The sequence below is a fragment of the Streptomyces daghestanicus genome (genome assembly GCF_020521275.1).
Classification (GTDB): Bacteria; Actinomycetota; Actinomycetes; order Streptomycetales; family Streptomycetaceae; genus Streptomyces; species Streptomyces griseoviridis.
Map to the genome: position 1 here is coordinate 1,031,797 of NZ_BNDX01000016.1, position 57,101 is coordinate 1,088,897.

Here is a 57,101-nt window from a genome sequence, read left to right on the forward strand (position 1 = left end):
CCGCCGGTCGGCGACGGCCCTGCTCGCGCTGGTGCTGCCGGTCACCGTCTGGTCCGGCCTCTTCGGCGGCCTGCTCACCACCAAGTCGGGCGGCGGCGGCGACCTCACGGTGGCCACCCACAACGTCAACGCCGACAACGCCGACCCGGCCGGCACCGCCCGTGCCGTCGCCGCGTCCGGCGCGGACGTGGTGGCGCTGGAGGAGCTGAAGGCGTCGGCCGTCCCGACCTACGAGAAGGCGCTGGACCGGGTGTACGGGCACCACGCGGTGGTCGGCACCGTCGGGCTGTGGAGCAGGTACCCGATGAGCGACGTGCGGGCCGTCGACATCCGGCTGGGCTGGAAGCGGGCGATGCGCGCCACCGTCGCCACCCCGGAAGGGCGGGTCGCGTTCTACGTCGCCCACCTGCCCTCGGTCCGGGTGAAGCTGGAGGCCGGGTTCACCGCGCGCCAGCGCGACCGCAGCGCCGACGCGCTGGGAGAGGCCATAAAGGGGGAGGCGCTCGACCGGGTCGTCCTGCTCGGCGACCTGAACGGCACGCTGAACGACCGCGCGCTCAACGCGGTCAGCTCGCAGCTGCGCTCCACGCAGGGCGCGGCCGGCGACGGGTTCGGGTTCAGCTGGCCGGCGTCGTTCCCGATGGCGCGGATCGACCAGATCCTGGTGCGGGGCGTCGAGCCGGAGGGCAGCTGGACCCTTCCGGCGACGGGCAGCGACCACCTGCCGGTGGCGGCGCGTGTGAAGGTCGACACATCGGCGTCCTGAAGGTCCAGCTCATCCCCTTGCGGACCATCCGCCGCAACCCGCGCGTCACCTCGCGGAATACTCGCCCTGAGAGACTTTGTTCCGTACGGGAACATACAACGTCCCCCTCCCGTACGTGATCCGCTCCCGAAAGGCGAAGACCTTCATGCCCCTGGCCCTGCTCGCCCTCGCCGTGGGCGCCTTCGGCATCGGCACGACCGAATTCGTGATGATGGGCCTGCTGCCCGACGTCGCGGACGACCTGGGCATCAGCATCCCCGCCGCCGGTCACCTGGTCTCGGCCTACGCCCTCGGCGTCGTCGTCGGCGCCCCGCTGCTCGCCGCGCTGACCGCCCGGATGTCCCGCCGTACCGTCCTGGTCGGTCTGATGGCCCTGTTCGTCGTCGGCAACGCCCTGTCGGCCGTCGCCCCCGGCGAGACGTCCCTGCTCGCCGCCCGCTTCCTCAGCGGCCTGCCGCACGGCGCCTTCTTCGGCGTCGGCGCGGTGGTCGCCACCGGCCTGGTCGCGCCGGAACGCAAGGCCCGCTCCGTCTCCCTGATGTTCCTCGGCCTGACCGTCGCCAACATCGTCGGCGTCCCCGCCGCCACCGCCATGGGCCAGCACCTGGGCTGGCGGGCGACCTTCCTCGGCGTCAGCGCGATCGGCGTGGCGGCGATGGCGGCGCTGCTGCTGCTCATCCCGCGCGAGAGCGCCGCCGCCCCGTCCGCGGGCGGCCTGCGCGGCGAACTGCGCGCCCTGCGCTCCGTCCCCGTCTGGCTGGCCCTCGGCACGACGGTCGCCGGGTTCGGCGCGCTGTTCTCCGCCTACAGCTACATCACGCCGATGCTCACCGACGCCGCCGGGTACGCCGACACCAGCGTCACGCTGCTGCTGGCGCTGTTCGGCGTCGGCGCGACCGCCGGCAACCTGCTGGGCGGACGCCTCGCCGACCACTCCCTGCGCGGCACCCTCTTCGGCGGCCTGGTCTCCCTCGTCGTCATCCTGGCCCTGTTCCCGCTGCTGCTGACCACCCAGGTCACGGCAGCGCTGGCGGTGATCCTGCTCGGCGCGGCGGCCTTCGTCACCGGCTCCCCGCTCCAGCTGATGGTCATGGAGAAGGCGTCGGCGGCCCCGTCCCTGGCCTCCTCCGCCAACCAGGCCGCCTTCAACCTCGCCAACGCCGGCGGCGCCTGGATCGGCGGCCTCGCCCTGGCGGCGGGCCTGGGCGTCACCTCCCCGGCCCTGGCCGGCGCCGCGCTGGCCGTCCTCGGCCTGCTGGTCGCCGCGGCGGCCTGGGCGGTGGACCGCAGGACGGTCACCCCGGGCCGGGTGGTCGCGGGGCACCTGCCGGAGCGGGCGGAGGCGGTACGCCACTGAGGGCTCCCGCCGGTCACGGGGCCGGTCATGCCGCCGGGCGCGGCGCCGGGTCACGTCGCCGGTCCTGCCGCCCGGCCGGCCTCCCGCTGGGCGAGGGCCTCGTCCAGGTGAGGGTCCCCGCCGGTCACGGCGCCCAGCCGGTCTCCTGCCCGGCGAGGAGTTCCTCCAGGAACCGGAACAGCGCCTCGACGGCACGGGCGTCGTCCTCGGGCGGCAGCCGGTGGATGTCCTTCCGCCCGTGCGGGAGGGCGGGGTGCGGCGCGACGCGGCAGTCCGGTGGCGTCCGCGACGTTGGGACCGGACGGCGCGTCCGCTCAGCATCCTGGGGAACGGGAGCCCGACCGCCGTCACATGTCCACGTACCCGTACACCCGCTCGAAGCGTCCCGCCGTCAGGTCCGTGCGGCGGATCAGCCAGGTGACGACCCCGCCGTCCAGGGACTCGGCCTCCTGGGGGCAGCGCCAGGTGGCCAGCACCACCCAGTCCCCGGCGTGCTCCGGATCGTCGTCCCGCGCGACGAGGAGCGGGTCGTCGTGGAGGACGACCGGGTGGCCGCCGAGGGCGAAGCTCCAGACGGGCCAGGAGCCGCCGGCCTCCGTCCAGGCGCTCTCCAGTTCCTCGGCCAGTTCGTACCGCTCGTCGTCGGGGTCCTCCCACCGCGCCTCCGCCCAGGTCTCCGCGTCGGGGCCGGCGAGGTGGTGCCACATCCGGCGCAACTCCCGCGCCGCGAACGGGCCGTGCGCCGTCTCCACGCGCCGCTCGGCGACCGGCGTGCCGGCGGGGACGTGGCGCACCGCGCCGCCGAGCCGTCCCCGGAAGCCCAGGTCCGGGTCGGCGAAGAACAGCAGTCGGCCGTCGCGGGGGAGGGGGAACCCGGCGCCGCCCGGCGGGAGGAGCCCGCAGTCGACGGAGGCGACCAGCGGGTGCTCCGGGTCGGGCGCGTCCTCGGGCAGCGCGGGGTGGCCGCCCGTCGTCACCACCGGGGGCCCGTCACCGCCGTCGGTGAAGTAGACACCGGGCACCGTGGCCCGTATCCACGCCTCCACCTCCGCTGCCGGCAGCCCCCGGGCCGCCGCCCCGGCGCGGAAGCGGCCGACGCGGTCCGCGTTCTGGTCATCCAGGTCATCGGTCATGGCGACACCCTAGGGGCGCCGGCTGACGGGGTCTCAGCCCCGGTCCCCGGGAAGGGGCAGCAGGAAGCGGAAGGCCGGGACGGCGACCGCCGCGACGACCAGGTGCATGAGCATCAGGGCGATGACGGCGCCCCAGCTGGTGCCGGGGTTGTCGGAGAGGCCGAGCAGGATGTCCGGGACGAAGGTGACGAGGAGGATCACCGGTATCCACGTCCGCAGCACCCGGGCCGGGCGCGCGGCACGGGCCCGGACCAGCGCCCAGCCGCCGGCGCCGGCCAGCACGCCGACGACGGTCAGGAGCGCGTAGTCGGCGAAGTGGAGCTGCTCGAAGTCGTCGGAGGCGCCGGCGGCGTGGGCGATTGCGGCGACCGCGGCGTTGAGGGCGACGGCGACGACGGCGGTGGCCACCAGGCCCCCGGCCACGACCGCCCCGCCGGGCCGGGCGGGACCGGCGGAGCGGGCGGTGGACTGCTCGTTCACGGTGTACTCCTCGTCTCGGTGGAGCCGGGTGGGGACCGGCGCGGGACGGCCCGGCGGGCCGGTGCGCCCGCACCGCCGCGGGGCCGCCCGTCCCGGCGGCGCACCGAACGTAACGACTGGTCGCGCTGCGTCGAACCGATCGCCGTGAACCCATCCCGTAGGCACCCCGCGCCCGTCCCGAACGGGCCACCGGCCCCTCGCCGCCGCCCCCGCCCGCACCGGCCCTGCGTCACGCCCCCACGTACGCCGCCAGGTGCTCGCCCGTCAGCGTGGACCGGGCGGCGATCAGCTCGGCCGGCGTTCCCTCGAAGACGATCCGGCCGCCGTCGTGACCGGCGCCGGGGCCGAGGTCGATGATCCAGTCGGCGTGCGCCATGACCGCCTGGTGGTGCTCCACGACCACGACCGACCTGCCGGAGTCCACCAGCCGGTCGAGGAGGGCGAGGAGCTGGGCGACATCGGCGAGGTGGAGGCCGGTCGTCGGCTCGTCGAGAAGATAGACACCGCCCTTCTCCGCCATGTGCACCGCCAGCTTCAGCCGCTGCCGCTCGCCGCCGGAGAGGGTGGTGAGCGGCTGGCCCAGGGTGAGGTAGCCGAGGCCCACCTCGGAGAGCCGGGTCAGGATCCGGTGCGCGGCCGGCGTACGGGCCTCGCCCGCGCCGAAGAACTCCAGCGCCTCCGCGACCGGCATCGCCAGCACCTCCGCGATGTCCCGGCCGCCCAGCCGGTGGACGAGGACGGACGCGTCGTAGCGGCGGCCCTCGCACTCCTCGCAGGTGGTGGAGACGCCGGCCATCATCCCGAGGTCGGTGTACACGACCCCGGCGCCGTTGCAGTTCGGGCAGGCGCCCTCGGAGTTGGCGCTGAACAGCGCCGGCTTGACCCCGTTGGCCTTGGCGAACGCCTTGCGGATCGGGTCGAGCAGACCGGTGTACGTCGCCGGGTTGCTGCGCCGCGAGCCGCGGATCGGGCTCTGGTCGACGCGGACCACGCCCTCGTCCGAGCGGATCGAGCCGTGCACCAGGGAACTCTTGCCGGAGCCCGCCACGCCCGTGACCACGCACAGCACCCCGAGCGGGATGTCGACGTCGACGTCCTTGAGGTTGTGGGTGGCGGCACCGCGGATCCGCAGCGCGCCGGTGGGCTCGCGCACCGACTCCTTCACGGCCGCCCGGTCGTCCAGGTGCCGGCCGGTCAGCGTGCCGCTCGCCCGCAGCCCCTCGACGGTCCCCTCGAAGCAGACCGTGCCGCCGCCGGTGCCCGCGCCCGGCCCGAGGTCCACCACGTGGTCGGCGATGGCGATGGTCTCCGGCTTGTGCTCGACCACCAGCACCGTGTTGCCCTTGTCGCGCAGCCGCAGCAGCAGGTCGTTCATCCGCCGGATGTCGTGCGGGTGCAGGCCGACGGTCGGTTCGTCGAAGACGTACGTCACATCCGTCAGCGACGACCCGAGGTGGCGGATCATCTTCACGCGCTGCGCCTCACCCCCGGACAGCGTGCCCGAGGGGCGGTCCAGGGAGAGGTAGCCGAGGCCGATCTCCGTGAAGGAGTCCAGGGAGTGCTGGAGCGCGGTGAGCAGCGGCGCCACCGACGGTTCGGCCAGCGCCCGCACCCACTCGGCGAGGTCCCGGATCTCCATGGCGCAGGCGTCCGCGATGCTGACGCCCTCGATCTTCGACGCCCGCACGGCCGGGCTGAGCCGGGTGCCGTCGCAGTCGGGGCAGGTCCCGGTGGTCGTCGCCCGCAGCACGAAGGCACGGATGTGCGGCTGGAGCGAGTCGACATCCTTGGCCAGCATCGACTTGGAGATCTTCGGGATCAGGCCCTCGTAGGTGAGGTTGATGCCCTCCACCTTGATCTTCGTGGGCTCCTGGTACAGGAGGGCGTGCAGTTCCTTCTTGGTGAAGTCGCGGATCGGCTTGTCCGGGGAGAAGAAACCGCAGCCCCGGTAGATACGGCCGTACCAGCCGTCCATCGTGTAGCCGGGGATCGTCAGCGCGCCCTCGTTCAGCGACTTGGCGTCGTCGTAGAGCTGGGTGAGGTCGATGTCGGAGACCGTGCCGCGGCCCTCGCAGCGCACGCACATGCCGCCGGTGCGGCTGAAGGTCACCTTCTCGGTCCTGGTCCGCTCCGTGCCGCGGTCGACGGTGAGGCCGCCGCTCGCCGACACCGACGCCACGTTGAAGGAGTACGCGCCGGGCGGGCCGACGTGCGGTGCGGCGAGCCGGCTGAAGAGGATGCGCAGCATCGCGTTGGCGTCGGTGACGGTGCCGACGGTGGACCGGGGGTCGGCGCCCAGCCGCGACTGGTCGACGATGATCGCCGTCGTCAGCCCGTCCAGCACATCCACCTCCGGCCGGGCCAGCGTCGGCATGAACCCCTGCACGAACGCGCTGTACGTCTCGTTGATCAGCCGCTGCGACTCGGCGGCGACCGTGTCGAACACCAGCGAGCTCTTGCCCGACCCGGAGACCCCGGTGAACACCGTCAGCCGGCGCTTCGGGATCTCGATGCTGACGTCCTTGAGGTTGTTCTCACGGGCCCCGTGCACCCGGATCAGATCATGGCTGTCGGCGGCGTGCGTGTGCATGTACGTCGTCTCCCCGTGTGCTGCGTTCGAGTCGTGCGAGCCGGGAGACCCTAACGCGGCAGGGCCTCCCGGTCAGGTCCTTTTCCGCGGCGGACCGCCGTGGCCGGGCTATGCCTTGCGCGGCTGGTTGAACCGGAGCATGTTGCCCGCCGGGTCGCGGAAGGCGCAGTCGCGGACGCCGTACGGCTGGTCGATCGGCTCCTGGAGCACCTCGCCGCCGGCCGCCCGAATGCGTTCGAACGTCGCGTCCACGTCGTCGGTGGCGAAGATGACGCCCCGCAGCATGCCCTTGGCGAGCAGCTCCGCCATCGCCCTGCGGTCGGCCTCGGGGGCCATGGGGTCGGCGAGCGGCGGCTCCAGCACGATCTCGACGTCGGGCTGGCCGGGCGGGGCGACGGTCACCCAGCGCATCCCCTCGAAGGCGACGTCGTTGCGGACCTGGAAGCCGAGGACGTCCCGGTAGAAGGCGAGCGCCTTGTCGTGGTCGTCGACGGCGATGAAGCACTGAGCGAGTCTGATGTCCATGCCCACGACGCTACGAGCCGGCGGCGCCGGGCGCTTCTCCGTTCCTGACCGGTCTCGTCCGCACCTTCGCCACGCACGCCGGGATCGGCGCCCCGGCCCCGTGGTCGCGGGACCGGTAGGCGCTCGGCGGCTCCCCGACCAGCTCGGTGAAGCGGCTGCTGAACGACCCCAGCGACGTACAGCCCACCGCGAAGCAGACCTCTGTCACGCTCAGGTCCCCCCGCCGCAGCAGCGCCTTCGCCCGCTCCACGCGCCGGGTCATCAGATAGCTGTACGGCGTCTCCCCGTACGCCGCCCGGAAACCGCGCGAGAAGTGCCCCGGCGACATCAGCGCCACCCGCGCCAGCGCCGGGACGTCCAGCGGCTCCGCGTAGTCACGGTCCATGACGTCCCGGGCCCGGCGCAGGCGTCTGAGGTCCTCCAGATCCATGGGTCAAGGATGACCTACGCGGTGGCCGGGTACGGGCCGTCACCCGGCCACCGCGGCCGGTCCGCCGCTACAGCACCGGCAGGTTCTTCCGCAGCTCGAACGCGGTCACCTCGGACCGGTACTCCTCCCACTCCTGGCGCTTGTTGCGCAGGAAGAAGTCGAAGACGTGCTCGCCGAGGGTCTCGGCGACCAGGTCGCTGCGTTCCATCAGGGTGAGGGCTTCGCCGAGGTTCTGCGGGAGGGGCTCGATGCCCAGGGCGCGGCGCTCGGCGTCGGAGAGGGCCCAGACGTCGTCCTCGGCGCCCGGGGGCAGCTCGTAGCCCTCCTCGATGCCCTTCAGGCCGGCGGCGAGCAGGACGGCGTAGGTCAGGTACGGGTTGGCGCCGGAGTCGATGGAGCGGACCTCGACGCGGGCCGAGCCGGTCTTGCCGGGCTTGTACATGGGCACGCGGACCAGCGCCGAGCGGTTGTTGTGGCCCCAGCAGATGTAGGACGGGGCCTCGCCGCCGGCGCCCGCGGTGCGCTCGGTGCCGCCCCAGATGCGCTTGTAGGAGTTGACCCACTGGTTGGTGACCGCCGAGATCTCCGCCGCGTGCCGCAGCAGGCCCGCGATGAAGGAGCGGCCGACCTTGGAGAGCTGGTACTCGGCGCCCGACTCGTAGAAGGCGTTGCGGTCGCCCTCGAAGAGCGACAGGTGGGTGTGCATGCCGCTGCCCGGGTGCTCCGAGAACGGCTTCGGCATGAACGTCGCCTGGACGCCCTGCTCCAGCGCCACCTGCTTCATGACCAGGCGGAACGTCATCACGTTGTCGGCCGTGGAGAGCGCGTCGGCGTACCGGAGGTCGATCTCCTGCTGGCCGGGGGCGCCCTCGTGGTGGGAGAACTCCACCGAGATGCCCATCGACTCCAGCATGGTGATCGCCTGCCGGCGGAAGTCCATGCCGATGTTCTGCGGGGTGTGGTCGAAGTACCCGGAGTTGTCCGCCGGGGTCGGCACCGAGCCGTCGACCGGCTTGTTCTTCAGCAGGAAGAACTCGATCTCCGGGTGGGTGTAGAAGGTGAAGCCGGAGTCGGAGGCCCGGTTCAGGGCGCGCTTGAGGACGTAGCGCGGGTCCGCGAAGGACGGGGAGCCGTCCGGCATCAGGATGTCGCAGAACATCCGCGCCGTGCCGGGGGCCTCCGCGCGCCACGGCAGCACCTGGAAGGTCGACGGGTCCGGCTTGGCGATCATGTCGGACTCGTAGACGCGGGCGAAGCCCTCGATGGCGGAGCCGTCGAAGCCGATGCCCTCGTCGAACGCCTGCTCAAGCTCGGCGGGGGCCACGGCGACGGACTTCAGGAAGCCCAGCACGTCCGTGAACCACAGGCGCACGAACCGGATGTCGCGCTCCTCGAGCGTCCGGATCACGAACTCCTGCTGCTTGTCCATCTTCCGCTTCCCCATCCTTGCTGGTCAGGCCGCCTGCCGTCGGCACCGGGCGACCGGTGTCGGCTGTCCGGTGCCGCTGGAGGCGGTCGGGCACCTGAGCATCCCACCACAGTGCCGTTTCGCGCGCGTTGCCGGCCTTGACCGGGCGGGCGGCCCGGGTCTGAACACCGCGCCTACGGGTGCTGCGTCGTTCCGGTGGTTCCCATGCTCTCCCCGCAGCGTAGAGGCCAGGTGTTCGATCGGGCCATTCCTGGGCCCGCCGGACGCCCGGGACCGCGACGGCACCGGAGATCACACCCCCATTGTGTCTTTCTGACGATTACACTGTCCGGGTGCCTCAACTACGACTCGCCCTCAACCAGATCGACTCCACCGTCGGCGACCTCGCGGCGAACGCCGAGTCGGTCCTGCGCTGGACCCGGCACTCCGCCGAGCGGGGCGCCCACCTCGTGGCGTTCCCCGAGATGGTGCTGACCGGCTACCCCGTCGAGGACCTCGCCCTGCGGTCGTCCTTCGTCGAGGCGTCCCGCGCGGCCCTGCGCGCGCTGGCGGCACGGCTCGCGGCGGAGGGCCTCGGCGAGCTGCCGGTGATCGTCGGCTACCTAGACCGCTGCGCCACCGACCGGCCGAAGTACGGCCAGCCCGCCGGCGCCCCGCAGAACGCGGGCGCGGTCCTGCACCGCGGCGAGGTGGTGCTGACGTACGCCAAGCACCACCTGCCGAACTACGGCGTCTTCGACGAGTTCCGCTACTTCGTCCCCGGCGACACCCTGCCGGTGCTGCGGGTCGGCGGCGTCGACGTCGCCCTGGCCATCTGCGAGGACCTGTGGCAGGACGGCGGCCGGGTGCCCGCCGCCCGCTCCGCCGGGGCCGGGCTGCTGCTCTCCGTCAACGCCTCGCCCTACGAGCGGGACAAGGACGACACCCGTCTGGAACTGGTCCGCCGCCGCGCCCTGGAGGCCGGCTGCACCACCGCCTACCTGGCGATGACGGGCGGCCAGGACGAGCTGGTCTTCGACGGCGACTCCATCGTGGTCGGCGCCGACGGCGAGGTCGTCGCCCGCGCCCCGCAGTTCACCGAGTGCTGTGTCGTCGTCGACCTCGACCTGCCGGCCGCCGCGCCCCTGGCCGACGCCCCGGACGGGGTCGTGGACGACGGGCTGCGCGTCGAGCGGGTCGTGCTGGGCGAGGAGCCGGTCGCCCCGTACGAGGCCGCGCCGCCGGCGGCCGGCGGGTGCGCGGAGCCGCTGGACGACACGGAGGAGGTCTACTCGGCACTGGTGGCGGGCCTGCGGGCGTACGTCGTGAAGAACGGCTTCCGCTCCGTCCTGATCGGCCTCTCCGGCGGCATCGACTCCGCGCTCGTCGCCGCGATCGCCTGCGACGCGGTCGGCGCGGAGCAGGTGTACGGCGTCTCCATGCCGTCGAAGTACTCCTCCCGGCACTCCCGGGACGACGCGGCGGAACTGGCCCGGCGCACCGGCCTGCACTACCGGACCGTGCCGATCGAGCCGATGTTCGACGCGTACATGGGGGCGGTGAAGCTGACCGGGCTCGCGGAGGAGAACCTGCAGTCCCGGCTGCGCGGCACGCTGCTGATGGCGATCTCCAACCAGGAGGGCCACCTCGTGCTGGCCCCCGGCAACAAGTCCGAGCTGGCGGTCGGCTACTCCACGCTCTACGGCGACTCGGTCGGCGCGTACGGGCCGATCAAGGACGTCTACAAGACGTGGGTGTTCCGCCTCGCCGAGTGGCGCAACCGGGCGGCGCGGGAGCGCGGGCAGACCCCGCCGATCCCGGAGAACTCGATCACCAAGCCGCCCAGCGCCGAGCTGCGGCCGGGACAGGTCGACACGGACTCCCTGCCGGACTATCCCGTCCTGGACGCCATCCTGGAGCTGTACGTCGACCGGGACCGGGGCGCGGACGAGATCGTCGCCGCCGGGTACGACCGGGAGCTGGTGACGAGGACGCTGCGCATGGTCGACACCGCCGAGTACAAGCGCCGCCAGTACCCGCCGGGCACGAAGATCTCCCCCAAGGGCTTCGGCAAGGACCGCCGGCTGCCGATCACCAACGGCTGGCGGGAGACGGCCTGACGGCCGGGCGCTGGGTGCGGCCGTCGTCCCCGAGGGGCGCGCCCGGCGCAGCCGCTCAGCCGGCCCTGCGGGCCCTGACCAGCCCGTAGGCGCCGAGGCCGACCACGGCGACGGACAGCGCCAGCGCCACGACCGGCAGGATCGCCACACCGTCGCGGAGCGTGGAGGCCGAGACGGTGAGGCCCACCACGCCGAGCAGCAGCACGACCAGGGCGTGCGAGCGGGTGGGGGGCACGATGCCGGTCCGGGTCGGGGTGCTCATGGCGGCGGCCTCCTCAGGTCGAGGGAGTGTCAGTGGCATGTCACGCGATCCCGGTGACGGGACCTCGTGACGAGAACCCGGTGGCGGGAGCCCGGTGACGAGGTCCCGGTGCCCTCGACCCCGGCGAAGATGCCACCGGCGCACGGCGATTTCCGGACAGTCGCCCCCCGGCCGTCGCGCCGTCGGCGCCACGCCCCGCACCGAGCCGTGTCCGCACCGGGGGTTCCCGGCGGATGCCACCGCCGGGCGCCGCCCCGCCGCCGTACCGTCCGGTTAGGCTCGGGCCGGGACGACCTTGATCGCCACCTTGATCACGACCTTGATCCACCTCGATCGACAGGAGGGCCGGGGATGACGGCGCCGGGACGCAGGAGCAGTACCTTCACGCGGCTGCTGCGGCACGGCTTCACGGACGCCTCGGCCGCCGAGCGGCTGCTGGACGGCGTGGAGCTGGCGCCGGTCCGCAGCGACCCCGTGCTGCTGGACGCCCTCGGCGCCACCGCCGACCCCGACCTCGCGCTGCGCAGCCTGGTCCGGCTGCTGGAGGCGCAGCCCGAGCCCGCCGCCCGCCGCGAGCTGCTCGACACGCTGACCGCGTCCAAGCCGCTGCGCGACCGGCTCCTCGGGGTCCTCGGCGCCTCCGAGGCGCTGGGCGACCACCTCGCCCGGCACACCGGCGACTGGCGGGCGCTCGTCACGTACGAGCCCCGCGACCTGCATCCCGGGGTGGAGGAGTTCGAGGAGTGCCTGGGCGGCGCCGGCGACCCGGTCGCCCTGCGCGTCGCCTACCGGCGCTGCCTGCTGTCGCTGGCCGCCCGGGACGTGTGCGGCACGATCGACGTCGCGGAGACCGCCGCCGAGCTGGCCGACCTCGCCACCGCCACCCTGCGGGCCGCCCTGCGCATCGCCGCCGGGGCCGCCCCGGAGGACGCCGCGCGGTGCCGGCTGGCGGTGATCGCCATGGGCAAGTGCGGCGGCCACGAGCTGAACTACGTCTCGGACGTCGACGTCATCTTCGTCGGCGAGCCGGTGGAGGGCGCCGACGAGACGGAGGCGGTGCGCGCCGCGACCCGGCTCGCCTCGCACCTGATGCGGATCTGCTCGGAGACCACGGTCGAGGGCTCGATCTGGCCCGTCGACGCCAACCTGCGCCCCGAGGGCCGCAACGGACCGCTGGTGCGCACGCTGAGCAGCCATCTCGCCTACTACCAGCGCTGGGCCAAGACCTGGGAGTTCCAGGCGCTGCTCAAGGCCCGGCCGGTCGCCGGCGACCTCGCGCTGGGGGAGGAGTACGTGGCCGCGCTCCAGCCGCTGGTGTGGCAGGCCGCCGAGCGCGAGAACTTCGTCGCCGACGTGCAGCAGATGCGGCGCCGGGTGGTGGAGAACATCCCGGTCGCCGAGGTCGACCGGCAGCTCAAACTGGGACCGGGCGGGCTGCGGGACGTCGAGTTCGCCGTGCAGCTCCTGCAACTCGTGCACGGCCGGGCCGACGCGTCGCTGCGCAGCGGTACGACGCTGGACGCGCTGCGGGCGCTGGCGGCCGGCGGGTACGTCGGACGGGTGGACGCGGCGCAGCTCGACGAGGCGTACCGGTTCCTGCGCTCCATGGAGCACCGCATCCAGCTGCACCGGCTGCGGCGCACCCACCTCGTGCCCGAGGACGAGGCGGACCTGCGGCGCATCGGGCGGTCGCTGGGGCTGCGCAACGACCCGGTCCCGTCGCTGCTGCGGGAGTGGCGGCGGCACGCGGCGGTGGTGCGCCGGCTGCACGAGAAGCTGTTCTACCGGCCGCTCCTCGACGCGGTTGCCGCGCTGGCCCCGGGGGAGGCGCGGCTGAGCGCGGAGGCGGCGCGGGAGCGGCTGGTCGCCCTCGGCTACGCCGACCCGGCGGCCGCGCTGCGGCACCTGGAGGCGCTGGCGTCCGGGGTGACCCGCAAGGCGGCGATCCAGCGGACCCTGCTGCCGGTGCTGCTGGGCTGGTTCGCGGACTCGGCCGACCCGGACACCGGGCTGCTGAACTTCCGGAAGGTGTCGGACGCGCTGGGCAACACGCCCTGGTACCTGCGGCTGCTGCGGGACGAGGGCGCCGCGGCGGAGAACCTCGCGCGGGTGCTGTCGGCGGGCCGGCTCGCCCCCGACCTGCTGATGCGGGCACCGGAGGCGGTGGCCCTGCTCGGGGAGGGCGACGGCCGGGGGCTGGCGCCGCGCGGGCGGGAGCAGCTGGAGGCGGAGATCCTCGCGGCGGTCGGGCGCGCGGAGGGCGCCGTGCAGGGGGTGACGGCGGCGCGCGGCGTACGGCGCCGGGAGCTGTTCCGTACGGCGGCGGCGGACATCGTCGCCTCCTACGGCACCGAGACGCAGCCCGTCGTGGCCGATCCCGGGGCGCTGGTCGACCAGGTGGGCGCGGCGGTGTCGGACCTGACGGCGGCGACGCTGGCGGGGACGTTGCGGGCGGTCGTACGGGAGGGGTGGGGCGACGAACTGCCGACCCGGTTCGCGGTCATCGGGATGGGCCGGTTCGGCGGTCACGAGCTGGGCTACGGCTCGGACGCGGACGTCCTCTTCGTGCACGAGCCCCGGGACGGCGTCGCGGAGCGGGAGGCCGGGGAGGCCGCGAACCGGGTCGTCGCGGAGCTGCGGCGGCTGCTCCAGGTGCCGAGCGCGGACCCGCCGCTGATCGTCGACGCGGACCTGCGGCCCGAGGGCAAGTCGGGGCCGCTGGTGCGGACCCTGAAGTCGTACGAGGCGTACTACCGGCGCTGGTCGCTGACCTGGGAGTCGCACGCGCTGCTGCGGGCGGAGCCGGTGGCGGGGGACCCGGAGCTGGGGCGGCGGTTCGTGGAACTGGTCGATCCGCTGCGGTACCCGGAGCGGGGGCTGGGCGAGGACGCGGCGCGGGAGATCAGGCGGCTGAAGGCCCGTATGGAGACGGAGCGGATGCCGCGCGGCGCGGACCCGAAGCTGCACGTCAAGCTGGGGCCGGGCGGGCTGTCGGACGTCGAGTGGACCGTGCAGCTCACGCAGTTGCGGCACGCGCACGAGGTGCCGGGGCTGCGGACGACCCGGACCCGGGCGGCGCTGGTCGCGGCGCGCGAGGCGGGGCTGGTCGGGGCGGAGGAGGCCGGCATCCTGGACGAGGCGTGGGTCCTCGCGACCCGGGTGCGCAACGCGGTGATGCTGGTCCGGGGCCGGGCCGCGGACACGTTCCCGACGGAGAGCCGCGAGCTGGCGGCGGTGGGCCGGTACCTGGGCTACGGCGACGGTCACGTGGGCGACATGCTGGACGCGTACCGGCGCACGGCCCGGCGGGCGCGGGGGGTCGTCGAGGAGCTGTTCTACGGCGGCTGACGCGCGCGGCGCCGGCCGGCGGCTCTCTCAGCGCCGGGCCGCGCGCCCCGCCCGCCGCCGGCCGGACCCGGCCTCGTCCCCCCGGGGCTCCGGCAGCCGCGGCAGCGCGTACGGCACCCTCCCGTACCAGGCGGAGGCCACCACGTACCCGAAGCACAGGCAGAGCACGCCGCCCACCGCGTCCAGCCAGAAGTGGTTGGCCGTCGCGACGATCACGACCAGCGTCAGGGTCGGGTAGAGCAGCCCCAGCACCCGCGCCCACGGCACGGAGGCCAGCGCGAAGATCGTCAGACCGCACCACAGCGACCAGCCGATGTGCATCGACGGCATCGCCGCGTACTGGTTGGACATGTTCTTCAGGTCGCCGGAGGCCATCGAGCCCCAGGTCTCGTGGACCATGACGGTGTCTATGAAGCCGCCGCCGTTCATCAACCGGGGCGGGGCGAGCGGATACAGGTAGTAACCGAGCAGGGCCACCCCGGTCGTGGCGAACAGGACCAGCCGGGTCGCCGCGTAGCGGCCGGGATGGCTACGGAAAAGCCACACCAGGACACCCAGGGTCACCACGAAGTGCAGCGTCGCGTAGTAGTAGTTCATGCCGACGATGAGCCAAGTCACCGAGTTCACGGCGTGGTTGACCGACTGCTCGACGGCGATGCCGAGTTGGTGCTCCAGCCGCCAGAGCCAGTCCGCGTTGCGCAGGGCCTGGCCGCGCTGCTCGGGCACCGCGTTGCGGATCAGCGAGTACGTCCAGTAACTCACCGCGATCAGCAGGATCTCGAACCACAGCCGGGGGCGGCGCGGCGTGCGCAGACGCTGCCGGAGGCCAGGTCGCGCCGGGGCCGTGACAGCCCGGGGAACGGCCTCTTCGCGGCCTTCCGTCGTCGTCACGGTCGTGTCACCCATAGGCACAGAGTCTGCCAGAAAAGCCCTTCCCGACCGATCATCCCCCTGTCGGGTTCTGGACGCATGTTCTACACCGGGCGGAGGGTGTCCGCTCCCCCCTGGGGAGGAGTCAGTCGCGGCGCCGGCCCTGCGGGGCCGAGGCGGTCGAGCCGCGCACCACCAGTTCCGGCATGAACACGAACTCGCTGTGCGGGGCCGGGGTTCCGCCGATCTCCTCCAGCAGCGTGCGCACCGCCGCCTGTCCCATCGCCGGGACCGGTTTGCGGACGGTGGTCAGGGGCGGGTCGGTGAAGGCGATCAGCGGGGAGTCGTCGAAGCCGACGACCGAGACGTCCTTCGGGACCTCCAGGCCGCGCTGGCGGGCCGCCCGTATCGCGCCCAGCGCCATCATGTCGCTGGCGCAGACCACGGCGGTGCAGTCCCGTTCGATCAGGGCGAGGGCGGCGGCCTGGCCGCCCTCCAGGGTGTACAGGGAGTGCTGGACCAGCTCCGACTCCACGGTGGCCGCGGGCAGCCCCAGCAGGTCCTGGACGGCCCGTACGAAACCCTCGATCTTCCGCTGCACCGGGACGAACCGCTTCGGTCCCAGCGCCAGGCCGATGCGGGTGTGGCCGAGGGAGACCAGGTGCGTGACGGCCAGGTTCATCGCGGCGCGGTCGTCGGGGGAGATGAACGGCGCCTGCACCTTGGGGGAGAAGCCGTCCACCAGGACGAAGGGCACGCCCTGCGCGCGCAGCCGCTCGTAGCGCTGCATGTCCGCGTTGGTGTCGGCGTGCAGCCCGGAGACGTAGATGATGCCGGCGACGCCCCGGTCGACCAGCATCTCCGTCAGCTCGTCCTCGGTGGAGCCGCCCGGGGTCTGGGTGGCGAGGACCGGGGTGTAGCCCTGCCGCGTCAGGGCCTGGCCGATGACCTGGGCCAGCGCCGGGAAGATCGGGTTCTCCAGCTCCGGGGTGATCAGGCCCACCAGGCCCTCGCTGCGCTGGCGCAGCCGTACCGGGCGCTCGTAGCCCAGGACGTCCAGGGCGGCCAGGACGGACTGGCGGGTGGTGGCGGCGACGCCCGGCTTGCCGTTGAGGACGCGGCTGACGGTCGCTTCGCTCACTCCCGCCTGGGCGGCGATGTCGGCAAGCCGTGTGGTCACAGGGGTGGACTGTACCGGCCGGGTCGCCGCTTGCCCACCGACCGGCCGTCGTGGGCGACTTGTCGGACGACCCGCCGCGGGCTGCTGCGTCATCGCGCTTCCTCAAGAAGTTGACGGCAAGAACTTGCAGAGTCTTGCACAACCGGCCGTCGGGCGGTCGGGCCTTGTAAACAACCGTCTCATGGCGGTCGCCGACAGGTCACACCCGGATAACGTCGGGGACCCCTTGCACTTTTTTTCTGCAAGGTCTTTCGAAACGCTTTCATCGCTGTTACGTTCACGTCGCCCGGCGGCGGCAGCAACGACGCAGTCGGCAAGTCGACAGGAGCGGCGGACGGGACCCCTCCTGCACTCACGGGCTTTCACCCTCAAGGAGAACTCATGCGGCGTGGCATAGCGGCCACCGCGCTGGTGGCGTCCCTCGCCCTCGCGGCGACGGCCTGCGGCGGGAGCGACAGCGGCGACTCGGCCGACGGACCGGTGACCATCACCTACTGGGACACCTCCAACGCGACCAACGAGGCGCCGACGTACAAGGCCCTGGTCGAGGAGTTCGAGGCCGCCCACAAGGACATCAAGGTCGACTTCGTCAACGTGCCGTTCGACCAGGCGCAGAACAAGTTCGACACCGCCGCCGGCAGCAAGGGCGCGCCCGACGTGCTGCGCTCCGAGGTCGGCTGGACCCCCGCCTTCGCGAAGAAGGGCTTCTTCCTGCCGCTGGACGGCACCGAGGCCCTCGCCGACCAGGACAAGTTCCAGAGCAGCCTGATCGAGCAGGCCACCTACGAGGGCAAGGTGTACGGCGTCCCGCTGGTCACCGACACGCTGGCGCTGGTCTACAACAAGGCGCTGTTCGAGAAGGCCGGCGTCGACGTGCCGAAGACGTGGGACGACCTGAAGAAGGCCGCCGCCACCATCAAGGAGAAGACCGGCGTCGACGGCTACCAGGGCTCCACGGCCGGCTACTACGGCCAGCCGTTCCTGTACGGCGAGGGCACCGACACCGTCGACGCCGAGGGCAAGAAGATCACCGTCGCCTCCGCCGAGGCGAAGAAGGCGTACCGGACCTGGCTGGGCCTGTTCGACGGCGAGGGCCTGGGCAAGGCCGACACCACCGCCGACGCCTACGCGCACAAGCAGGACGCGTTCGTCAACGGCAAGGTCGCCTCGATCATCGAGGGCCCCTGGGAGATCACGAACTTCTACAAGGGGTCCGCCTTCAAGGACAAGGACAACCTGGGGATCGCCACCGTCCCGGCCGGCTCGACCGGCAAGGCGGGCGCCCCGACCGGCGGCCACAACCTGTCCGTGTACGCCGGGTCGGACGAGGCGCACCAGAAGGCCGCGCTGAAGCTGGTCAACTTCATGACCTCGGCGAAGTCCCAGGAGACCGTCGCGCTGAAGAACTCCACGCTGCCCACCCGCGACGACGCCTACACGGACAAGGTGAAGGCCGACCCGGGCATCGCCGGCTACCAGGGCGTCCTGGCCGCCGCCCGGCCGCGTCCGGCGCTGCCCGAGTACAGCTCGCTGTGGACGCCGCTCGACGACGAGCTGCCCCTGATCGCCAGTGGCAAGAAGTCCCTGGACGAGGGGCTGGACGACGCCGAGACCGCGTTCACCAAGCTGGTGCCCGACTTCGCCGGGTGAGCCGCGCGGCCGCCGGTCCCGCCCCGGGGGGAGCGGGACCGGCGGCCCTCCGGCCCGCGGGCCGTGCCCCTTGATCCACAGGATTTTCGAGAAGGTCGTCGAACCATGACAGTCGCCATCGACCGCGCCACCGGCAGGCGCCGCGGTGACCGGACGCCGAGGCCCGGACTGGGCACGCGTCTGAAGCACGGATACCAGAAGCACTGGTACGCCTACGCCATGATCGCCCCGGTCGTGATCGTCCTCGGCGTCCTGGTGCTCTACCCGCTGGCCTACGGCTTCTACCTCACCCTCACCGACGCCGACAGCCTCAACTCCGCCCGCACCATCGGCGTCAACGAGATCGAGGCCACCTACCAGTTCGTCGGGTTCGACAACTACGCCGACATCCTCTGGGGCGACACGGCCTACGACCGCTTCTGGTCGCACTTCATCTGGACGGTCGTCTGGACGGCCGCCTGCGTCACCCTGCACTACTGCATCGGCCTTGGCCTGGCCCTGCTGCTCAACCAGAAGAACCTGCGCGGGCGCACCTTCTACCGGCTGATCCTGGTCCTGCCGTGGGCCGTGCCGACCTTCGTGACCGTCTTCGGCTGGCGGTTCATGCTCGCCGACGCCGGGATCATCAACAGCGCGCTGGAGACGCTGCACCTGCCGACGCCGCTGTGGCTGGAGGACACCTTCTGGCAGCGGTTCGCCGCGATCATGGTCAACACCTGGTGCGGTGTGCCGTTCATGATGGTCTCGCTGCTCGGCGGGCTCCAGTCGATCGACTCCTCGCTGTACGAGGCCGCCGAGATGGACGGGGCCAACGCCTGGCAGCGCTTCCGGCACGTCACCCTGCCGGGACTGCGGTCGGTCAGCTCCACCGTCGTCCTGCTCGGCGTCATCTGGACCTTCAACCAGTTCGCCATCATCTTCCTGCTGTTCGGCAACACCGCGCCGGACGCGCAGATCCTGGTCACCTGGGCCTACCAGCTCGGCTTCGGGCAGCAGCCGCGCGAGTTCGCGCAGTCCGCCGCCTACGGCATCCTGCTGCTGGCCGTCCTGATCGTCTTCACCTCCTTCTACCGCCGTTGGCTGAACCGCGATGAGCAGCAGCTCGCGATCTGAGGCATCCATGACCACCACCACCGTCACCCCGGCGACCGGTCCGGCGGAGCAGGCCGAGGCGCCCCGCACCCCGGCGCGGCGCGGCCGGCGCCGCGCGGGCAACGCCCTCGCCTCGCACGTCGTCCTCACCGCCGCGAGCCTGGTCGCCCTGTTCCCCATCGCCTGGCTGGTCTTCCTCTCCCTCGGCCCGGACAAGGACGACTACCTGCACCCCGGCGAGATCTGGGGGAAGATGACGTTCGACAACTACTCCTTCGTCCTCCAGAACACCAACTTCTGGGAGTGGCTGAAGAGTTCGCTGATCGTCTCGCTCGGCACCACGGTCATCGGCGTCATGGCCGCCGCGACCACCGGGTACGCCGTCTCCCGGATGCGGTTCCCCGGGTACCGGAGGCTGATGTGGGTGCTGCTGCTGACGCAGATGTTCCCCATCGCCGTGCTCATCGTGCCGATGTACCAGATCCTGTCCGACCTCCAGCTCATCGACAGCTACCTCGGACTCGTCCTCGTCTACTGCTCGACGGCGGTGCCGTACTGCGCGTGGCTGCTGAAGGGCTACTTCGACACCATCCCGTTCGAGATCGACGAGGCCGGGCGCGTCGACGGGCTGTCCCCGTTCGGCACGTTCTTCCGGCTGATCCTGCCGCTGGCCCGGCCGGGCCTCGCGGTGGCCGGCTTCTACAGCTTCATCACGGCGTTCGGCGAGGTCGCCTTCGCCTCCACGTTCATGCTGTCCGACACCAAGTACACCTTCGCCGTCGGCCTGCAGAGCTTCGTCAGCGAGCACGACGCCCAGCGCAATCTGATGGCCGCCACCGCCGTGCTGATCGCGATACCGGTGTCCGCGTTCTTCTACCTCGTGCAGAAGAACCTGGTCACCGGCCTCACGGCGGGCGGCACCAAGGGCTGAGCCCCCCTCCCGGGGCTCCATCCACGGGTGGCGGCCCCCTTCGGGCTCCACCCACGGGTGGCGGTCGCGGTGCCCGTCCGACCCCGCAGCCCCGCGACCGCCTCCTTCCGTTCCCCCTCACGCTTCCCTGTTTCCGTCACGCAGCAAGGACGACATGAGCCAGCAGCACTCCGCAGCCCAGGCCCCCACCCCCCGGACCGCATCGGCCGTCGCCACCGTCGGCCGGCGTCGCGACTGGTGGCGGGACGCGGTGATCTACCAGGTGTACCCGCGCAGCTTCGCCGACAGCAACGGCGACGGCATGGGGGACCTGGAAGGCGTCCGCACCCGTCTGCCGTACCTCCGCGACCTCGGTGTGGACGCGGTGTGGCTCAGCCCCTTCTACGCCTCGCCGCAGGCCGACGCCGGCTACGACGTCGCCGACTACCGGGCCGTCGACCCCATGTTCGGCACCCTCCTCGACGCCGACGCGCTGATCCGCGACGCCCACGCGCTGGGGCTGCGCATCATCGTCGACCTGGTGCCGAACCACTCCTCCGACCAGCACGAGTGGTTCAAGCGCGCCCTCGCCGAGGGCCCCGGCTCTCCGTCGCGGGACCGCTACCACTTCCGCCCCGGCAAGGGCGAGAACGGCGAACTCCCGCCCAACGACTGGGAGTCCGTCTTCGGCGGCCCGGCCTGGACCCGGGTCGCGGACGGCGAGTGGTACCTGCACCTCTTCGCACCCGAGCAGCCCGACTTCAACTGGGAGCACCCGGCGGTCGGCGACGAGTTCCGCTCGATCCTCCGCTTCTGGCTGGACATGGGCGTCGACGGCTTCCGCATCGACGTCGCGCACGGCCTGGTCAAGGCCGAGGGCCTGCCGGACCTGGGCGGCCACGACCAGCTGAAGCTGCTGGGCAACGATGTCATGCCGTTCTTCGACCAGGACGGCGTCCACGAGATCTACCGCCAGTGGCGGCACATCCTGGACGAGTACAGCGGCGAGCGGATCTTCGTCGCTGAGGCGTGGACCCCGACCGTCGAGCGCACCGCGCACTACGTCCGCCCCGACGAGCTGCACCAGGCGTTCAACTTCCAGTACCTGAGCACCCACTGGGACGCCGGGGAACTGCGCGGTGTCATCGACCGCACTCTGGAGGCGATGCGTCCGGTCGGCGCCCCGTCCACCTGGGTCCTCTCCAACCACGACGTCACCCGCCACACCACCCGCTTCGCCAACCCGCCCGGCCTCGGCACCCAGATCCGGCTGCCCGGCGACCGCGCCCTGGGCCTGCGCCGCGCCCGCGCCGCGTCCCTGCTGATGCTCGCCCTGCCCGGCTCGGCCTACGTCTACCAGGGCGAGGAGCTCGGCCTCCCGGACGTCACCGACCTCCCCGACGAGGTCCGCCAGGACCCCGCCTACTTCCGGGGCGCCGGCCAGGACGGCTTCCGCGACGGCTGCCGGGTGCCGATCCCGTGGACCCGCACCGGCTCCTCGTACGGCTTCGGCGACGGCGGCAGCTGGCTCCCGCAGCCCGAGGGCTGGGGCGAGCTGAGCGTCGAGGCGCAGACCGGCGTCCCCGGCTCCACCCTGGAGCTGTACCGCGCGGCCCTGGCCGTCCGCCGCGACCAGCCCGACCTGGGCGCCGGCGACGCGGTGGAGTGGCTGCGGGCGCCGGAGGGCGTCCTCGCCTTCCGGCGCGGCGACTTCGTGTGCGTCGCCAACACCACGGGCGAGTCGGTGACGGTCCCGGTCCACGGCCGCGTCCTGCTCGCCAGCGGCGAGGTGACCGAGGCGGACGGCGAGGCCAAGGTCCCGGCGGACACGACGGTGTGGTGGACCCGCGCCTGACGGACCGCCCGGCCGGCGGCGGACGACGCCGCCCCCCCGAGAGGCGTGCGCACCGGTGCGACCGGTGCGCACGCCTCCCGCATGTCCGTGACGGATGAGGTTTTCTCTGTGCGACCTCTGTGAAAGCCGTGAAGTGTCGACGAAGATCGTCCACGCGCCGCCTCCCCCTGCCGGGAGGCCGGCCGCCGCCTCACCGATCACCGCCTCCCACGGCGGACCGAGAGAAACGAGCATCGTCGACATGCCCGCACATCGATCACGCGCCGCGCTGACCGCCGGCCTGCTGGCCGGTGTGGTGACCGCCGGTTGCCTCACCACCACGGCCTCGGCCGCCACCGGCGGGGCCGTCGCCGACACCGCGTACGCCTTCACCGCGCGCCTGGACATCGGCGACGGCACGCGCGCCTGCTCCGCCGCGCTGGTCGCGCCCGCGTGGCTGGCCACCTCCGCCGCGTGCTTCACCGAGGGACCCGGCGCCCCCGAGGTCACCCCGGGCGCGCCCGCCCGGAAGACCACGGCCACCATCGGCCGTACCGATCTGACCACCACCGCCGGCCAGGTGCGCGAGGTCGTCGAACTCGTGCCGCGCGCGGACCGCGACCTGGTGCTGGCCCGCCTCGCCTCGCCCACCACCGGCATCGCACCCGTACGGTTCGCCGCCTCCGCGCCCGTCCCGGGCGAGGAACTGACGCTGGCCGGCTTCGGCCGCACCCGCGACGAGTGGGCGCCCACCCGCCTGCACACCGCGACCCTGGTCGTCGGGTCCGTCAGCGACACCACGGTCGCCCTCGACGGCAGGACCGACACCGACGCGGTCTGCGCCGGGGACGCCGGCGGCCCCCTCGTCCGCCGGACGGACACGGGGTTCGAACTGGTCGCGCTCGGCAGCCGGTCCTGGCAGGGCGGCTGCTGGGGGACCGACCCGGCCGAGACCCGCAACGAGGCCGTCTCGCCCCGCACCGACGACATCGCCGGCGGCTCCACCCTCGCGGCCGGGTCCGTCCTCACCGCCGGGGACACGCTGACGGCGAACGCCACCCGCCTGACCCTGCGGGCCGACGGCGACCTGGCCGTCGTCTCCCGCACCGGCAGGACCCTGTGGTCCACCGGCACCGCGGGCCACCCGGGCGCCACCGCCCGCTTCACCGGCGGCGGCAACCTGACCGTGGTCGACGCCGACGGCACCACGGTGCTGTGGGAGTCGGGGACCACCGCTCCCGGCGGCACCGCCGTGCTCCAGGACCGCGGCGACTTCGTCATCCGCGACGCCGACGGCGTCTCCCGGTGGTCCGCCGGCACCGTCGTCCGCCACGACTACGACGGGGACGGCCGCAGCGACCTGGCCGCCTGGTACGACCACGGCGACGGCCACGACTCCCTGCAGACCCTCCTCGCCGGGGCCGACGGCACGCTGGGGCAGCCCTTCCCGTCGTACTCCTCGGCGGTCGGCAGCTGGAACGCGGCGAACATGCGGTTCACGACCGGCGACTACGACGGGGACGGGCGGGGCGACATGGCCGCCCTGTACGGCTACAGCGACGGCTCCGTGCGGCTGTTCACCGCGCTGGGCAAGGCCGACGGCGGATTCGCGGCACCCGTCCCCTCCTGGGAGGCCCGGCCCGGCGGCTGGACCGCGGGCAACATGACGCTGCACAGCGGCGACTTCGACGGCGACGGCCGGGACGACATCGCCGCCTGGTACGACTACGACAACGGCGACGACCGGCTGTTCACCTTCGCCGCGAACGCCACCGGCGGCTTCGCCGCCCCGGTCCCGTCGTGGAGCAACACCGCGAACGACTGGAACCGCGACAACCTGAAGTTCGTCGTCGGTGACTTCGACGGCGACGGCCGCGACGACCTCGGCGGGCTCTACCGCCACGCCGACGGCAGCATGCGGACGTACAGCTTCCTGACCGACGCCACCGGAGGCTTCCGGCCCGCCCTCGGCTCCTGGGGCAGCGCCACCTTCGGCGACTGGAACCGGACCCACGTGTACGCCGGCGACTTCGACGGCGACGGCCGCGACGACATCGCCGCCTGGTACGACTACGCCGACGGGCACGACGCCGTCCACGTCCTGCGGAGCAGCACCACGAAGGCCGGCGTCTTCGAGACGCCCTACCAGGCGTACACGACCGCCGCCGGCAACTTCACCCACGCCGACATGCGTGTCGTCCCCGGCGACTACGACGGCGACGGCCGGGACGACCTCGCCGCCCTGTACGGCTACAGCGACGGCAGGGTCAGGGCGTTCACCTGGACCTCCCGCGCCGACGGCGGCCTGAACGGGGCCGCCCCCGGCTGGGCCAGCGCCACCACCACCGGCTGGGACATCGGCCGGAGCACCTTCCTGCGCAGCGCCAACTGACCCGCCGGGCGGCAGCCCGCGCACCGCGGCCCCCGGGAGGACCCTCCTCCCGGGGGCAACTTCGTTCCGGGTACTGCCTTTTCGCCGTCGCGCCCTTTAACATCTGCGTCACCGCAAGGTTTCCGCAATCTTGCAGCAAGAGCCTTCAACGAAGAAGGGCCCCCACATGGCACGCAGATCCCTCCTCCTCGGCGCAGCCGCCCTCACCGGCGCCGCACTTGTCATGACCCCGACCATCCCGGCGCAGGCGTCCCCGCCCGGCGCCAAGGACGTCACCGCCGTCCTCTTCGAGTGGGACTTCGCCTCGGTGGCGCGCGAGTGCACGAACACCCTCGGTCCCGCCGGCTACGGCTATGTGCAGGTCTCCCCGCCCGCCGAGCACATACAGGGGTCCCAGTGGTGGACCTCGTACCAGCCCGTCAGCTACAAGATCGCCGGCCGGCTCGGTGACCGGGCCGCCTTCCAGAACATGGTGAACACCTGCCACGCGGCCGGCGTGAAGGTCGTCGCCGACGCCGTCGTCAACCACATGTCCGCGGGCAGCGGCACCGGCACCGGCGGCTCGTCGTACACGAAGTACGCCTACCCCGGCCTGTACTCGTCCTACGACTTCGACGACTGCACCGCCCCGATCGACAACTACGCCGACCGCGCCAACGTCCAGAACTGCGAACTCGTGGGCCTGGCCGACCTCGACACCGGCGAGAGCCATGTGCGCGGCGCGGTCGCCGGATACCTCGACGACCTGCTCTCCCTCGGCGTCGACGGCTTCCGGATCGACGCCGCCAAGCACATCCCCGCCGCCGACCTGGCCGGCATCAAGTCCCGCCTGAGCAAACCGTCCGTCTACTGGAAGCAGGAGGTCATCCACGGCGCGGGCGAGGCCGTCCAGCCCACCGAGTACACCGGCAACGGCGACGTGCAGGAGTTCCGGTACGCCTACGACCTCAAGCGGGTCTTCACCAACGAGAACCTCGCCTACCTGAAGAACTACGGCGAGGGCTGGGGGTACATGAGCAGCGGCGTCTCCGGTGTCTTCGTCGACAACCACGACACCGAGCGCAACGGGTCCACCCTCAGTTACAAGGACAACGCCACCTACACCCTCGCCAACGTCTTCATGCTGGCCTGGCCCTACGGCGCCCCGGACGTCAACTCCGGCTACGAGTGGTCGAGCACGGACGCCGGGCCGCCCAACGGCGGCCGGGTGAACGCCTGCTGGCAGGACGGCTGGAAGTGCCAGCACGCCTGGCCGGAGATCAAGTCGATGGTCGCCTTCCGCAACGCCGTCCGCGGCGAGTCCGTCACCCACTGGTGGGACAACGGCGGCGACGCCATCGCCTTCGGCCGGGGCGCCAAGGGCTTCGTCGCCCTCAACCACGAGAGCGGCTCCCTGTCCCGGACCTACCAGACGTCCCTGCCCGCCGGGACCTACTGCGACGTCCAGGGCAACCGGACGGTCACCGTGAACGGATCGGGCCAGTTCACCGCCACCCTCGGCGCCCACACCGCGCTCGCGCTGTACGTCGGCAGGCCGAGCTGCTGAACCTCCGCCGCGGACAGGGGTCGTGGAATGTCTTTCCGTTACTTTCACGACCCTTGCTGCAAGCTTTGCGGCGAGGTTACCGTCTCGCCGGGGTCGGACCCGTGAACCAACCGCCGTCAGCAAGGAGTTCCCCCGGTGACACCGAGACGCCCGGCGCCAGGCAGGCGCCGCACCACCCAGGCCCGGCGGGCCGCGACGGTGGCCGCCGCCGCCCTCGCGGCGACGCTGGTCCAGCCCCTGGCCGCGACCGCCGCGAGCCCGCCGGCGCCCCCGTCGGACGCACGGCTCGCGAAGTCGGCGGCCCGCCACGACCTCACCCGTGAGCAGTTCTACTTCGTCCTGCCGGACCGTTTCGCCAACGGCGACACCGGCAACGACAAGGGGGGCCTGACCGGCTCCCGCCTCGCCACCGGCTACGACCCCACCGACAAGGGCTTCTACCAGGGCGGCGACCTCAAGGGCCTGACCGAGAAGCTCGACTACATCAAGGACCTGGGCACCACCGCCCTCTGGATGGCCCCGATCTTCAAGAACCGCCCCGTGCAGGGCACCGGTGCCGACGCCTCCGCCGGCTACCACGGCTACTGGATCACCGACTTCACCCAGGTCGACCCGCACTTCGGCACCAACCAGGACCTCGAAACCCTCATCTCCAAGGCGCACGCCAGGGGCATGAAGGTCTTCTTCGACGTCATCACCAACCACACCGCCGACGTGGTCGACTACGACGAGAAGTCCTCCGGCTACCTCTCCAAGGGCGCCTTCCCGTACCTGACGAAGGACGGCGAACCCTTCGACGACGCCGACCACGCGGACGGCTCGGGGGAGTTCCCGGTGACCGACGCCGACTCCTTCCCGTACACCCCGAAGGCCACGAGCGGCACCGCCAAGGTCCCCTCCTGGCTCAACGACCCCGCGATGTACCACAACCGCGGCGACTCCACCTGGGCCGGCGAGTCCGCCACCTACGGCGACTTCGACGGCCTGGACGACCTGTGGACCGAGCGCCCCGAGGTCGTCAGCGGAATGGAGAAGATCTACCGGCGCTGGGTGCGGGACTTCGACATCGACGGCTTCCGGATCGACACCGTGAAGCACGTGAACATGGAGTTCTGGACCCAGTGGGCCACCGCGCTCGACGCGTACGCCGCGAAGCAGGGCCGGGACGACTTCTTCATGTTCGGCGAGGTCTACTCCGCCGACACCGACGTCACCGCCCCGTACGTCACCCAGGGCCGCCTGGACTCCACCCTCGACTTCCCCTTCCAGGACGCCGCCCGCGCCTACGTCTCGCAGAGCGGCAGCGCCCGGAGGCTCGCGGCCGTCTTCGGCGACGACTGGAAGTACACGACCGACAAGGCCAACGCCTACGAACAGGTCACCTTCCTCGGCAACCACGACATGGGCCGCATCGGCTCCTTCCTGAAGCAGGACGCCCCGGACGCCACCGACGCCGCCCTGCTGAAGAAGGCGAAGCTCGCCAACGAGCTGATGTTCCTCAGCCGCGGCAACCCCGTCGTCTACTACGGCGACGAACAGGGCTTCACCGGCGCCGGCGGCGACAAGGACGCCCGCCAGCCCCTGTTCGCCTCGAAGACCGCCGACTACCTCGACGACGACCAGCTCGGCACCGACCGCACCCACGCCGAGGACGCCTACGAGGAGAGCGCGCCGCTGTACCGGCAGATCCGCGCCCTCGCCCAGCTCCGCAAGGCCGACCCGGCCCTCACCGACGGCGTCCAGACCGAGCGCTACGCCGCCGACGGCCCCGGCGTCTACGCCTTCTCCCGCACCGGCACCACCACCGGCACCGAGTACGTCGTCGCCTTCAACAACGCGGACGAGAAGCGGACCGCCACCTTCACCACCGGCTCGGCGCACCTGTCCTTCCGGGGCATCCACGGCACCCGCGCCACCGTCCGCACGGACGCCGCCAAGAAGATCACCGTCACCGTCCCGGCCGGCTCGGCGATCGTCCTCAAGGCCACCGGCAAGCCCGCCGCCCCCGCGACGAAGCCCACGGTCACCCTCACCGCCCCCGCCCCCGGCGCCACCGGCACCGTGGAGCTGACGGCGGACGTCGGCGGCGGCGGGCTGAACCGGGTCGTCTTCGCCGCGCAGACCGGCGACGGGAAGTGGCGCACCCTCGGCTCCGCCGACCACGCCCCCTACCGGGTCACCCACACGATCGGCACGGACGTACCCGCCGGGACCGCCCTGCGCTACAAGGCGGTCGTCGTCGACTCCTCCGGCCGCACCGCGAGCGCCACCGCCGCCTCCGCCACCGGCACCCCGCCCGCCGAGGAGCCGCCCACCGCCGCCTCCCGGGACTACGCGATCGTCCACTACCGGCGGGCGGACGGGAACTACGGCGACTGGTCCCTGTACGCCTGGGGCGACCTCGCGGACGGCGAGGCGACCACCTGGCCGGCCGGCCACCCCTTCACCGGACGTGACGCCTACGGCGCCTTCGCCTACGTCAAGCTGAGGCCCGGCGCCTCGGACGTCTCCTTCCTCGTCGTGGACGAGGAAGGGAACAAGGACGTCGCCGCCGACCGCGCCATCGACGTCACGGCCACCGGCGAGGTGTGGATCGAGCAGGGCGAGGAGAAGGTCACCACCGAACGGCCGGAGTACCCGGCCCAGGACACCACCAAGGCCGTCCTGCACTACCACCGCGCCGACGGCGACTACGACGGCTGGGGCCTGCACGTCTGGTCGGGCGCCGCGGCCCCCACCGACTGGTCGAAGCCCCTTCGGCCGGTGAGGACCGACTCCTACGGCGCGGTCTACGAGGTACCGCTCACCGAGGGGGCCACCAGCCTCAGCTACATCCTCCACCAGGGCGACGAGAAGGACCTCCCCACCGACCAGGCCCTCGACCTCACGGCGAACGGCCATGAGGTGTGGCTGGTGAGCGGCGAGGAGAAGTACCTGCTGCCGCAGCCGGCCGGATCGTCCGCCGCCGTCGACCTCACCAGGTCCGAGGCCGTCTGGATCGACCGTGACACCGTCGCCTGGAACGGCTCCGACGCCGCCGCCTCCACCCAGCTCCGCTCCTCCGCCACCGGCTCGATCAAGGCCGAGAACGGCGTCCTGACCAGCACGGACGAGCGGTGGCTCCGCCTGACCAGGACCACCCTCACCGACGCGCAGAAGGCGAAGTACCCGCACCTGGAGAAGTACACCGCCTGGTCCGTCGACCCGCGCGACCGCGACCGGGTCCGCGCGGCGCTGCGCGGCCAGCTCGTCGCCTCACACCTCACGGCGAGCGGCGCCGTCCTCGCGGCGACCGGCGTGCAGACCGCCGGCGCCCTCGACGACCTGTACGCCGGGGCCGCGGACGCGGACCTCGGCCCGGTCTTCGACCGCGCGGGCCGCCCGACCCTCTCCGTCTGGGCGCCGACGGCCCGGCACGTCTCCCTGGAGATCGGCGGCACCACCGCCCGCATGCACCGGGACGACCGCACCGGCGTCTGGTCCGTCACCGGCCCGAAGTCCTGGAAGGACCAGCCCTACCGGTACGCCGTGCGGGTCTGGGCACCCGACGCGGGCGCGGTCGTCACCGACAAGGTCACCGACCCGTACTCCACCGCCCTCACCACCGACTCCGAGCGCAGCCTCGCCGTCGACCTCGCGGACCGGTCCCTCGCCCCCGCCGGCTGGACGACGTACGAGAAACCGGCCGCCGTCCCCCTCCGGGACGCCCAGATCCAGGAACTCCACGTCCGCGACTTCTCCGTCGAGGACGCGACGGCCTCCCACCCGGGCACCTACCTGGCCTTCACCGACCGGGACAGCGACGGCACGAGGCACCTGCGCGAGCTGGCGCGGGCCGGCACCTCGTACGTGCACCTCCTCCCGGTGTTCGACATCGCGACGATCCCGGAACGGAGGTCCGGCCGGGCCACCGTCGACTGCGACCTGGCCGCCCTGCCCGCCGACTCGGCGCGGCAGCAGGAGTGCGTGGCGAAGGCGGCGGCGAAGGACGCCTACAACTGGGGGTACGACCCGTACCACTACACCGTCCCCGAGGGCTCCTACGCCACCGACCCGGACGGCACCGCCCGTACCGTCGAGTTCCGCGAGATGGTCAAGTCGCTCAACGACGACGGGCTGCGCGTCGTCATGGACGTCGTCTACAACCACACGGCCGCGAGCGGCCGGGCCGGGACCAGCGTCCTCGACCGGATCGTCCCCGGCTACTACCAGCGGCTCCTCGCCGACGGCTCGGTGGCGAACAGCACCTGCTGCGCCAACACCGCCACCGAGAACGTCATGATGGGCAAGCTCGTCGTCGACTCCGTCGTCACCTGGGCCAGGCAGTACAAGGTCGACGGCTTCCGCTTCGACCTCATGGGCCACCACCCCAAGGCCAACATCCTGGCCGTCCGCGAGGCCCTCGACGCGCTCACCCCCGCCAGGGACGGCGTCGACGGAAAGAAGATCATCCTGTACGGGGAGGGCTGGAACTTCGGCGAGGTCGCCGACGACGCCCGCTTCGAACAGGCCACCCAGGCGAACATGGCCGGCACCGGCATCGCCACCTTCTCCGACCGCGCCCGCGACGCCGTGCGCGGCGGCGGCCCCTTCGACGAGGACCCCGGCGTCCAGGGCTTCGCCTCCGGCCTCTACACCGACCCCAACGGCTCGGCCGCCAACGGCACCCCCGCCGAGCAGAAGGCCCGCCTCCTGCACTACCAGGACCTCATCAAGGTCGGCCTGACCGGCAACCTCGCCGACTACACCTTCACCGACTCCGCCGGCCACGAGGTCAAGGGCTCCGACGTCGACTACAACGGCGCCCCCGCCGGCTACGCGGCTGCCCCCGGCGACGCCCTCGCCTACGCCGACGCCCACGACAACGAGTCCCTCTTCGACGCGCTCGCCTTCAAACTGCCCGCGGGCACCTCCGCCGGCGACCGGGCCCGCATGCAGGTCCTCGCGATGGCGACCGCCGCGCTCTCCCAGGGCCCGGCGCTCTCCCAGGCCGGCACCGACCTGCTGCGCTCCAAGTCCCTGGACCGCAACTCCTACGACAGCGGCGACTGGTTCAATGCCGTCCACTGGGACTGCGCCGCCGGCAACGGCTTCGGCCGGGGCCTGCCGATGGCCGCCGACAACGAGTCCAAGTGGCCGTACGCACGGCCCCTGCTCACCTCGGTGCGGGTCGGCTGCCCGCAGATCCAGGGCGCCTCGGCGGCCTACCGGGACCTGCTGAAGATCCGTACCGGTGAACCGGACTTCTCCCTGGCCACCGCCGGGCAGGTGCAGTCCCGGCTCTCCTTCCCGCTCTCCGGCACCGCCGAGACCCCCGGCGTGATCACCATGCGCCTCGGTGACCTCGTCGTCGTCCTCAACGCCACCCCGGACACCCAGGAGCAGCGGCTCTCCGGCGCGGCCCCCGCCGGCTACCGGCTGCACCCGGTGCAGGCGGCCGGCGCGGACCCGGTGGTGAAGCGGGCGTCGTACGCCGACGGCACGTTCACCGTCCCCGGCCGCACCGTGGCCGTCTTCACCCGGGCCGGCTGACCGGCCCCCCGGTTAGGGTGCTCCTGATCCGGACCCCGTGAACAGGAGCACCCATGCCGCAGATCACCGTCGACCACTCCGAGCAGCTCACGGACGACTTCGACCGGCCCGGGTTCGCCAAGGCCCTGCACGACACCGTCGTGGAGATCGCGGCGGCCCGGCCCCCGGCCTGCAAGACGCAGTTCCGCCGCACCGAGGCCAGCACGGTCGGCCCGGACACCGAGGGCCACGCCGTCGTGCACGTCACCATCGGCCTGCTGCCCGGCCGCACCGAGGAGACCAAGGCCAGGCTCACCGAGGCCGTCCTGGACCTGCTCCGCACCCACATCACGACCTGCCTCGCCCTGCACGCCTCGGCGGAGGTACGCGACCTCGACGCCTCCTACCGGAAGTTCGAGAGCTAGTCCGCGTCCGCGAGGTCCCTCCTGCCCCGCGACGCCCTCCGGGCGGACGGAGGGACATCGCGGACCCGGCCTGGGGCCTGTCGTTCGGATCACGCCGCGGACGCGGGGCCCGGCACGCGCACCTGCCGCGTTGTCGTCACTTGCCGACGCTCCGCGTCGACTCCCTCCTCCGCCTCGCATCCGCACGCACCAGGCCCCGCTCACCGGCGCGAGGAAGGCGCAGCCGATTCCCCGCGACCTGACCCGAACGACAGGCCCTGGGCCCCGAGCCCGATCAGCCGCGTCACGAGGTCGTGGAACGGGCTGTCGGCCGGTTCGTCCGCGAGGACGCGCCGCAGCACGGCGGCCGTCTCCTCGTCGTAGGAGGCGCTGACCGCCAGCAGCGCCGCGAGGTCGTGCACGAGCTGCGCCTGGAGTTCCCCGCGCGGCACCCGCCGCCCGTCCAGCCACAGCAGCGCCGTCGACTCGGCCAGCGAGATCCAGGACCGGACGACGATTTCCAGCCGCGCGGGCGGCTCCGGCACCCGCAGATGCGCCACGATCTGCTCGTACGCGGCCTGCCGTACGGAGTCGATGAGCGCGTTGGTGGTGGAGGAGCCGACCGCCGGGCCGCCGCGCATCAGCGCCGAGAAACCCGGCCCGTGCTCCTCCACGAAGTCGAAGAAGCGGGCCATCACCCGCAGCAGCCGGGCCCCGAGCGGCCCCTCGGCCGACTCCACGAAACGGCCCGCCAGATCGTCGGCGGCCCGCCGCAACGCCGCCTCGTACAGGCTGAGCTTGCCGGGGAAGTAGTGGTACACCAGCGGCCGGGAGATGCCCGCGGCCGACGCTATCTCGTCGATGGAGACCTCGTCGGGCGAGCGGCGGCTGAACAGGTCGAGGGCGACCCCGATCAGCTGCTGCCGCCGCTCCTCGACGCCCATCCTGCGGCGCACCCCGCTAGTCATACGAACACCTTACCGAGCGGATCCGGCCGCCGAACGGGCCGGACCGGGCACGGTGTTCACGGGGCGCGCGGTCACGCGCGACGGCGGGGCCTACCGCAGGCCGCGCACCGTCCGGCCGTCCGCCAGCTCCGCCGTCAGCCCGGCCCGCGCCCCCTGCCCGGCCCTCGCGGCCAGGACCCGGCCGTCGGCGGCGGCGTCGATGCCGCCCGACGCCCGCACCGACGCGGTGCCCTCGCTGCCCGCGGCCAGCAGGTACCAGCCGTGCTTCTTCGACTTCCACAGCACCCCGGCCAGCACCTCGGGCGCCCGCCCGCCGCACGCCGGCACGTCCGTGGCCTTCGCCGCCACCGCCCCGTACCGGCCGCCCGGCGTGTGGAACTGGGCCAGCACCCGCGCCCCGGTGCCGCGCCAGGTCTCCGCCCGCGTGCACACCCACCGCGCCGTGCCCGTCGCGTGCGGCAGCGGCTGCTTCGCGAACTCCCAGGCGTTCACCGACCGCACCCCCTGCCCGCGCACGGCCCCCAGCGAGCAGGCGTACGGCGCCCAGGCGTGCCGCGCCCTGGCGCCGGACACCTCCTTCGCCGCGCCGGGAGGCCCGGCGGTGAGGCGGGCCGGGACCAGCTCGCCCAGGTCGCTCAGCAGGCGGGCGGTGCCGTCGTCGGTCAGCTCCAGCACGGTCCAGGAGGCGCAGTCGCCGGACCGCGGGACCGGGCCGGCCAGCGGCGCGGTCACGCCGTCGGTGAGGGCCAGCCCGGTGGCGTCGGCGTCCGGTTCCGTCAGGTCCCGTCCGGCCGCCTTCGTCACCCACGGCGCGGTCAGATAGCGCACGTTGCCGTCCGTCCGGCCCAGGACCACCGCGGTCGCGTCCGCCCGGCCCGCTCCGTCGGTCCGCGCCAGGTCGAGGGCGGCCCCGGCGGAGGAGTCCTCCGGCTCGGCGTACCGGACGACCCGCAGACCGTCGTACAGCAGGACCACCCGGGCCGCGTCCACCGTGCCCGCGTACAGCAGGTGCGGCGGGCCGGCCGGGCCGCCGGCCGGGGTGCCCGGGGTGGCGGCGACCCGGACGCGCTCGCCGGGGCGGGCCCAGACGGCCAGGGCGCGGCGGAGCAGCTCCCGGTCGCCGACGCGGTCGCCGCGGGCCGGCCACACCGAGAAGTCGGTGCGCGCGGAGGTCAGCCAGGCGGTGGGGGAGACCCGGACGAGCCGCGCGGGGTCCAGCGCGGCCTGCGCGGCGGCGTTGCGCGCGTACGGCGGGGCGGCGGGGCCGTCCCCGTCCCGGTCGCCGCCCGGCGGGCCGAGCAGCATGGCGCCCGCCACCAGCACCGCGCCGCCGGCCAGCGCGGCCCGCAGACGCGTGCGGCGCCGCATCAGATCGGTCGGCCGGACCTGGAGGGAACACGGGTCGAACTCGGCGGCGGCCAGCAGCGCGTACCGGGCCGGCCCGCCGGGGACGGAGCCGGCCTCGGCGAGCGCCCCCGCCGGGTCGGCGGCACCTGCCTCGGTGAGCACCCGCCGTACCGCGTCGTCGGGGAGCCGCTCCAGGCCGCGCAGGGCGTACGCGGCGCGGCCGGGACCGGTGAGCGCGGCCAGCGCCCGGTCCAGGGCGAGTTCGTCGGCGCCGCCGGGGCGCGGGAAGACGCGCAGGCCCCAGACGGCGGGGAGCAGCGGCGGCAGCTGGGACCGCCTGGGCCACGCCGGGCGCCGCAGCGGCAGGCCCGCCTCCAGCGCCGTACGCACCACGCGCAGCCGGACCAGGGCGTACCCGGGGTCGGCGGCCCGGCCGGCGGACTGCGCGGGGATCGCGGGGGCCGGGGTGCGCCGGCCCGGCAGGGCGCGCTGGACGAGGGCGTGGGCGGTCAGGACGCGCCGGGTGCGGCCCATCCCGGGCGGCAGCACCAGATGGGCGAGCCGGACCAGCCGGGGGTAGTGCTCGACGAGCGCGGCCTCGGCCTGGTCGACGCCGACACGCGGGGCGACGGCGGCGGGCGGGTCGTCGGTGCCCGGCGCATCGGCGGACGGAGCGGGGCGCGAGGCTGCATCCTGTGACTGCACGCCCAGCGCAACGAGCCGCCCTGCGGTTGGTCACCGGGTGCCGTCGCCGCTACGGACCGGCGTCGGTGAGCCGGCGGGCGTACGCGGCCATCGACCGCCGGTAGCGCGGCAGATGCGCGGCGAGCGCCTCCAGGACCAGCGACAGGCCCTCCCGGTCGCGGCCGAGGGAGGACAGGCAGAGCGCCAGGGTGGCCCGTACGGCGTCGTCCAACTCGTCGGAGGGCGCGTCCAGTTCCGGCGTCAGCAGGTCGACGCCCTCCTGGGGCCGGCCGAGGTTCCGCAGCGAGCTGGCGAGCTGGATACGGGCCCTGCGGCCCCGGTAGGGGTCCGCCTCGCCGAGCCCGCGGGCCAGCGCCTCCCGGTACAGGGGGACGGCCCGGTCGGGGTGGCCGGTGGAGTCCCAGGCGCAGGCCCGTTCGAACGGGGCGCGCGGGCCGTCCCCGGGCAGTTCGGCGGCGAGCGCGTCGATCACGGCGCGGAACGCGGCCGGGTCCTGCTCCGGGTCGTCGTCGAAACCGGCCCAGGCGGCGGCCGTCCGGTCTTCCCAGTCGTCGGTGGTCATGGCAGCACCCTCGCACGACGGGTTCCGTTCCCGCTGAGCAGCCGGGGCCGTGCGGCCGTACCGATGGCGGGAGCCCCGCGGGCGGGGCCGCGCACGGCAGGGCGGCCGTGCGGGACCAGGGGCCGGGCCGCGCCCGGGCGCCGGCCGGTGGGCGCGCGGTAAGCGGACCCCGCCCCACTCGGCGGCCGGCACCCGCCGCAGGTCCGCGAACCGCCGCGTCCCGGCCAGCACCCACGGGGTGGTGGCCGGTCCGGCGCCCAGCGGCACCAGGGCGATCGGGACGACGGACAGCACCAGGCACAGCACCGCCCCCGGCAGGCTGAGCAGGCTCAGCGCGAGCCCGCGGTACGCCGTCCGCGCCAGGGACCGTGCCGGGGAGGCGCCGGTGGCGGTTGCCGCCGGTGCCGGTGCCGGTGCCGCTCCGGGTGCCGATGTTCATGACGGCAGTCTGGCCCGGCGGCGGGCGCGGGTCACCGGGCCGCCCCCCCCCGGCCGGGGGCGGTGCCGGCTGCACCCCCGGCGCCCTCAGCCGGCGGCCGGCGGCGTGTACTTGTAGCCGACGCGGCGGACGGTCTGGATGGCGCCGCGGTGCTCGACGCCGAGCTTGCGGCGCAGCCGGGCGACATGGACGTCGACGGTACGGCCGTCGCCCACGTGCCCGTACCCCCACACCGTGGTGACGAGCTGGTCGCGGGTGTGCACCCGGTGCGGGTGCGCGACGAGATGGGCGAGCAGCTCGAACTCCAGGTACGTCAGGTCCAGCGGGCGCCCGGCGACGGAGGCGGTGCGGCGCGCGGTGTCGATCCGCACCAGCGCGTCACCGGCGGACGCCCCCGGGGCCGGGGCGGTCTCCGGGGCGCGGAACGGCGGCTGCTCACCGGCCGGCACCAGCACCAGGTAGCCGACCATCGGCGGCCGGCCCGGCAGGGCGGGCAGGGTGTGCGGCGGGGCGGGCAGCCAGGTGGCGCCGGGCGGCAGCAGATCCGCGACGTCGAGGGTCTCGTCCCGGTCGACGGCCCGCAGCCGGTGCCGGGAGTCGCGGGGGGCGGGGGACAGGGAGGGAACGGTGGTCGCCATGGGAGGTCAGCTCTTTCGCGCGGGGTTTCGTCGGAAAGGGCGACGGCGCGAGCTGGTGGCCGCGCGCATCGCGGACGTACGTCATGCGCGGCGGCCGGAGCCGGAGTTACGGCTTCACAGGGCCCGCGCGGTCGTCGCGCGACAACACACCCGGTCGAAGTCGTGGTGCTGACGGGAAGGCCAGAAGGGCTTCAGGTCACGGCGACCCGGCGCGTGCTGCTTCTGGAGGCTGGCCATGACTCCATTGAAGCAGACACCGGGCCGGGACAGCAGGGTGCTCTCACAGCTCGGACACGGCCCGGAGCGGAGGCGGGAGCGGCGCGCGATCCGCGCGGGCCGACGCCGAGGGGCGCCCGCCGTGACGGCGGGCGCCCCTCGGAAGGCTGTGCTGCGGGCGGGGATCAGACCTGCCCGGCCTTCTCCAGCGCCGCGCAGCAGGTGTCGACGAGCAGCCGGGTCACCACGTACGGGTCGACGTTGGCGTTGGGGCGGCGGTCCTCGATGTAGCCCTTGCCGTCCTTCTCGACCTGCCACGGGATGCGGACCGAGGCACCGCGGTTCGAGACGCCGTAGCTGTACTCGTTCCACGGGGCGGTCTCGTGCAGGCCCGTCAGGCGGTCGTCGATGCCGGCGCCGTAGTTCTTCACGTGGTCCAGCGGCTTGGAGCCCTCGCCGAGCGACTCGGCGGCGGTGATGATCGCGTCGTAGCCCTCGCGCATCGCCTTGGTGGAGAAGTTGGTGTGCGCGCCCGCGCCGTTCCAGTCGCCCTTGACCGGCTTGGGGTCGAGGGTCGCTGCGACGTCGAAGTCCTCGGCGGTGCGGTAGAGCAGCCAGCGGGCCACCCACAGCTGGTCGGAGACCTCCAGCGGGGCGAGCGGGCCGACCTGGAACTCCCACTGGCCGGGCATGACCTCGGCGTTGATGCCGGAGATGCCCAGACCGGCTTTGAGGCAGTTGTCCAGGTGCGCCTCGACGACGTCCCGGCCGAAGATCTCGTCGGCGCCGACACCGCAGTAGTAGCCGCCCTGCGGGGCCGGGAATCCGCCCTTGGGGAAGCCGAGCGGGTGGCCGTCCTGGAAGAAGGTGTACTCCTGCTCGATGCCGAAGACCGGCTCCTGCGCGGCGTACCGCTCGGCGACCTCGGCCAGCGCGGCGCGGGTGTTGGACGGGTGCGGGGCCATGTCCGTGTCCAGGACCTCGCACAGGACCAGCACGTCGTCGCCGCCGCGGATCGGGTCCGGGCAGGTGAAGACCGGCTTGAGCACGCAGTCCGAGGAGTGGCCCTCGGCCTGGTTGGTGGAGGAGCCGTCGAAGCCCCAGACCGGCAGCGTGTCGAGACCGCCCGGGGCACCCGTGATGATCTTCGTCTTCGAACGGAGCTTGGCCGTCGGCGCGGTGCCGTCGATCCAGATGTACTCGGCCTTGAAGGTCACGGGGACACATCCTTCGGGGTGGGTCTGGGCGCGCTCGCGGGTGCTGCGACGCTGCTGCGCCGGAGCGCCGCGGGTGATGCCCCGCAGCTTGTCAACGGGCGATTTCCCGGCCATTGCCCGGATGTGAACCCCGTGTTACCCGGAGGTGGCGCCGGCCCTTCCCGCGGCCCCTCCCCGGCGCCCGGCCGCCGGACCGGATCAGCCGCCGGCCGCCGCGTCCCGCACACCGCTCAGGAAGCCCCTGATCGCGGCCAGCTCCCGCTCGTCGCAACCCGCCAGCAGCTCCACCGTCCGCCCGATCAGCGGGCCGAAGTGGGCCCGGCCGAGGGCGACCGCCCGCTCGTCCACCTCGACGGTGACCCGGCGCCGGTCGCCCGCGCCGCGCACCCGGCGCACGTGCCCGGCCCGCTCCAGCCGGTCGACCAGCGCCGTGGTGCCCGCCGAGTTGAGACCGAGCGCGGCGCCGAGCCGCCCGGCGGTGGTCTCCTCGCCCGCGCGGGCCGCGTCCATCAGCACGATCAGCGCGCGCACATCGGTGGGGTGCATGCCGTTGTCCCGGGCGAACCGGGCGCTGTGCGCGCCGAGTTCGACGGCCACCGCGCGCAGCAGATGGACGATCTCCATCCCGGCCGCCTCCCGCTCGGTTCCGGACATGATCCGCTCCTCCCGTATCATCTCACCCGACGAGTATCTCGCTCAACGAGATAATAGGGGGCGCCACCATGAGCACGACCCGTCCGTACGACCCCGACGCCTTCCGCGCCGCGTACGACAAGGTGCTGGCCAAGTGGCCGCCCGGCCACGAGACCCGGACCGTGCCCACGCCCTTCGGGACGACGCATGTGATCGTGTGCGGTCCGGCCGGCGCCCCGGCGCTGTTCCTGCTGCCGGGCGGCGGGGGAGCGACCTCGGCGTCCTGGTACGCGCAGGTCCCCGACCTCGCCCGCGCGCACCGCGTGTACGCCGTCGACCTGATCGGCGCCCCGGGCCGGAGCACCCCCGGCGCCGGCCGTCCGCCGCGCACGGCCGCCGACCTGGCGGCCTGGCTGGACGCGCTCCACGACGGCCTGGGCGTCCCGGCGGCCGACCTGTGCGGGCACTCCTACGGCGCCTGGATCGCGCTGCACCACGCCCTGCGCGCCGCTCCCGGCCGGGTGCGCCGCCTGGTCCTGCTCGACCCCACCCAGTGCTTCGCCGGGCTCCGGGCGTCCTACCTGCTGCACGCGCTGCCGATGCTGCTGCGGCCCACGCCGCGCCGGGTGCGGGCCTTCCTGGAGTGGGAGACCGGGGGCGCCCCGCTCGACGCGGACTGGCTCGCCCTCCAGGAGGCCGGCGCGGGCTTCCCCGCCGGCCGGCCGGTGACCGGCCCGCGCCCGGCTCCCGAGGCGCTGCGCGGTCTGGACGTGCCGGTCCTGCTGCTGACGGCGGCCGGGAGCCGGACCCATGACCCGGCCGCGGTGGCGGCCCGGGCCGGCGCGCTGCTGCCGCGCGTCACGACGGCCGTCCTCCCGGACGTCTCCCACCACGCGCTGCCCCAGGGGGCACCGCCCGGACTGGCCCGCACCGTCGCGGAGTTCCTGGCCTGAAGGGGGCGCGGGGTCCCGCTGCCGGCCTGCGGGTCCCGCTACCGGGAGAGCGCGTCCCGGACGGCCTCGTCGGTGCGGGCCACGACGGCCGTCCCGTCGTCCGCCGTGATGATCGGCCGCTGGATCAGCTTCGGGTGCTCGGCGAGCGCCGTGATCCAGCGCTCGCGGGCCCCGGCGTTCCGGGGCCAGTCCTTCAGGCCGAGTTCCTTCGCGGCGGGCTCCTGGGTGCGGGTGATGTCCCACGGTTCGAGTCCGAGGCGGCCGAGGACGGCACGGATCTCGTCCGGGGCCGGCACGTCCTCCAGGTAGCGGCGGACGGTGTACTCGGCCCCCTCGGCGTCGAGCAGGCTGATCGCGCTGCGGCACTTCGAGCAGGCGGGATTGATCCAGATCTCCATGCCGACACGGTAGCCCGGGGACCCCGGGAACCCGTTCTCCCCACCTGCCCCTGAGCCCCCGAAAGCCCTGCTGGCCAGGGGGTTTTGTCAGTGGTCGGCAGTAGAATGGAAGCAGTGTTCGAGGGTGTCGCCGGAGGCGCCGGGCCGCCGTGCGGGACCCTCACCGCGACAGGAGGATGCCTGTGCCCGCTGCCGCACTGAAGCCGACCTCGACGTCCGCCCGTGGGCCCGTGCCCACCCAGTCGACCGCCAAGCGGTCCGTCCAGCTCGACCTGCCCTACGAGCCCCTGATGAAGCGCCCGCTGCCCGCGGGCCTCCCCCGCGACTGGTACGTCACGCACAACCGCCGCCTCAAGGCGATGCGCCTCGCCATCGCCCTGCTGGACTCCGGCGTCTACCTGCCCGACCAGGCCCGCGACGCGACGATCCGGAGCACCGCGGCCACCATCGGGGTCCACCCGCCGTCCGCCACCACCTGCCGCATGGTGCGGGCGCTGATGCGCTACTCCCGGTGACACCGGGCCGGTGCGCCGGGCGTCCTCCCCTCGGGGCGGCCACCCGGCGCCCCGGCACGCCCGCGTCCCGCCGTCCGGCCGCACGTCACGGCGTCCGGGAGGTGCGGGCGGCGGCAGCGGCGCAGGACGACGCAAGGCGGCGGAAGGCGGCGGAAGAGGGGGAAGCGGGCCCCCGCCCGGTCACAGGCCGGGCGCGCCCCACAGCGGGAACCAGCGGCCGAGGTCCCGCTCCATCGGCAGGTCCCCGTCGAGCGCCGCCCGCACCCGCAGCTCCAGCGGGTTGTCCCGCCGCTGCCCCGCGCCGGGCAGCGGCGCGAACGGGTAGAACGTGCCGCGCTTGTAGAGGTAGACCAGCGCCAGCGAGCGCCCGTCCTCCGGCTGCCGGAACACCGCCAGCGAGCAGAGCAGCTGCGGGCCGAACCCGTTGACCTCCATCGAACTGTTCACCGCGTGCAGGTCGTTCACCAGCTCCGGCACCTGCTCGGGGGAGCGCCGTGAGACCAGCCACGAGTAGCCGTACTCGTCGCGGCGCAGGTCCACCGGCGGGCCCTCGCGGTCGGTGTCCGCGTCCAGCAGCGCCCGCACCTCGCGGTGGGTCTGCTCGAAGGCCGCGCCCTCCACGGTGGCGAAGCACACGGCCCCCTGCCCGGTCGGCGCGAACCCGGTGGCGGCCTCCAGCGCGACCGCCGCCGACGGCAGTGCGAAGAGCCGGTCCAGATCGGGCGCGACCGGTTTCGTACGGCCGAGCAGGATGTCCAGCAGTCCCATGGTCAGGCCCCTCCCGGAGCCGTCGGCTCACCCAGCTCGGCGGAGATCCGGCCCAGTTGCTCCAGCCGCTCCTCAAGACGGGGGTGGGTGGAGAAGAACCTGGACAGCCCGGGGTCCGAGCCGAGCGCCGGGGTGAAGTAGAAGGCGTTGAACGCCTGCGCGGTGCGCAGATCCCTGGTGGGGATGCGGGCGATGTCCCCGGAGACCTTGGTCAGCGCCGACGCCAGCACCGAGGGGCGCCCGGTGAGCAGCGCCGCCGCCCGGTCCGCCGCCAGCTCCCGGTACCGGGACAGCGCCCGGATCAGCAGGAAGCTGAGCGCGTACACCGCCGCGGAGACCCCCATCACCCCGGCCAGCACCACCGCCGTGTTCTGGTCCCGCCGCCCGCCGAACAGCTGCGAGTAGAAGGCGAACCGCACGATCAGCCCGGTGATCACCCCGAGGAACGAGGCGACCGTCATCACCGCGACGTCCTTGTGCGCCACGTGCGACAGCTCGTGCGCGAGCACACCCTCCAGCTCGGCCGGCTCCAGCCGCCGCAGCAGCCCGGAGGTCACACAGACCACCGCGTGGTCGGGGGTCCGCCCGGTCGCGAACGCGTTCGGCATGTCCAGCTCGGACACGGCGACCACCGGCTTCGGCAGGCCGCCGAGCGCACTCAGCCGGTCGACGACCCCGTGCAGCGCGGGATACTCCGCCGGTTCCACCACCCGCCCGCGCATCGCGAACAGCGCGATCCGGTCGGAGAACCAGTACTGCGCCCCGAGCGCCAGCGCCGCGATCACCACGACCAGCACCCAGGAGCGCAGCAGCGCGATCAGCGCGGCCACGAAGGCCACGTACAGCAGTCCGAGCAGGAACAGCGTGAGTCCCATGCGCACGGTCAACCGCCGGTCGCTCCGGAAGCGGCTGGGCATCTGCATCACCCCGCAGTCAGGCACTCGCCCCGCTGTCCAGTGTGCACCCGGACCACCCCGCGAACAGGTCGTGATCAGCCCAGGAACCGGCAAAAGCAGTCCCGGGAACGGCAAAGCCGATCAGTAGGGCGCTCGGAAGTCGATGTACCCGAGCAAGAGGATCACCGCGGCGACACACCCCAGCACCACGGCCGTCGACACCCACGAGGACCGGCGTCCGCACACCGGTTCCGGACCGGCCCGGAACGGCACCGGTCCGGGCGGATTCTCCTTCCACCGCGCGGCGAGCATCCGGGCCCGCGCCGACGGCTCCTTGTGTGCCGCCTCGTCCGCCCAGCGAAGATCGAACTCGCGCTCCTGGTCGTCCTGACCGGTCATCTCCGACGCCTCTCCCCCCAGGGTCCTTCGAACAACCGCGCCAGTAAACCAGGAAACCCGACTTTCCGTGTACACAACAGCGACCCCCGCTCCCGGAACGGAAGGAGCGGGGGTCGCCGAGGCCCGGAGCGGGTCCGGTCACACGTCGAAGTACAGCTCGAACTCGTGCGGGTGCGGACGCAGCTGGAGCGGGGCGATCTCGTTGGTGCGCTTGAAGTCGATCCACGTCTCGATCAGGTCGGGCGTGAAGACGTCGCCCTGGAGGAGGAACTCGTGGTCGGCCTCCAGGCGGTCCAGGACGGCACCCAGCGAGGTCGGGACCTGGGCCACGCTCGCGTGCTCCTCGGGAGCCAGCTCGTAGAGGTCCTTGTCGATCGGCTCGGCCGGCTCGATCTTGTTCTTGATGCCGTCCAGGCCCGCGAGCAGCAGCGCGGAGAAGGCCAGGTAGGGGTTGCCGGAGGAGTCGGGCGCGCGGAACTCGACGCGCTTGGCCTTCGGGTTGGAGCCGGTGATCGGGATGCGCATCGCGGCGGAGCGGTTGCGCTGCGAGTACACCAGGTTGATCGGCGCCTCGAAGCCCGGGACCAGGCGGTGGTAGGAGTTCACCGTCGGGTTGGTGAAGGCCAGCAGCGACGGGGCGTGCTTGAGGATGCCGCCGATGTAGTAGCGGGCCATGTCCGACAGGCCGGCGTAGCCCTGCTCGTCGTAGAAGAGCGGCTCGCCGCCCGCCCACAGCGACTGGTGGACGTGCATGCCCGAGCCGTTGTCGCCGAAGATCGGCTTCGGCATGAAGGTCGCCGTCTTGCCGTTCTTCCAGGCCACGTTCTTCACGATGTACTTGAAGAGCTGGAGGTCGTCGGCGGCGGCGAGCAGCGTGTTGAACTTGTAGTTGATCTCCGCCTGGCCGGCGGTGCCGACCTCGTGGTGCTGGCGCTCGATCTGGAGGCCGGAGCGCTCCAGCTCCAGGGAGATCTCGGCGCGCAGGTCGGCGAAGTGGTCGACCGGCGGGACCGGGAAGTAGCCGCCCTTGTAGCGGACCTTGTAACCCCGGTTGTCCTCGACCGCACCGGTGTTCCAGGCGCCGGCTTCGGAGTCGATGTGGTAGAAGGACTCGTTCGCGCTGGTGGCGAAGCGGACGGAGTCGAAGACGTAGAACTCGGCCTCGGGGCCGAAGAACGCGGTGTCCGCGATTCCGGTGGAGGCGAGGTACGCCTCGGCCTTCTTCGCCACGTTCCGCGGGTCGCGGGAGTACTGCTCGCCCGTGATCGGGTCGTGGATGAAGAAGTTGATGTTGACCGTCTTGTCGCGGCGGAACGGGTCGACGCGCGCGGTGGACAGGTCGGCACGGAGCGCCATGTCCGACTCGTGGATGGCCTGGAAGCCGCGGATCGAGGAGCCGTCGAAGGCCAGCTCCTCGGCCGGGTCGAAGGCCGACGCCGGGATCGTGAAGTGCTGCATCACACCCGGCAGGTCGCAGAAGCGGACATCGATGAACTTGACGTCCTCGTCCGCGATGAACTTCTTGGCCTCGTCGGCGTTCTGGAACATCCAGCTCCTCCTACTCCCGACCGTCCCGCCGGGGTGGTAGATCGATCGCGCGCCAGTGCGGGTGGCACACGCTGTCCCCGACCCTAGGGACGGGTGATTTCTCGGGCGTGACCCATTTGTTTCACAGAAGTTAACCGGCCTCCTTCCACCGTAGTCCCGGCGCACCCCGGCCGACACCGGCCGGAAACCGGCGCAGTACCGTGGAGGCGTGGACAAGAGGCAAGCAATCGGATCGTGGCTGTCCGGGCCCCGCGCGGCCATGGAGGAGGCGGGGGCCGACTTCGGCTACCGGGGCAAGGACCTCGGCCTGCCGGAGGAGGGGCCGGGCTCGATCGCCGGTCCCGGACGGCGGCTCGGCGCCCTCGTCGTGGACTGGGCCCTGTGCCTGCTGATCGCATACGGTCTGATCACCGACGGCTATGGCCAGGCGACCTCCAACTGGGCGCTGCTGATCTTCTTCGCCCTCAGCGTCCTGACCGTCGGCACCCTCGGCTTCACCCCCGGCAAGCGGATCTTCGGGCTGCGCGTCGTCGAGGTGGGCACCGGCCGGGTCAACCCGCTGCGCGTCCTGTTCCGCTCGGTGCTGCTGTGCGTGGCGATCCCCGCGCTGATCTGGGACCGGGACGGCCGCGGCCTGCACGACCGGCTGGCCCGCACGGTCGAGGTCCGGGTCTGAGGAGCGGACGCGCGGATGACTGGGGGCGCCCGGGATGATCCCGGGCGCCCCCACTCATCCGCGCACGGGACCGCTCTACCGCGGGCGCTGGCCCCCGCCCTTCGGCATCCGCATGCCCTTGGGCATCGGGCCCTTCGGCAGCGGCATGTTGCTCATCAGGTCGCCCAGGGCGCGCAGCCGGTCGTTGGTCGCGGTGACCTGCGGGCCGGTGAGCACGCGCGGCAGCTTCAGCATGGTCGTGCGCAGCTTCTTCAGCGGCACCTGGCCCTCGCCGTCGCCCACGATCAGGTCGTGCACGGGGACGTCGGCGACGATCCGGTTCATCTTCCGCTTCTCGGCCGCGAGCAGGCTCTTCACCCGGTTCGGGTTGCCCTCCGCGACCAGCACGATGCCGGCCTTGCCGACCGCGCGGTGCACCACGTCCTGGCTGCGGTTCATCGCCACCGCCGGAGTGGTCGTCCACCCCCGGCCGACGTTGTCGAGCACGGCCGCGGCGGCGCCCGGCTGGCCCTCCATCTGCCCGAAGGCCGCCCGCTCGGCCCGGCGCCCGAACACGATCGCCGTCGCGAGGAAGGCGAGCAGCAGGCCCAGGATGCCGAGATAGATGGGGTGACCGATCAGGAAACCGATCGCGAGGAAGACACCGAAGACGATGATTCCGACAGCCGCGAGTACAAGACCGATCTTCTTGTCGGCCTTGCGGGTCATCTTGTAGGTCAGGGCGATCTGCTTCAGTCGCCCGGGGTTCGCGGCGTCCGCCGCGTTGTCCTTCCTCGCCATGGAGCGCAGTCTACGTGGCCCGGGGAGCGCCCACGAAGGCAGTGCCCGCGGGGAGCCTCGCCGGGAGCCCGCGCGGCGGGGTCAGCGGCGGACGGAGACGGTCCGGCCCGCGCTCTGGCCGAGGACGCGCTCGGCCTCGACGCGGTCCTTGGCGCGGCGGCGGTCCTCCAGGACGGAGTTCCAGGCGTTGCGCCGGGCGGTGCGCTGGCCGCCGCTCATCAGCAGCGACTCGACGGCGCGCAGCGCGGTCGTGAACGACGGGACGGCGGTGGCGCGAACGGGCGCGGCCTGCATCAGGAGGTCCCCCCTCGGAGGCGGCCGGAACGGCCGGAACGGCGTTGGGCAAGGCTGTACGTGGCGTGAGTCCAGCGTCACTCATCGGTGTTACCAGGGCGTGACCCGCCGGTCAAACGCCCGTGAAGCCCCGGGGCCGGGGCCCGGAACGCCGACGCGGCCCCGACCGGTGCCCTCAACTGCGAGGACGGTCGGGACCGCGGCGTACCGGGCGTTACCGGTGAGTAGGTTCTTGTGCGCGAATTCACACAGCCTGGGCGGCGACGAACGCGCCGCGCTTCTCGACCGCCATCCGGTAGAGCCGCCCCGCCCGGTACGAGGACCGGACCAGCGGGCCGGACATGACACCGGAGAAGCCGATCTGCTCGGCCTCCTCCTTCAGCTCCACGAACTCGTGCGGCTTGACCCAGCGCTCGACCGGGTGGTGGCGCACGGACGGCCGCAGGTACTGCGTGATGGTCACCAGCTCGCAGCCCGCCTCGTGCAGCTGGCGCAGCGCCTCGCTGACCTCCTCGCGGGTCTCGCCCATGCCGAGGATCAGGTTGGACTTGGTCACCAGGCCGTAGTCGCGGGCCTCGGTGATGACCTTCAGGGAGCGCTCGTAGCGGAAGCCGGGGCGGATGCGCTTGAAGATGCGCGGGACCGTCTCCACGTTGTGCGCGAAGACCTCGGGGCGGGAGGCGAAGACCTCGGCGAGCTGCTCCGGGACCGCGTTGAAGTCGGGGGCGAGCAGCTCGACCTTGGTGCGGCCCTCCGCGCGCCCGGCGGTCTGCTGGTGGATCTGGCGCACGGTCTCGGCGTACAGCCAGGCGCCGCCGTCCGCCAGGTCGTCACGGGCGACGCCGGTGATGGTGGCGTAGTTCAGGTCCATGGTGACCACGGACTCGCCCACACGGCGCGGCTCGTCGCGGTCGAGCGCCTCGGGCCTGCCGGTGTCGATCTGGCAGAAGTCGCAGCGCCGGGTGCACTGGTCGCCGCCGATGAGGAAGGTCGCCTCGCGGTCCTCCCAGCACTCGTAGATGTTGGGGCAGCCGGCTTCCTGGCAGACGGTGTGCAGGCCCTCGCCCTTCACCAGGTTCTGCATCTTGGTGTACTCGGGGCCCATTTTCGCCCGGGTCTTGATCCACTCGGGCTTGCGCTCGATGGGGGTCTGGCTGTTGCGGACCTCCAGGCGCAGCATCTTGCGTCCGTCGGGTGCGACTGCGGACACGACCGGCTCCCTAGCGTTGATTCTTCGGCGTCTTCAGGGTACGCCCGTGTTTTCGAAAGCCCGTGCCGAGTCTCAGGCGGCCGGTGTCTTCTCGATCACCCGCGGCCTCGGCTCCGCGTTCTCCAGTACGTCCCTCAGGTGCCGTTCGACGACCGGCAGCACCTCGTCGATGCCGATGTCCCGGCCCAGCTCGTTCGCGAGGGAGGCGACGCCCGCGTCGCGGATGCCGCACGGGATGATCCGGTCGAACCACTTGTTGTCCGGGTCGACGTTGAGCGCGAAGCCGTGCATGGTGACGCCCTTGGCGACCCGGATGCCGATCGCCGCGATCTTCCGGTCCTCGCGGCGCTGCCCGGCGTTGGAGGGCGCGTACTCCGGGCCGTTGAGCCGGGGGTCGAACTCCTCGTCGGCCAGCCGGGGGTCGAAGTCCAGGGAGAGCCCGCCGGGCGCCGGGCGCCGTTCCACCGGGTCGCCGAGCACCCAGACCCCGCTGCGGCCCTCGATCCGGGTGGTCTCCAGGCCGAACTCGGCACACGTGCGGATCAGGGCCTCCTCCAGCCGCCGGACGTGCGCGACCACGTCCACCGGGCGCGGGAGCTTCTGGATCGGGTAGCCGACGAGCTGGCCGGGGCCGTGCCAGGTGATCTTGCCGCCGCGGTCCACGTCGATGACGGGGGTGCCGTCCAGCGGGCGCTCGCTGTCCGCGGTGCGGCGGCCGGCCGTGTACACCGGCGGGTGTTCCAGGAGCAGCACGGTGTCCGGGATCTCGTCGGCGAACCGCGCCGCGTGCACCCGGCGCTGCTCGTCCCACGCCTCCTGGTACTCGACCGCGTCCGCTCCGAAACCCATACGGACGAACCGCAACTCACTCACGGCAAGCGCCTCCCTGGACGTAGTAAGGCACGCCTCGTGCCCACGCCACTGTACGTCCGCCCCTTGGGCCGCCGCCGGGCCCCCGGAGCCGTCAGCAGGAGGGTCGATCCTCACACGATCGGATGAATGGAACGGAAAGCGTGCAATCGGACGCTTACTCTCCGCTACATTCGCGCCGTCCACGAGGCCATAAGGGCTGCTCACAGGCAATCCGGGCACTTCGAACGCCCCGGAAGGCAGGAGACCGCACCGCACCATGACGGAACGACCCGCGCAGCGCACCCCCAACCGCCAGCTCGCCGCGCTCATCGCCGAGGCTGGATTCTCCAACGCGGGTCTCGCGCGACGCGTCGACCAGCTCGGCCTCGAACACGGACTGGACCTGAGATACGACAAGACGTCCGTCACCCGGTGGCTCCGCGGCCAGCAGCCGCGCGGCACCACCCCCGCCCTGATCGCCGAGGTCTTCACCCGCCGCCTCGGCCGCCGGCTCACGGCCCAGGACCTCGGCCTGGACGCCTGCGCCCCCGTCTACGCGGGCCTGGAATTCGCCGCCACCCCCGAGGAGGCCGTCGACATCGTCAGCGGCCTGTGGCGCAAGGACTCCGGCAGCCACGCCGAACTCCGCAAGATCGCCTTCACCCCGGCCGGGCTCGTCGTGCCCAGCCGGGACTGGCTGATCGGCCGCGCCGACGACAAGGTGGCCCGCGCCGAACCGCCCGTCCGCATCCCCGCCCAGGGCCGCCCGGCGGTCCCCGGCATCCCCGCCCAGCTGGAGGCGGGCCGGCGGCGCTCCCCGGTCGACCGCGGCCCCGGCCTGCGGGTCGGCGCCGGCGACCTCGCCGCGCTGCGCTCGGTGGGCGAGCTGTTCCGCAGCCTGGACGACCGGTACGGCGGCGGCCACGCCCGGCAGGCCCTCGTCCGCTACCTCGAACACGAGCTGGAGCCGATGCTGCGCGGCAGCTACGGCGAGCAGACCGGCCGCCGCCTGTTCGCCGCCGCCGCCGACCTGACCCGGCTGGCCGGCTGGACCTCGTACGACATCGCCGCGCACGGGCTCGCCCAGCGCTACTTCGTGCAGGCGCTGCGGCTCTCCCAGGCGGCCGGGGACCGGGCGTACGGGTCGTACGTGCTGGTCACCATGAGCCGGCAGGCCGTGTACCTCGGGCACGGGCGGGAGGCGGTGCAGCTCGCCCGGGTCGCCCAGCAGGGCCTCGGGACCACCGCGCCGCCCGTGGTGCAGGCGATGCTGCACGTCGCGGAGGCGCGCGGGCACGCGGTGCTCGGGGAGGTGCGGGCCTGCACCGCCGCGCTGGTGCGCGCCGAGCGGGCCATGGAGGGCGCCCGGCCCGGGGACGAGGTGCCGCACTGGGCGCGCTTCTTCGACGACGCCCAGCTCGCCGACGAACTCGCCCACTGCCACCGGGACCTCCAGCAGTTCCGGGCCGCCGTGCAGCACGCCGAGCGCTCCCTGCAACTGCGGGCCCCCGCGCACGCCCGCAGCCGGCTGTTCTGCCGGGTCGTCCTCGCCACCGCCCGGCTCGGCCTCGGTGAACTGGACGCCGCCTGCCACCTCGGCGCGGAGGCGGCCGGACAGGCGGCGGAGATGCGCTCGGTGCGGGCGGCGGAGTACGTACGGGACTTCGAACGCCGCCTGGAGCCGTACCGGGACGCGGCACCGGTACGGGGGTACCGGGACAAGGTGTCGGCGCTGGGGTAGGCGGGGCGGGGGCCGCCCCGGGTCAGCCGGTGACGCGCAGTTCCTAGCGGACGGTGGAGGCGCCGCCGACGCCCTCGCCGACTCCCTCGGCGGCCTCGCGGGCCTCCGCCGTCACCTTGGCCGCGAGCGCGGCATCCTGCCGGGCCGTCGAGGCGACCCGGGCCGCCCCCGCGATCAGCCCCCGCATGCGGGACGCGTGCGTCGCGGTGAGCTTGTCCTCGCGGGCCGCGCGGTACTGCTCGACCTCGATGAACCGGAGCAGCACCTCCGGCGGTCCGGCCGGGGCCACGTCGACCGCGGCCTTCGTCTCCCCTCTCGGCCGCCCCGTCCCTCGACGGCCCCGTGCCCCCGGGTGTCCCCGCCCGTGCCGCGCTGCCTCCGCTCCGGCTCCGGAGCAGGGGCAGGGTCGTGCTACGCCGCCCTGGCCGGCGCCGGGGGTCCCGCCGAGTGCATCGGCCCCCGCGCGCCCAGGTCCGCCAGGACCGCCGCCGCGACGCGGCGGCCCGAGCGCAGGGCGCCCTGGACGGTGCCGGTGTCGCGGTGGTCGCCGCAGACGTACAGGCCGGCCAGCAGCCGCACCGGGCGGCGCGGGTCGTGCGGCGGGCGCATCGCCGGTACGGCCTCGGGCGTGTGATGCACGGCCAGGGTCTCCCAGCGCGCGGTCGAGGTGCCGTAGAGGCGGGCCAGGTGGCGGCGTACGGCGGCGTCGGCGTCGGGCGGCGGCGGGCCGAGGACGGTCGAGGAGACCAGGGTCCGGCCGGCCGGGGCACGGGTCGGGTCCACCTCGCTGACCACGGCGGTGTGCGCGACCGGGCCGTCGCGGTCGGCGTCGAGCAGCAGCGCCGCACCGGTGGCCGGCGGCTCGTCGGCGGCGTGGTGCACCACCGTCACCGGGTGGAACTCCGGCACGCGCAGACCCGGCAGCAGCTCGGCGGCGGCCCGCGCGTCGGTGGCCAGCAGCACCGCCCGGCAGCGCAGCACGCCGTGCTGGGCGGTGGTCACCGCGTTGGTGGCGACGGCGGTGACCCGGACACCGGTGCGCACAGTGCCCGGCGGCAGTGACTTGGCCAGCAGGGCCGGCAGGGTCTCCGCGCCGCCCTCCGGCAGGCACAGCCGCCCGCTGGCGAACATGCGCAGGGCCAGGTCGGCGGCGCGGCTGGAGGTGGAGAGGTCCGGGTCGGCGAGCAGCGCGGCGAGCAGCGGGCGCAGCACCCCGTCGACCGTCCGGGCGGGCAGCCCGCGCACGGCGAGGGCCTGCCGCGCCGGCAGCTCCGGCCGGGCCAGCAGCCGCTCGGCCGGCGTGGTCGCCAGCCGGGTGAGCGCGGCGCTCAGCCGGGCCTGGTCGACGGCCCCGCCCAGCACCGGCGGGGCCCCGGCCCGGCCCCGGCGCGTCACCGACGCCCGCGCGGCGGCCCGGGGGAGCGGCCAGGGCATGGCCCCGGGCCACCCGGTGATCACCCCGTGCCGCCTGGCGACCGGGTCGGACTGCGCGGACCGCGGGGCGCTCGTCAGGGCGCGTACCGCATGCAGTGCGCCCCGTGCGCCCCCGGCGCCGAGCGGAGCGGTCACGCGGTGGTGCAGTCCCTCGCTGTGCACCAGCGCCCCGGACGCGAACGGCCGCAGCGCGAGCCCGTCCAGGCCGGGGGTGAGCCTCAGTTCGGGACACGCCGTCGACAGCAGCTGCCCGATCCGGTCGAGCCGGAAGCCGTCCACCTTCTCGGTGGCCATCCGGCCGCCCGTCACCGGGGCCGCCTCCAGGACCACGGCCGACACTCCCTGGCTGATCAGCCGATGTGCCGCCGCGAGCCCGGCGACCCCGGCCCCCACGACGACGACATCCGCCTGGTACGCGGGCTCCAGCACGTGCCCCTCCTCGCGTCTGCGCGGGCGGCGGAGGCGGCGAAGCCTCCAACTGCCTTCAGAATTACCTGAGTTCAGGTCGAGGTTAGGGCGCGGTCCGGCCGCTGACAGTCGCACGGGGACAGAGCACGGTCGCACACCGGTCGCACGCCGCGGACCACCGGGTCACCCCGCGTGGCTCACAGGGCCGCGCGGATCGCCCCGTCGATCTCCGGGAACGCGAACCGGAACCCGGACCCCAGCAGCCGCGCCGGCCGTACCCGCGCGCTGCCCAGCACGTCCCCGGCCATCTCGCCGAGCACCGTGCGCAGCACCGGAGCGGGCACCGCGAAGAGCGTGGGCCGGCGCAGGACGCGTCCCATCGCGGTGGTGATCTCGGCGTTGGTGCGCGGCTGCGGGGCGGTCAGGTTGAACGGGCCGGACAGGTCCGCGCGCTCCAGCAGGTGCCGGATCGCGGCCACCTCGTCGTGCAGCGCCACGAACGACCAGTACTGCCGCCCGTCCCCGAGCCGCCCGCCGAGCCCCGCCCTGAACAGCGGGAACAGCTTTCCCCAGGCCCCGCCGCCCCGGGCGACGACCAGCCCGGTCCGGGTGAACACCGTCCGTACGCCGGCCTCCTGGGCGGGCGCGGCGGCGGCCTCCCACTCCACGCAGACCTCGGGCAGGAAGCCCGTGCCCGCCGGGGCGCTCTCGTCGATCTCGCGGTCGCCGGTCTCGCCGTAGTAGCCGATCGCGCTGCCGCACACGAAGACCCGCGGCGGGCGGTCCAGGGCGGCGACGGCGCGGGCCAGCGCGGCCGTGCCGTGCACCCGGCTGTCCCGGATGCGCGCCTTGTACGCCGCCGTCCAGCGCCGGTCGCCGACCCCGGCCCCGGCCAGGTTGACCACGGCGTCGCAGCCGGCCAGCCCGGCGGTGTCCACCCGGCCCCGCTCGGGGTCCCACCGGACCTCGCCCGCCCCCCGGGGCGCGCGGCGCACCAGCCGCACCACCGCGTGCCCGTCCGACTCCAGGGAGCGCACCAGCGCGCCGCCGATCAGACCGGACGCGCCGGCCACCGCGATTCGGGAAGGTTCCATGGCCCCATCCTGCCGCCCACCCGGACCGGGGCACCCCCGGGGCCGCGCCGTAGAGTGACCGCCATGCCCGACGCCTCCCTCATACGCACCGCCCGGCCGGACGACGAGGAGCACCTGCGCCTGCTCGACCGGGAGACCTGGTCCCCGGTGCACGCCGTCTCGCCCCGCCCGGCACCGGACGCCCCCTTCTTCCGCGAGCACTCCGGCCCCGAGGACCACCTCGTCGCGGAACTCGGCGGCCGGGTCGTCGGCTACCTCCGCCTCGGCCGCCCCACCGGCCTCGCCTCCAACCGGCACGTCCTCGCCGTGCACGGCCTCGCCGTCGCCGACGCCGCCCGCGGCCACGGCACCGGCCGGGCACTGCTGCGCGCCGCCGTCGAGGAGGCCCGCCGGCGCGGCGCCCGCCGCCTCACCCTGCGCGTCCTCGGCCCCAACACCGTCGCCCGCCGGCTCTACGAGTCCGAGGGCTTCGCCGTCGAAGGGGTGCAGCCCGGCGAGTTCCTGCTCGACGGGGAGTACGTCGACGACGTCCTGATGGGACGCTCGCTGGTCTGACCCGGCCCGGCTACGACGCCACCGGCGCCCCCGTGTCCACGGCCGCCGTGGCGTCCGCCGCCCGCCGCGCCTCCTCGGCGACCTCGCCGGCGGTCAGCACGTACCCCGTCGAGGCGTCGGAGGTGGAGCGCGCGAAGACCACCCCGTACACCCGGCCGTCGGTGGTCAGCAGCGGCCCGCCGGAGTTCCCCGGGCGGACCGTGGAGCGCACCGCGTAGATCTCCCGGGTGACCTGGCCGTCGTTGTAGATGTTCTGCCCCGTGGCCCGGACCCGGGCCGCCACCGTCGCCGCCCGCAGGTCCAGCGCGCCGTCCTGCGGATAGCCGGCCACCACCGCCGCGTCCCCCCGCTCCGCCGCGTCGTCGAACCGCAGCGCGGGCGCGCCCAGCTCCGGCACGTACAGCACCGCCACGTCCTTGCCGGGGTCGAACAGCACCACCCGCGCCTCGTAGGTCCGTCCCACCCCGCCGACCCGCACGCCCGGTTCGTCGATCCCGGCCACCACGTGCGCGTTGGTCATCACGTGCCGGTCGGCGTAGACGAAACCGCTGCCCTCGCGGCCCTGGGTGCCGGCGACGCCCTCGATCTTCACCGTGCTGGTCCTGGCCGCCTCGGCCGCCGCCGCCGTGACGCTGTCCCCGGAGGGCTCGGCGACTTCGGCCGTCGACTCGTTCTCGAAGGGGTTGAAGACCTGCGGGAACCCCGCCTCGGTCAGCGCCGAGGTCGCCCGCGAGAACCACGCCGGGGTGGTCTCCGGCATCGCCCGCTGCACCGCGCCGAGCACCGCCGAGTCCCGGACCGCGGAGGCGAGCAGCGGCGTCGGCGACGCGGCCAGCACGCTCGCCGCCACCCACGCCACGATCAGCGCCGCCGCCGCGTTGGCCACCGCCCCGCCGGCCCCGTCGGCCGTCCGCAGCGGCCCGGCGTCCAGTTCCCGCCGCAGCCGCAGCGCCGGCCGCCCCGCCAGCTCGTGCACCAGCACCGCCGGGACCAGCACCGTCAGCACCGCGGTCACCGTCGCCGTGGTCGTCCCCGGCGTCACCAGGTCCATCACCCACGGCAGCGCCCACACGCCGAGGACCGCGCCGCCGACGAACCCGGCGAGCGAGACGCACCCCGCCACCAGCCCCCGCCGGTATCCGGAGGCCGCGTAGGCCAGCACCACCAGCCCCAGCACGATGTCGAGCAGATCCACCCACGCCGCCTTCCTTCGGGCCTCCCCGGCACCCCTCGGTACGCGCGGGACGGGCCCGGTGATCAGCCGATGCCGCACGCCCGGCCGGTAACCGGCCGTACCTGCGACTACCCGGGAAAACGCCGCGGACCGGGACGATGGTTCCACCGGGTGGCACAGCGCACGTCGCGGGCCGGGCGGAACGGACGGACAGTGGGTCCATGCGTGTGCTGCGAGGGCTCCGGAACGCCGGGAGACGGCGCGTGGGGCGCATACCGGCACGTCCGCCGGTGCCCGCCCTGCTGCTGGGCTGCCTGCTCGTCCTCGCGCTCGTCGGCGCGCTGGTGCTCTTCGCCGGCGGCGGCGGGCCGGCCGGGCCGCACGCCCGCTCCTCCGCCCGCCCGGAGACCCGCTGGTCCGCACCCCGGCCGCCGATCGTCCCCCGCTCCTCCTGGCTGGGCGGCACCGCCCGCCGCCAGCCGCCCCCGCGCTACGACGACGAGGTCGTCGCCGTCTTCGTCCACCACACCGACACCCCGAACGGCTACGACTGCGCCGACGCGCCCCGCATCCTGCGCGACATCTACACCGGCCAGACCGGCGTCCGGGACTGGGACGACCTCGGCTACAACTTCGTCGTCGACCGCTGCGGCACCGTCTACGAGGGCCGCGCCGGCGGCATCGACCGGGCCGTGACCGGCGCCCACACCCAGGGCTTCAACCACCGCACCGCCGGCATCGCCGCCCTCGGCACCTACACCGAGGGCGTGCCGGTGCCCCGCGCGCTGACCGACGCGATCGCCGCGGTGGCCGCCTGGAAACTGGGCCCGGCCGGCACCGACCCGCGCGGCCGGGTCCGCCTGGTCTCCAGCAACGGCCTCAGCCGGTACGCCGCCGGCACCGCCGTCGCGCTGCCCGCGATCGCCGGGCACGACGACGGCTACCGGACCAGTTGCCCGGGGGCAGCGCTCAGTGCCAGGCTGCCCCGCATCCGGGAGCGGGCGGCCCGCCTCCAGGGCCGGGACGCGGACGCACAGGTACGCCACAGCGCTCCCGCAGCCTCCTCAAGGGCGGGGTCCCTACCGTCGGTGACAGCAGCCGACCGGAGGTGGGGACCATGAAGCAGACCGCGACGCACGGCCAGGACGACAACGACGCCCACGACCGCAGCACCCGCTCCTGGGCGCGGGCGCTGCGCCGCCCCTGGACCGCGCTGGCCGCCGCCGCGGCGGTGGTCCTCGGCCCGGCCGCCGTCACCGCCTCCGCCCTCGACCGGGCCAACGCGGCCCCGCCGCACCACGCGGACGTCCCGAGGACCGCGCAGAGCCAGGCGTACCCGCCGGCGGACCGACCCGCCGCCGCACCGCCTGACCGGCAGGGTCCGGCCGCCGTGTCGCCCGATCGGCCGGGGACGGCTGTCGGGCCGGCTGGGTCCGGCCGCCGCACCGCCTGACCGGCCGGGGCCCGTCGCCGTACGGCCCGGCAGGGCTCACTCGCCGAAGCGCTCCCACAGCCGGGGCAACCGCTCCGCCAGGGCCCGGTCGTCCTCCAGGTCGATCGGCACGCCCTGCGGGTCGGCGGGGGCCGGGGCGAGGCCCAGCTCGGGCGCGACGGTGCCGGTGAGCTGCTCGTAGGCCTCGTCGGCCGCGTAACCGAGGTCCTCGCCGTCGCCGTCGACCTCCTCGTCGAAGTCGTCCAGCAGGTCGGCCAGCGCGTCCGGGTCGTGCACGGCACCCTCGTACACCTCCCGGCCCTGGCCGATCAGCCAGCACCGGAACCAGTCGAACGCGTCGTCGCTCGCGCCGCCGAGCAGAACCCACGCGGCGCCCCAGAGATCCCAGGTGAAGGCGCGGTGGTAACGGGCCTCGAAGTGACGGGCGAAGTCCAGGACCGCCTCCGGGTCCAGCCGGCACAGCCGCTCCACCAGCAGGTCCGCCTGGTCCTCGGGGTCGCCCTCGGCGCCCCGGCGAGCGGTGTCGATCAGCTCCCAGAACTCCGTCTCGTCCATCACGCGTCCAGCATCGGCCCTCGGCGCCCCGGACGCACGCGGAGGCGACAGATCGTTATGTCCGGGCGGCGTCCGGCCCGTAGAGCGCGGCGAGCCGCCGGGCGTCCGCGGCGAAGCGCCCGCGCAGCGAGGCGGGGGCCAGCACCTCCGCCTCCGGGCCGAGCGAGCCGAGCTGGGCGTGGGCGACCTCCTCGGACTCCACCCGCAGCGTCACCCGCACCCACCCGTCGCCGTCCGGCGCACCGGCCGCGGCCAGGGCCCGGCGGGCGGCCGGCGGGTCCATCGCGTACGGCAGCCGCCGCACCCCCCGCTCGGAGAGCCGCACCACGACCTCGGTCCGCAGGATCGACCGCGCGAACTGCTCCGCCCGCTCCGCCCAGAACCCCGGCAGATCGAACTCCTCGTCCCGTGTGAACCGCTCCGCACCGGCCTCGACGGCGGTGAACCGGTCGATGCGGTACACCCGGAACGCCCCCTCGCTCGCCGGCGCCGCCACCCGGGCGCACAGGTACCAGACCCCCGCCTTCAGCACCAGCCCGTACGGCTCCAGCTCCCGCTCGACCTCGTCCTCCCCGCGCCGGTAGCGGGCCGTGATCCGCCGGTCGTCCCAGACCGCGTCCGCCACCGCGGGCAGCAGGCCGGGCGTGCGCGGCTCGGTGAACCAGTTCGGGGCGTCCAGGTGGAAGCGCTGCGCGGCCGTGCGGGACGCGTCCCGCAGCGAGGGCAGCAGCGCCGCCGACACCTTCAGCCGGGCCGCCGACGCCGCGTCCTCCAGGCCCATCTCGCGCAGCGCCCCCGGCACCCCGGACAGGAACAGCGCCTCGGCCTCACCGCGGTGCAGGCCGGTCAGCCGGGTGCGGTACCC

The 57,101-nt window shown here is 73.6% G+C and carries 49 protein-coding genes (2 of these 49 only partly in view); 19 read left to right on the forward strand and 30 right to left on the reverse strand.

Annotated elements, in window-relative coordinates; genetic code table 11:
- Window positions 1-766, forward strand: the 3' portion of a protein-coding gene (locus tag Sdagh_RS31320) for an endonuclease/exonuclease/phosphatase family protein (protein ID WP_189413316.1). The gene continues 284 nt to the left of window position 1, outside the view; the window shows 766 of its 1,050 coding nt (coding positions 285-1,050); the start codon falls outside the window, past its left edge; its stop codon occupies window positions 764-766.
- A gap of 145 nt (window positions 767-911) precedes the next feature.
- Window positions 912-2,123: an MFS transporter gene (locus Sdagh_RS31325; protein WP_189413815.1), complete on the forward strand. Its 1,212-nt coding sequence runs from the start codon at window positions 912-914 to the stop codon at window positions 2,121-2,123.
- A gap of 347 nt (window positions 2,124-2,470) precedes the next feature.
- On the opposite strand, the gene Sdagh_RS31330 is transcribed toward Sdagh_RS31325, so the two are convergent.
- From Sdagh_RS31330 to glnA2, 6 genes are all read right to left on the reverse strand, one after another.
- Entirely contained in the window at window positions 2,471-3,256 is a 786-nt protein-coding gene (locus tag Sdagh_RS31330) for a DUF1963 domain-containing protein (RefSeq protein WP_190077392.1), read from the reverse strand.
- A gap of 33 nt (window positions 3,257-3,289) precedes the next feature.
- Entirely contained in the window at window positions 3,290-3,736 is a 447-nt protein-coding gene (locus tag Sdagh_RS31335; protein ID WP_190077391.1) for a DUF6069 family protein, read from the reverse strand.
- Between the two features lie 229 nt (window positions 3,737-3,965).
- Window positions 3,966-6,326, reverse strand: a complete 2,361-nt coding sequence (locus Sdagh_RS31340; RefSeq protein WP_189413323.1) for an ATP-binding cassette domain-containing protein — start codon at window positions 6,324-6,326, stop codon at window positions 3,966-3,968.
- A 108-nt stretch (window positions 6,327-6,434) separates the two neighbouring features.
- Window positions 6,435-6,851 carry a VOC family protein gene (locus tag Sdagh_RS31345; RefSeq protein ID WP_189413325.1) on the reverse strand — a complete coding sequence of 139 codons (417 nt, stop codon included), beginning with the start codon at window positions 6,849-6,851 and terminating at the stop codon, window positions 6,435-6,437.
- Between the two features lie 10 nt (window positions 6,852-6,861).
- Complete coding sequence (locus Sdagh_RS31350) at window positions 6,862-7,281, reverse strand: helix-turn-helix transcriptional regulator (RefSeq protein WP_190008071.1); 420 nt, start codon at window positions 7,279-7,281, stop codon at window positions 6,862-6,864.
- Window positions 7,282-7,348: 67 nt separating this feature from the next.
- On the reverse strand, window positions 7,349-8,710 hold the full coding sequence (gene glnA2 / locus Sdagh_RS31355) for a gamma-glutamylpolyamine synthetase GlnA2 (RefSeq protein ID WP_189413329.1): 1,362 nt from the start codon (window positions 8,708-8,710) through the stop codon (window positions 7,349-7,351).
- A gap of 332 nt (window positions 8,711-9,042) precedes the next feature.
- Between glnA2 and Sdagh_RS31360 the strand changes: the two genes are divergently transcribed.
- Window positions 9,043-10,809, forward strand: a complete 1,767-nt coding sequence (locus tag Sdagh_RS31360; RefSeq protein ID WP_189413331.1) for an NAD+ synthase — start codon at window positions 9,043-9,045, stop codon at window positions 10,807-10,809.
- 55 nt (window positions 10,810-10,864) lie between these two features.
- Here the strand turns inward: Sdagh_RS31360 and Sdagh_RS31365 are convergent, their stop codons facing one another.
- On the reverse strand, window positions 10,865-11,071 hold the full coding sequence (locus Sdagh_RS31365) for a hypothetical protein (RefSeq protein WP_189413334.1): 207 nt from the start codon (window positions 11,069-11,071) through the stop codon (window positions 10,865-10,867).
- A 351-nt stretch (window positions 11,072-11,422) separates the two neighbouring features.
- On the opposite strand from Sdagh_RS31365, the gene Sdagh_RS31370 reads away from it, so the two are divergent.
- Window positions 11,423-14,419, forward strand: coding sequence for a bifunctional [glutamine synthetase] adenylyltransferase/[glutamine synthetase]-adenylyl-L-tyrosine phosphorylase (locus Sdagh_RS31370; RefSeq protein WP_190008075.1), 2,997 nt, complete (start codon window positions 11,423-11,425; stop codon window positions 14,417-14,419).
- A 27-nt stretch (window positions 14,420-14,446) separates the two neighbouring features.
- Here the strand turns inward: Sdagh_RS31370 and Sdagh_RS31375 are convergent, their stop codons facing one another.
- Together Sdagh_RS31375 and Sdagh_RS31380 are read right to left on the reverse strand one after the other, a co-directional pair.
- Complete coding sequence (locus tag Sdagh_RS31375; protein WP_189413344.1) at window positions 14,447-15,325, reverse strand: phosphatase PAP2 family protein; 879 nt, start codon at window positions 15,323-15,325, stop codon at window positions 14,447-14,449.
- A 109-nt stretch (window positions 15,326-15,434) separates the two neighbouring features.
- Window positions 15,435-16,469 (reverse strand): LacI family DNA-binding transcriptional regulator, encoded by a 1,035-nt coding sequence (locus Sdagh_RS31380; RefSeq protein WP_264201201.1) that lies wholly within the window; start codon window positions 16,467-16,469, stop codon window positions 15,435-15,437.
- Window positions 16,470-16,850: 381 nt separating this feature from the next.
- Here Sdagh_RS31380 and Sdagh_RS31385 point away from each other — a divergent pair, with 381 nt between their 5' ends.
- The 8 genes from Sdagh_RS31385 to Sdagh_RS31420 all read left to right on the forward strand — a co-directional run bounded on the left by Sdagh_RS31385 (window position 16,851) and on the right by Sdagh_RS31420 (window position 31,829).
- Window positions 16,851-18,119 (forward strand): extracellular solute-binding protein, encoded by a 1,269-nt coding sequence (locus Sdagh_RS31385; RefSeq protein ID WP_190077390.1) that lies wholly within the window; start codon window positions 16,851-16,853, stop codon window positions 18,117-18,119.
- A gap of 105 nt (window positions 18,120-18,224) precedes the next feature.
- Complete coding sequence (locus tag Sdagh_RS31390; protein ID WP_190008080.1) at window positions 18,225-19,232, forward strand: carbohydrate ABC transporter permease; 1,008 nt, start codon at window positions 18,225-18,227, stop codon at window positions 19,230-19,232.
- A gap of 7 nt (window positions 19,233-19,239) precedes the next feature.
- A complete protein-coding gene (locus tag Sdagh_RS31395; protein ID WP_190008082.1) occupies window positions 19,240-20,142 on the forward strand; it encodes a sugar ABC transporter permease in 903 nt (300 codons plus the stop codon).
- Between the two features lie 154 nt (window positions 20,143-20,296).
- Window positions 20,297-21,976 carry a glycoside hydrolase family 13 protein gene (locus Sdagh_RS31400; protein ID WP_189413354.1) on the forward strand — a complete coding sequence of 560 codons (1,680 nt, stop codon included), beginning with the start codon at window positions 20,297-20,299 and terminating at the stop codon, window positions 21,974-21,976.
- Window positions 21,977-22,217: 241 nt separating this feature from the next.
- Window positions 22,218-24,347 carry an FG-GAP-like repeat-containing protein gene (locus Sdagh_RS31405; RefSeq protein ID WP_189413356.1) on the forward strand — a complete coding sequence of 710 codons (2,130 nt, stop codon included), beginning with the start codon at window positions 22,218-22,220 and terminating at the stop codon, window positions 24,345-24,347.
- Between the two features lie 166 nt (window positions 24,348-24,513).
- Window positions 24,514-25,893: an alpha-amylase gene (locus tag Sdagh_RS31410; protein WP_189413358.1), complete on the forward strand. Its 1,380-nt coding sequence runs from the start codon at window positions 24,514-24,516 to the stop codon at window positions 25,891-25,893.
- Window positions 25,894-26,028: 135 nt separating this feature from the next.
- Window positions 26,029-31,425, forward strand: coding sequence for a pullulanase-type alpha-1,6-glucosidase (pulA, locus tag Sdagh_RS31415; RefSeq protein WP_190077389.1), 5,397 nt, complete (start codon window positions 26,029-26,031; stop codon window positions 31,423-31,425).
- 53 nt (window positions 31,426-31,478) lie between these two features.
- Window positions 31,479-31,829 (forward strand): 5-carboxymethyl-2-hydroxymuconate Delta-isomerase, encoded by a 351-nt coding sequence (locus Sdagh_RS31420; protein ID WP_190077388.1) that lies wholly within the window; start codon window positions 31,479-31,481, stop codon window positions 31,827-31,829.
- A 200-nt stretch (window positions 31,830-32,029) separates the two neighbouring features.
- On the opposite strand, the gene Sdagh_RS31425 is transcribed toward Sdagh_RS31420, so the two are convergent.
- From Sdagh_RS31425 to Sdagh_RS31455, 6 genes are all read right to left on the reverse strand, one after another.
- Entirely contained in the window at window positions 32,030-32,776 is a 747-nt protein-coding gene (locus Sdagh_RS31425; RefSeq protein ID WP_190077387.1) for a TetR/AcrR family transcriptional regulator, read from the reverse strand.
- Between the two features lie 90 nt (window positions 32,777-32,866).
- The gene (locus tag Sdagh_RS31430; RefSeq protein WP_190077386.1) at window positions 32,867-34,828 is read right to left on the reverse strand and encodes a hypothetical protein; all 1,962 of its coding nucleotides are present in this window, start codon (window positions 34,826-34,828) and stop codon (window positions 32,867-32,869) included.
- A gap of 49 nt (window positions 34,829-34,877) precedes the next feature.
- Window positions 34,878-35,390 carry a tetratricopeptide repeat protein gene (locus tag Sdagh_RS31435; protein ID WP_189413368.1) on the reverse strand — a complete coding sequence of 171 codons (513 nt, stop codon included), beginning with the start codon at window positions 35,388-35,390 and terminating at the stop codon, window positions 34,878-34,880.
- A gap of 525 nt (window positions 35,391-35,915) precedes the next feature.
- A complete protein-coding gene (locus Sdagh_RS31445) occupies window positions 35,916-36,467 on the reverse strand; it encodes a winged helix-turn-helix domain-containing protein (protein ID WP_189413370.1) in 552 nt (183 codons plus the stop codon).
- A gap of 401 nt (window positions 36,468-36,868) precedes the next feature.
- Entirely contained in the window at window positions 36,869-37,900 is a 1,032-nt protein-coding gene (gene glnII / locus Sdagh_RS31450) for a glutamine synthetase (RefSeq protein ID WP_189413372.1), read from the reverse strand.
- A gap of 198 nt (window positions 37,901-38,098) precedes the next feature.
- Window positions 38,099-38,554, reverse strand: a complete 456-nt coding sequence (locus tag Sdagh_RS31455; RefSeq protein WP_189413374.1) for a MarR family winged helix-turn-helix transcriptional regulator — start codon at window positions 38,552-38,554, stop codon at window positions 38,099-38,101.
- Window positions 38,555-38,622: 68 nt separating this feature from the next.
- Here Sdagh_RS31455 and Sdagh_RS31460 point away from each other — a divergent pair, with 68 nt between their 5' ends.
- Window positions 38,623-39,486, forward strand: a complete 864-nt coding sequence (locus Sdagh_RS31460; protein ID WP_189413376.1) for an alpha/beta fold hydrolase — start codon at window positions 38,623-38,625, stop codon at window positions 39,484-39,486.
- A gap of 38 nt (window positions 39,487-39,524) precedes the next feature.
- Here the strand turns inward: Sdagh_RS31460 and Sdagh_RS31465 are convergent, their stop codons facing one another.
- Window positions 39,525-39,884 carry an arsenate reductase family protein gene (locus Sdagh_RS31465; RefSeq protein ID WP_189413378.1) on the reverse strand — a complete coding sequence of 120 codons (360 nt, stop codon included), beginning with the start codon at window positions 39,882-39,884 and terminating at the stop codon, window positions 39,525-39,527.
- Between the two features lie 182 nt (window positions 39,885-40,066).
- Between Sdagh_RS31465 and Sdagh_RS31470 the strand changes: the two genes are divergently transcribed.
- Complete coding sequence (locus Sdagh_RS31470; protein WP_190008097.1) at window positions 40,067-40,399, forward strand: hypothetical protein; 333 nt, start codon at window positions 40,067-40,069, stop codon at window positions 40,397-40,399.
- A gap of 180 nt (window positions 40,400-40,579) precedes the next feature.
- Here Sdagh_RS31470 and pspAB read toward each other — a convergent pair whose 3' ends face one another.
- The 4 genes from pspAB to glnA all read right to left on the reverse strand — a co-directional run bounded on the left by pspAB (window position 40,580) and on the right by glnA (window position 44,010).
- Window positions 40,580-41,167: a PspA-associated protein PspAB gene (gene pspAB, locus Sdagh_RS31475; RefSeq protein ID WP_189413383.1), complete on the reverse strand. Its 588-nt coding sequence runs from the start codon at window positions 41,165-41,167 to the stop codon at window positions 40,580-40,582.
- Between the two features lie 2 nt (window positions 41,168-41,169).
- On the reverse strand, window positions 41,170-42,084 hold the full coding sequence (gene htpX / locus Sdagh_RS31480) for a zinc metalloprotease HtpX (protein ID WP_190077385.1): 915 nt from the start codon (window positions 42,082-42,084) through the stop codon (window positions 41,170-41,172).
- A 120-nt stretch (window positions 42,085-42,204) separates the two neighbouring features.
- On the reverse strand, window positions 42,205-42,462 hold the full coding sequence (locus Sdagh_RS31485; RefSeq protein ID WP_190077384.1) for an SCO2583/SCO2584 N-terminal domain-containing protein: 258 nt from the start codon (window positions 42,460-42,462) through the stop codon (window positions 42,205-42,207).
- A 138-nt stretch (window positions 42,463-42,600) separates the two neighbouring features.
- A complete protein-coding gene (gene glnA, locus Sdagh_RS31490) occupies window positions 42,601-44,010 on the reverse strand; it encodes a type I glutamate--ammonia ligase (protein ID WP_189413390.1) in 1,410 nt (469 codons plus the stop codon).
- Between the two features lie 208 nt (window positions 44,011-44,218).
- Here glnA and Sdagh_RS31495 point away from each other — a divergent pair, with 208 nt between their 5' ends.
- On the forward strand, window positions 44,219-44,686 hold the full coding sequence (locus Sdagh_RS31495) for an RDD family protein (protein ID WP_190077383.1): 468 nt from the start codon (window positions 44,219-44,221) through the stop codon (window positions 44,684-44,686).
- A 75-nt stretch (window positions 44,687-44,761) separates the two neighbouring features.
- Here Sdagh_RS31495 and Sdagh_RS31500 read toward each other — a convergent pair whose 3' ends face one another.
- The 4 genes from Sdagh_RS31500 to lipB all read right to left on the reverse strand — a co-directional run bounded on the left by Sdagh_RS31500 (window position 44,762) and on the right by lipB (window position 47,843).
- The gene (locus Sdagh_RS31500) at window positions 44,762-45,466 is read right to left on the reverse strand and encodes a DUF4191 domain-containing protein (RefSeq protein ID WP_189413394.1); all 705 of its coding nucleotides are present in this window, start codon (window positions 45,464-45,466) and stop codon (window positions 44,762-44,764) included.
- An 81-nt stretch (window positions 45,467-45,547) separates the two neighbouring features.
- Entirely contained in the window at window positions 45,548-45,760 is a 213-nt protein-coding gene (locus Sdagh_RS31505; RefSeq protein WP_189413396.1) for an SCO2195 family GlnR-regulated protein, read from the reverse strand.
- A gap of 244 nt (window positions 45,761-46,004) precedes the next feature.
- Entirely contained in the window at window positions 46,005-46,970 is a 966-nt protein-coding gene (lipA, locus tag Sdagh_RS31510) for a lipoyl synthase (protein WP_189413398.1), read from the reverse strand.
- Window positions 46,971-47,042: 72 nt separating this feature from the next.
- Entirely contained in the window at window positions 47,043-47,843 is an 801-nt protein-coding gene (gene lipB / locus Sdagh_RS31515; protein WP_189413400.1) for a lipoyl(octanoyl) transferase LipB, read from the reverse strand.
- Between the two features lie 256 nt (window positions 47,844-48,099).
- Here lipB and Sdagh_RS31520 point away from each other — a divergent pair, with 256 nt between their 5' ends.
- On the forward strand, window positions 48,100-49,563 hold the full coding sequence (locus tag Sdagh_RS31520) for an NsdA family TPR-like regulatory protein (protein ID WP_189413402.1): 1,464 nt from the start codon (window positions 48,100-48,102) through the stop codon (window positions 49,561-49,563).
- 43 nt (window positions 49,564-49,606) lie between these two features.
- Here Sdagh_RS31520 and Sdagh_RS31525 read toward each other — a convergent pair whose 3' ends face one another.
- From Sdagh_RS31525 to Sdagh_RS31535, 3 genes are all read right to left on the reverse strand, one after another.
- Complete coding sequence (locus Sdagh_RS31525; RefSeq protein WP_189413404.1) at window positions 49,607-49,852, reverse strand: hypothetical protein; 246 nt, start codon at window positions 49,850-49,852, stop codon at window positions 49,607-49,609.
- A 122-nt stretch (window positions 49,853-49,974) separates the two neighbouring features.
- A complete protein-coding gene (locus tag Sdagh_RS31530; protein WP_189413406.1) occupies window positions 49,975-51,426 on the reverse strand; it encodes an NAD(P)/FAD-dependent oxidoreductase in 1,452 nt (483 codons plus the stop codon).
- Window positions 51,427-51,602: 176 nt separating this feature from the next.
- The gene (locus Sdagh_RS31535) at window positions 51,603-52,499 is read right to left on the reverse strand and encodes a TIGR01777 family oxidoreductase (protein ID WP_189413408.1); all 897 of its coding nucleotides are present in this window, start codon (window positions 52,497-52,499) and stop codon (window positions 51,603-51,605) included.
- A 63-nt stretch (window positions 52,500-52,562) separates the two neighbouring features.
- Here Sdagh_RS31535 and Sdagh_RS31540 point away from each other — a divergent pair, with 63 nt between their 5' ends.
- The gene (locus Sdagh_RS31540; RefSeq protein WP_190008105.1) at window positions 52,563-53,054 is read left to right on the forward strand and encodes a GNAT family N-acetyltransferase; all 492 of its coding nucleotides are present in this window, start codon (window positions 52,563-52,565) and stop codon (window positions 53,052-53,054) included.
- Window positions 53,055-53,064: 10 nt separating this feature from the next.
- Here the strand turns inward: Sdagh_RS31540 and Sdagh_RS31545 are convergent, their stop codons facing one another.
- The gene (locus Sdagh_RS31545) at window positions 53,065-54,249 is read right to left on the reverse strand and encodes a MarP family serine protease (protein WP_190077382.1); all 1,185 of its coding nucleotides are present in this window, start codon (window positions 54,247-54,249) and stop codon (window positions 53,065-53,067) included.
- 200 nt (window positions 54,250-54,449) lie between these two features.
- Between Sdagh_RS31545 and Sdagh_RS31550 the strand changes: the two genes are divergently transcribed.
- On the forward strand, window positions 54,450-55,349 hold the full coding sequence (locus Sdagh_RS31550) for a peptidoglycan recognition protein family protein (RefSeq protein ID WP_372478484.1): 900 nt from the start codon (window positions 54,450-54,452) through the stop codon (window positions 55,347-55,349).
- Window positions 55,346-55,681: a hypothetical protein gene (locus tag Sdagh_RS31555; RefSeq protein WP_190077380.1), complete on the forward strand. Its 336-nt coding sequence runs from the start codon at window positions 55,346-55,348 to the stop codon at window positions 55,679-55,681. Before Sdagh_RS31550 ends, Sdagh_RS31555 begins: the two co-directional genes overlap by 4 nt.
- 36 nt (window positions 55,682-55,717) lie before the next feature.
- On the opposite strand, the gene Sdagh_RS31560 is transcribed toward Sdagh_RS31555, so the two are convergent.
- Together Sdagh_RS31560 and Sdagh_RS31565 are read right to left on the reverse strand one after the other, a co-directional pair.
- On the reverse strand, window positions 55,718-56,239 hold the full coding sequence (locus Sdagh_RS31560) for a DUF4240 domain-containing protein (protein ID WP_189413424.1): 522 nt from the start codon (window positions 56,237-56,239) through the stop codon (window positions 55,718-55,720).
- Window positions 56,240-56,291: 52 nt separating this feature from the next.
- Window positions 56,292-57,101, reverse strand: partial view of a helix-turn-helix transcriptional regulator gene (locus Sdagh_RS31565; protein ID WP_190077379.1) — the 3' portion only. Its footprint extends 189 nt past the window's final position; 810 of the gene's 999 nt are visible here — the last part of the coding sequence; the start codon falls outside the window, past its right edge; it ends in the stop codon at window positions 56,292-56,294.

Excerpts from the sequence above, each read along its gene's own strand:
- Sdagh_RS31325 (WP_189413815.1), top strand. The coding sequence starts at position 912 with ATGCCCCTGGCCCTGCTCGCCCTCGCCGTGGGCGCCTTCGGCATCGGC.
- Sdagh_RS31330 (WP_190077392.1), bottom strand. The coding sequence starts at position 3,256 with ATGACCGATGACCTGGATGACCAGAACGCGGACCGCGTCGGCCGCTTC.
- Sdagh_RS31340 (WP_189413323.1), bottom strand. The coding sequence starts at position 6,326 with ATGCACACGCACGCCGCCGACAGCCATGATCTGATCCGGGTGCACGGG.
- Sdagh_RS31345 (WP_189413325.1), bottom strand. The coding sequence starts at position 6,851 with ATGGACATCAGACTCGCTCAGTGCTTCATCGCCGTCGACGACCACGAC.
- Sdagh_RS31350 (WP_190008071.1), bottom strand. The coding sequence starts at position 7,281 with ATGGATCTGGAGGACCTCAGACGCCTGCGCCGGGCCCGGGACGTCATG.
- glnA2 (WP_189413329.1), bottom strand. The coding sequence starts at position 8,710 with ATGGACAAGCAGCAGGAGTTCGTGATCCGGACGCTCGAGGAGCGCGAC.
- Sdagh_RS31365 (WP_189413334.1), bottom strand. The coding sequence starts at position 11,071 with ATGAGCACCCCGACCCGGACCGGCATCGTGCCCCCCACCCGCTCGCAC.
- Sdagh_RS31370 (WP_190008075.1), top strand. The coding sequence starts at position 11,423 with ATGACGGCGCCGGGACGCAGGAGCAGTACCTTCACGCGGCTGCTGCGG.
- Sdagh_RS31375 (WP_189413344.1), bottom strand. The coding sequence starts at position 15,325 with ATGGGTGACACGACCGTGACGACGACGGAAGGCCGCGAAGAGGCCGTT.
- Sdagh_RS31385 (WP_190077390.1), top strand. The coding sequence starts at position 16,851 with ATGCGGCGTGGCATAGCGGCCACCGCGCTGGTGGCGTCCCTCGCCCTC.
- Sdagh_RS31390 (WP_190008080.1), top strand. The coding sequence starts at position 18,225 with ATGACAGTCGCCATCGACCGCGCCACCGGCAGGCGCCGCGGTGACCGG.
- Sdagh_RS31395 (WP_190008082.1), top strand. The coding sequence starts at position 19,240 with ATGACCACCACCACCGTCACCCCGGCGACCGGTCCGGCGGAGCAGGCC.
- Sdagh_RS31400 (WP_189413354.1), top strand. The coding sequence starts at position 20,297 with ATGAGCCAGCAGCACTCCGCAGCCCAGGCCCCCACCCCCCGGACCGCA.
- Sdagh_RS31405 (WP_189413356.1), top strand. The coding sequence starts at position 22,218 with ATGCCCGCACATCGATCACGCGCCGCGCTGACCGCCGGCCTGCTGGCC.
- Sdagh_RS31410 (WP_189413358.1), top strand. The coding sequence starts at position 24,514 with ATGGCACGCAGATCCCTCCTCCTCGGCGCAGCCGCCCTCACCGGCGCC.
- Sdagh_RS31420 (WP_190077388.1), top strand. The coding sequence starts at position 31,479 with ATGCCGCAGATCACCGTCGACCACTCCGAGCAGCTCACGGACGACTTC.
- Sdagh_RS31425 (WP_190077387.1), bottom strand. The coding sequence starts at position 32,776 with ATGACTAGCGGGGTGCGCCGCAGGATGGGCGTCGAGGAGCGGCGGCAG.
- Sdagh_RS31435 (WP_189413368.1), bottom strand. The coding sequence starts at position 35,390 with ATGACCACCGACGACTGGGAAGACCGGACGGCCGCCGCCTGGGCCGGT.
- Sdagh_RS31445 (WP_189413370.1), bottom strand. The coding sequence starts at position 36,467 with ATGGCGACCACCGTTCCCTCCCTGTCCCCCGCCCCCCGCGACTCCCGG.
- Sdagh_RS31455 (WP_189413374.1), bottom strand. The coding sequence starts at position 38,554 with ATGTCCGGAACCGAGCGGGAGGCGGCCGGGATGGAGATCGTCCATCTG.
- Sdagh_RS31460 (WP_189413376.1), top strand. The coding sequence starts at position 38,623 with ATGAGCACGACCCGTCCGTACGACCCCGACGCCTTCCGCGCCGCGTAC.
- Sdagh_RS31465 (WP_189413378.1), bottom strand. The coding sequence starts at position 39,884 with ATGGAGATCTGGATCAATCCCGCCTGCTCGAAGTGCCGCAGCGCGATC.
- pspAB (WP_189413383.1), bottom strand. The coding sequence starts at position 41,167 with ATGGGACTGCTGGACATCCTGCTCGGCCGTACGAAACCGGTCGCGCCC.
- htpX (WP_190077385.1), bottom strand. The coding sequence starts at position 42,084 with ATGCCCAGCCGCTTCCGGAGCGACCGGCGGTTGACCGTGCGCATGGGA.
- Sdagh_RS31485 (WP_190077384.1), bottom strand. The coding sequence starts at position 42,462 with ATGACCGGTCAGGACGACCAGGAGCGCGAGTTCGATCTTCGCTGGGCG.
- glnA (WP_189413390.1), bottom strand. The coding sequence starts at position 44,010 with ATGTTCCAGAACGCCGACGAGGCCAAGAAGTTCATCGCGGACGAGGAC.
- Sdagh_RS31500 (WP_189413394.1), bottom strand. The coding sequence starts at position 45,466 with ATGGCGAGGAAGGACAACGCGGCGGACGCCGCGAACCCCGGGCGACTG.
- Sdagh_RS31505 (WP_189413396.1), bottom strand. The coding sequence starts at position 45,760 with ATGCAGGCCGCGCCCGTTCGCGCCACCGCCGTCCCGTCGTTCACGACC.
- Sdagh_RS31520 (WP_189413402.1), top strand. The coding sequence starts at position 48,100 with ATGACGGAACGACCCGCGCAGCGCACCCCCAACCGCCAGCTCGCCGCG.
- Sdagh_RS31535 (WP_189413408.1), bottom strand. The coding sequence starts at position 52,499 with ATGGAACCTTCCCGAATCGCGGTGGCCGGCGCGTCCGGTCTGATCGGC.
- Sdagh_RS31540 (WP_190008105.1), top strand. The coding sequence starts at position 52,563 with ATGCCCGACGCCTCCCTCATACGCACCGCCCGGCCGGACGACGAGGAG.
- Sdagh_RS31550 (WP_372478484.1), top strand. The coding sequence starts at position 54,450 with ATGCGTGTGCTGCGAGGGCTCCGGAACGCCGGGAGACGGCGCGTGGGG.
- Sdagh_RS31555 (WP_190077380.1), top strand. The coding sequence starts at position 55,346 with ATGAAGCAGACCGCGACGCACGGCCAGGACGACAACGACGCCCACGAC.